General features: G+C 29.6%; 64 protein-coding genes and 2 pseudogenes (1 of these 66 cut by a window edge). 26 read left to right on the top strand and 40 right to left on the bottom strand.

All coding sequences use genetic code 11. The features are described from left to right. Nucleotides 1–51: 51 nt before the first annotated feature. From BTO16_RS12520 to BTO16_RS12495, 6 genes are all read left to right on the top strand, one after another. Nucleotides 52–318 carry a hypothetical protein gene (locus BTO16_RS12520; RefSeq protein WP_105022014.1) on the top strand — a complete coding sequence of 89 codons (267 nt, stop codon included), beginning with the start codon at nt 52–54 and terminating at the stop codon, nt 316–318. A 60-nt stretch (nt 319–378) separates the two neighbouring features. Further along, entirely contained in the window at nt 379–1,104 is a 726-nt protein-coding gene (locus tag BTO16_RS12515; RefSeq protein ID WP_105022013.1) for a GLPGLI family protein, read from the top strand. Nucleotides 1,105–1,330: 226 nt separating this feature from the next. Next, nucleotides 1,331–1,555 (top strand): carboxypeptidase-like regulatory domain-containing protein, encoded by a 225-nt coding sequence (locus tag BTO16_RS12510; RefSeq protein WP_105022012.1) that lies wholly within the window; start codon nt 1,331–1,333, stop codon nt 1,553–1,555. A gap of 650 nt (nt 1,556–2,205) precedes the next feature. Further along, nucleotides 2,206–2,475 (top strand): hypothetical protein, encoded by a 270-nt coding sequence (locus BTO16_RS12505; RefSeq protein ID WP_105022011.1) that lies wholly within the window; start codon nt 2,206–2,208, stop codon nt 2,473–2,475. A gap of 58 nt (nt 2,476–2,533) precedes the next feature. Next, nucleotides 2,534–3,259, top strand: a complete 726-nt coding sequence (locus tag BTO16_RS12500) for a GLPGLI family protein (protein WP_105022010.1) — start codon at nt 2,534–2,536, stop codon at nt 3,257–3,259. Nucleotides 3,260–3,295: 36 nt separating this feature from the next. Next, nucleotides 3,296–5,944, top strand: coding sequence for a carboxypeptidase-like regulatory domain-containing protein (locus BTO16_RS12495; protein WP_105022009.1), 2,649 nt, complete (start codon nt 3,296–3,298; stop codon nt 5,942–5,944). 59 nt (nt 5,945–6,003) lie between these two features. Here the strand turns inward: BTO16_RS12495 and BTO16_RS12490 are convergent, their stop codons facing one another. Together BTO16_RS12490 and purN are read right to left on the bottom strand one after the other, a co-directional pair. Next, complete coding sequence (locus tag BTO16_RS12490; RefSeq protein ID WP_105022905.1) at nt 6,004–6,639, bottom strand: ribonuclease H1 domain-containing protein; 636 nt, start codon at nt 6,637–6,639, stop codon at nt 6,004–6,006. Then, a complete protein-coding gene (gene purN, locus BTO16_RS12485; RefSeq protein WP_105022008.1) occupies nt 6,632–7,204 on the bottom strand; it encodes a phosphoribosylglycinamide formyltransferase in 573 nt (190 codons plus the stop codon). Before purN ends, BTO16_RS12490 begins: the two co-directional genes overlap by 8 nt. A gap of 172 nt (nt 7,205–7,376) precedes the next feature. On the opposite strand from purN, the gene BTO16_RS12480 reads away from it, so the two are divergent. The 3 genes from BTO16_RS12480 to rnc are packed head-to-tail and all read left to right on the top strand — an operon-like array spanning nt 7,377 to nt 9,615. Next, nucleotides 7,377–7,613: an acyl carrier protein gene (locus BTO16_RS12480; RefSeq protein WP_091896995.1), complete on the top strand. Its 237-nt coding sequence runs from the start codon at nt 7,377–7,379 to the stop codon at nt 7,611–7,613. A 7-nt stretch (nt 7,614–7,620) separates the two neighbouring features. Then, a complete protein-coding gene (gene fabF / locus BTO16_RS12475) occupies nt 7,621–8,874 on the top strand; it encodes a beta-ketoacyl-ACP synthase II (protein ID WP_105022007.1) in 1,254 nt (417 codons plus the stop codon). A 3-nt stretch (nt 8,875–8,877) separates the two neighbouring features. Beyond that, complete coding sequence (rnc, locus tag BTO16_RS12470) at nt 8,878–9,615, top strand: ribonuclease III (RefSeq protein WP_105022006.1); 738 nt, start codon at nt 8,878–8,880, stop codon at nt 9,613–9,615. Between the two features lie 372 nt (nt 9,616–9,987). Here the strand turns inward: rnc and BTO16_RS12465 are convergent, their stop codons facing one another. The 9 genes from BTO16_RS12465 to BTO16_RS12425 all read right to left on the bottom strand — a co-directional run bounded on the left by BTO16_RS12465 (nt 9,988) and on the right by BTO16_RS12425 (nt 16,758). After that, nucleotides 9,988–10,257 carry a hypothetical protein gene (locus BTO16_RS12465; RefSeq protein ID WP_105022005.1) on the bottom strand — a complete coding sequence of 90 codons (270 nt, stop codon included), beginning with the start codon at nt 10,255–10,257 and terminating at the stop codon, nt 9,988–9,990. 44 nt (nt 10,258–10,301) lie between these two features. After that, complete coding sequence (locus tag BTO16_RS12460) at nt 10,302–13,070, bottom strand: alpha/beta hydrolase (RefSeq protein ID WP_146105406.1); 2,769 nt, start codon at nt 13,068–13,070, stop codon at nt 10,302–10,304. A gap of 76 nt (nt 13,071–13,146) precedes the next feature. Beyond that, nucleotides 13,147–13,737: a hypothetical protein gene (locus BTO16_RS12455; protein ID WP_105022003.1), complete on the bottom strand. Its 591-nt coding sequence runs from the start codon at nt 13,735–13,737 to the stop codon at nt 13,147–13,149. Between the two features lie 69 nt (nt 13,738–13,806). Further along, on the bottom strand, nt 13,807–14,082 hold the full coding sequence (locus BTO16_RS12450; RefSeq protein ID WP_146105405.1) for a hypothetical protein: 276 nt from the start codon (nt 14,080–14,082) through the stop codon (nt 13,807–13,809). A 75-nt stretch (nt 14,083–14,157) separates the two neighbouring features. Further along, nucleotides 14,158–14,745: a DUF6252 family protein gene (locus BTO16_RS12445; protein ID WP_105022001.1), complete on the bottom strand. Its 588-nt coding sequence runs from the start codon at nt 14,743–14,745 to the stop codon at nt 14,158–14,160. A gap of 69 nt (nt 14,746–14,814) precedes the next feature. Continuing rightward, entirely contained in the window at nt 14,815–15,090 is a 276-nt protein-coding gene (locus BTO16_RS12440) for a hypothetical protein (RefSeq protein ID WP_105022000.1), read from the bottom strand. A 309-nt stretch (nt 15,091–15,399) separates the two neighbouring features. Then, nucleotides 15,400–15,735 carry a hypothetical protein gene (locus BTO16_RS12435; RefSeq protein ID WP_105021999.1) on the bottom strand — a complete coding sequence of 112 codons (336 nt, stop codon included), beginning with the start codon at nt 15,733–15,735 and terminating at the stop codon, nt 15,400–15,402. Nucleotides 15,736–15,804: 69 nt separating this feature from the next. Continuing rightward, nucleotides 15,805–16,080, bottom strand: coding sequence for a hypothetical protein (locus tag BTO16_RS12430; protein ID WP_146105404.1), 276 nt, complete (start codon nt 16,078–16,080; stop codon nt 15,805–15,807). Nucleotides 16,081–16,164: 84 nt separating this feature from the next. Continuing rightward, nucleotides 16,165–16,758: a hypothetical protein gene (locus BTO16_RS12425; protein ID WP_105021997.1), complete on the bottom strand. Its 594-nt coding sequence runs from the start codon at nt 16,756–16,758 to the stop codon at nt 16,165–16,167. 367 nt (nt 16,759–17,125) lie between these two features. On the opposite strand from BTO16_RS12425, the gene BTO16_RS12420 reads away from it, so the two are divergent. After that, the gene (locus BTO16_RS12420; RefSeq protein WP_105021996.1) at nt 17,126–17,635 is read left to right on the top strand and encodes a hypothetical protein; all 510 of its coding nucleotides are present in this window, start codon (nt 17,126–17,128) and stop codon (nt 17,633–17,635) included. Between the two features lie 129 nt (nt 17,636–17,764). Here BTO16_RS12420 and BTO16_RS12415 read toward each other — a convergent pair whose 3' ends face one another. From BTO16_RS12415 to BTO16_RS17655, 5 genes are all read right to left on the bottom strand, one after another. Then, a complete protein-coding gene (locus BTO16_RS12415) occupies nt 17,765–18,193 on the bottom strand; it encodes a lipocalin-like domain-containing protein (protein ID WP_105021995.1) in 429 nt (142 codons plus the stop codon). A gap of 324 nt (nt 18,194–18,517) precedes the next feature. Next, complete coding sequence (locus BTO16_RS17985) at nt 18,518–18,640, bottom strand: hypothetical protein (RefSeq protein ID WP_262503063.1); 123 nt, start codon at nt 18,638–18,640, stop codon at nt 18,518–18,520. Between the two features lie 238 nt (nt 18,641–18,878). Continuing rightward, nucleotides 18,879–19,415: a DUF3575 domain-containing protein gene (locus tag BTO16_RS12410; protein ID WP_105021994.1), complete on the bottom strand. Its 537-nt coding sequence runs from the start codon at nt 19,413–19,415 to the stop codon at nt 18,879–18,881. A 203-nt stretch (nt 19,416–19,618) separates the two neighbouring features. Next, nucleotides 19,619–20,755 (bottom strand): helix-turn-helix domain-containing protein, encoded by a 1,137-nt coding sequence (locus tag BTO16_RS12405; protein ID WP_105021993.1) that lies wholly within the window; start codon nt 20,753–20,755, stop codon nt 19,619–19,621. A gap of 28 nt (nt 20,756–20,783) precedes the next feature. Then, the gene (locus BTO16_RS17655; RefSeq protein ID WP_170064469.1) at nt 20,784–20,924 is read right to left on the bottom strand and encodes a hypothetical protein; all 141 of its coding nucleotides are present in this window, start codon (nt 20,922–20,924) and stop codon (nt 20,784–20,786) included. 180 nt (nt 20,925–21,104) lie between these two features. Between BTO16_RS17655 and BTO16_RS12400 the strand changes: the two genes are divergently transcribed. Further along, on the top strand, nt 21,105–21,575 hold the full coding sequence (locus tag BTO16_RS12400; protein ID WP_105021992.1) for an IPExxxVDY family protein: 471 nt from the start codon (nt 21,105–21,107) through the stop codon (nt 21,573–21,575). Nucleotides 21,576–21,580: 5 nt separating this feature from the next. Further along, nucleotides 21,581–23,008, top strand: a complete 1,428-nt coding sequence (pyk, locus tag BTO16_RS12395) for a pyruvate kinase (protein ID WP_105021991.1) — start codon at nt 21,581–21,583, stop codon at nt 23,006–23,008. A 73-nt stretch (nt 23,009–23,081) separates the two neighbouring features. On the opposite strand, the gene BTO16_RS12390 is transcribed toward pyk, so the two are convergent. Continuing rightward, on the bottom strand, nt 23,082–25,379 hold the full coding sequence (locus BTO16_RS12390; RefSeq protein WP_105021990.1) for a M28 family peptidase: 2,298 nt from the start codon (nt 25,377–25,379) through the stop codon (nt 23,082–23,084). Nucleotides 25,380–25,484: 105 nt separating this feature from the next. Here BTO16_RS12390 and BTO16_RS12385 point away from each other — a divergent pair, with 105 nt between their 5' ends. Beyond that, entirely contained in the window at nt 25,485–25,952 is a 468-nt protein-coding gene (locus BTO16_RS12385; RefSeq protein WP_105021989.1) for a CBS domain-containing protein, read from the top strand. 46 nt (nt 25,953–25,998) lie between these two features. On the opposite strand, the gene BTO16_RS12380 is transcribed toward BTO16_RS12385, so the two are convergent. Both BTO16_RS12380 and BTO16_RS12375 read right to left on the bottom strand, forming a co-directional pair. Then, complete coding sequence (locus tag BTO16_RS12380) at nt 25,999–26,349, bottom strand: hypothetical protein (protein WP_105021988.1); 351 nt, start codon at nt 26,347–26,349, stop codon at nt 25,999–26,001. A 16-nt stretch (nt 26,350–26,365) separates the two neighbouring features. After that, nucleotides 26,366–26,914: an HNH endonuclease gene (locus BTO16_RS12375; protein WP_105021987.1), complete on the bottom strand. Its 549-nt coding sequence runs from the start codon at nt 26,912–26,914 to the stop codon at nt 26,366–26,368. 174 nt (nt 26,915–27,088) lie between these two features. On the opposite strand from BTO16_RS12375, the gene BTO16_RS12370 reads away from it, so the two are divergent. Both BTO16_RS12370 and BTO16_RS12365 read left to right on the top strand, forming a co-directional pair. Further along, on the top strand, nt 27,089–27,427 hold the full coding sequence (locus BTO16_RS12370; protein WP_105021986.1) for a single-stranded DNA-binding protein: 339 nt from the start codon (nt 27,089–27,091) through the stop codon (nt 27,425–27,427). Nucleotides 27,428–28,060: 633 nt separating this feature from the next. Beyond that, a pseudogene (locus BTO16_RS12365) lies at nt 28,061–28,213 on the top strand (single-stranded DNA-binding protein); the annotation flags it as partial. Nucleotides 28,214–28,256: 43 nt separating this feature from the next. Here the strand turns inward: BTO16_RS12365 and BTO16_RS12360 are convergent. The 5 genes from BTO16_RS12360 to BTO16_RS12340 form a co-directional block, all read right to left on the bottom strand. After that, on the bottom strand, nt 28,257–28,547 hold the full coding sequence (locus tag BTO16_RS12360) for a hypothetical protein (RefSeq protein ID WP_105021984.1): 291 nt from the start codon (nt 28,545–28,547) through the stop codon (nt 28,257–28,259). A 439-nt stretch (nt 28,548–28,986) separates the two neighbouring features. After that, on the bottom strand, nt 28,987–29,343 hold the full coding sequence (locus tag BTO16_RS12355; protein ID WP_105021983.1) for a hypothetical protein: 357 nt from the start codon (nt 29,341–29,343) through the stop codon (nt 28,987–28,989). Nucleotides 29,344–29,507: 164 nt separating this feature from the next. Further along, entirely contained in the window at nt 29,508–29,714 is a 207-nt protein-coding gene (locus BTO16_RS12350; protein ID WP_105021982.1) for a hypothetical protein, read from the bottom strand. Between the two features lie 89 nt (nt 29,715–29,803). After that, nucleotides 29,804–30,100: a chaperone modulator CbpM gene (locus tag BTO16_RS12345; RefSeq protein WP_105021981.1), complete on the bottom strand. Its 297-nt coding sequence runs from the start codon at nt 30,098–30,100 to the stop codon at nt 29,804–29,806. Between the two features lie 2 nt (nt 30,101–30,102). After that, nucleotides 30,103–30,987: a DnaJ C-terminal domain-containing protein gene (locus BTO16_RS12340; protein ID WP_105021980.1), complete on the bottom strand. Its 885-nt coding sequence runs from the start codon at nt 30,985–30,987 to the stop codon at nt 30,103–30,105. 500 nt (nt 30,988–31,487) lie between these two features. On the opposite strand from BTO16_RS12340, the gene BTO16_RS12335 reads away from it, so the two are divergent. The 5 genes from BTO16_RS12335 to BTO16_RS12315 all read left to right on the top strand — a co-directional run bounded on the left by BTO16_RS12335 (nt 31,488) and on the right by BTO16_RS12315 (nt 37,831). Then, nucleotides 31,488–32,729: a PAS domain-containing sensor histidine kinase gene (locus tag BTO16_RS12335; protein WP_105021979.1), complete on the top strand. Its 1,242-nt coding sequence runs from the start codon at nt 31,488–31,490 to the stop codon at nt 32,727–32,729. Continuing rightward, entirely contained in the window at nt 32,726–33,793 is a 1,068-nt protein-coding gene (locus tag BTO16_RS12330) for a response regulator (protein ID WP_105021978.1), read from the top strand. The genes BTO16_RS12335 and BTO16_RS12330 overlap by 4 nt, the downstream gene beginning before the upstream one ends. A 98-nt stretch (nt 33,794–33,891) precedes the next feature. Beyond that, nucleotides 33,892–34,734, top strand: a complete 843-nt coding sequence (locus BTO16_RS12325; protein WP_105021977.1) for a universal stress protein — start codon at nt 33,892–33,894, stop codon at nt 34,732–34,734. Between the two features lie 398 nt (nt 34,735–35,132). After that, the gene (locus BTO16_RS12320; protein WP_105021976.1) at nt 35,133–35,594 is read left to right on the top strand and encodes a (2Fe-2S)-binding protein; all 462 of its coding nucleotides are present in this window, start codon (nt 35,133–35,135) and stop codon (nt 35,592–35,594) included. An 83-nt stretch (nt 35,595–35,677) separates the two neighbouring features. Then, entirely contained in the window at nt 35,678–37,831 is a 2,154-nt protein-coding gene (locus tag BTO16_RS12315; RefSeq protein ID WP_105021975.1) for a xanthine dehydrogenase family protein molybdopterin-binding subunit, read from the top strand. 68 nt (nt 37,832–37,899) lie between these two features. Here the strand turns inward: BTO16_RS12315 and BTO16_RS12310 are convergent, their stop codons facing one another. The 11 genes and pseudogenes from BTO16_RS12310 to BTO16_RS12260 all read right to left on the bottom strand — a co-directional run bounded on the left by BTO16_RS12310 (nt 37,900) and on the right by BTO16_RS12260 (nt 45,662). Then, entirely contained in the window at nt 37,900–38,607 is a 708-nt protein-coding gene (locus tag BTO16_RS12310; protein ID WP_105021974.1) for an OmpA family protein, read from the bottom strand. A 5-nt stretch (nt 38,608–38,612) separates the two neighbouring features. After that, nucleotides 38,613–39,071 (bottom strand): lipocalin family protein, encoded by a 459-nt coding sequence (locus BTO16_RS12305; protein ID WP_105021973.1) that lies wholly within the window; start codon nt 39,069–39,071, stop codon nt 38,613–38,615. A 165-nt stretch (nt 39,072–39,236) separates the two neighbouring features. After that, nucleotides 39,237–39,497: pseudogene (locus BTO16_RS12300) on the bottom strand (histone deacetylase); the annotation flags it as partial. 351 nt (nt 39,498–39,848) lie between these two features. Then, nucleotides 39,849–40,388 carry an FISUMP domain-containing protein gene (locus BTO16_RS12295; RefSeq protein WP_170064468.1) on the bottom strand — a complete coding sequence of 180 codons (540 nt, stop codon included), beginning with the start codon at nt 40,386–40,388 and terminating at the stop codon, nt 39,849–39,851. A gap of 166 nt (nt 40,389–40,554) precedes the next feature. Beyond that, nucleotides 40,555–40,848: a hypothetical protein gene (locus BTO16_RS12290; RefSeq protein WP_105021971.1), complete on the bottom strand. Its 294-nt coding sequence runs from the start codon at nt 40,846–40,848 to the stop codon at nt 40,555–40,557. Nucleotides 40,849–40,930: 82 nt separating this feature from the next. Further along, nucleotides 40,931–41,509, bottom strand: coding sequence for a hypothetical protein (locus tag BTO16_RS12285; RefSeq protein WP_105021970.1), 579 nt, complete (start codon nt 41,507–41,509; stop codon nt 40,931–40,933). Nucleotides 41,510–41,581: 72 nt separating this feature from the next. Next, the gene (locus BTO16_RS12280) at nt 41,582–42,190 is read right to left on the bottom strand and encodes a hypothetical protein (RefSeq protein ID WP_105021969.1); all 609 of its coding nucleotides are present in this window, start codon (nt 42,188–42,190) and stop codon (nt 41,582–41,584) included. Between the two features lie 34 nt (nt 42,191–42,224). Beyond that, nucleotides 42,225–42,983: a hypothetical protein gene (locus BTO16_RS12275; RefSeq protein WP_105021968.1), complete on the bottom strand. Its 759-nt coding sequence runs from the start codon at nt 42,981–42,983 to the stop codon at nt 42,225–42,227. 131 nt (nt 42,984–43,114) lie between these two features. Then, nucleotides 43,115–43,789, bottom strand: coding sequence for a hypothetical protein (locus tag BTO16_RS12270; RefSeq protein WP_146105403.1), 675 nt, complete (start codon nt 43,787–43,789; stop codon nt 43,115–43,117). An 86-nt stretch (nt 43,790–43,875) separates the two neighbouring features. Then, nucleotides 43,876–45,270, bottom strand: coding sequence for a hypothetical protein (locus tag BTO16_RS12265; RefSeq protein ID WP_170064467.1), 1,395 nt, complete (start codon nt 45,268–45,270; stop codon nt 43,876–43,878). 158 nt (nt 45,271–45,428) lie between these two features. After that, nucleotides 45,429–45,662, bottom strand: coding sequence for a hypothetical protein (locus BTO16_RS12260; protein ID WP_105021965.1), 234 nt, complete (start codon nt 45,660–45,662; stop codon nt 45,429–45,431). 488 nt (nt 45,663–46,150) lie between these two features. On the opposite strand from BTO16_RS12260, the gene BTO16_RS12255 reads away from it, so the two are divergent. Beyond that, nucleotides 46,151–46,477 (top strand): hypothetical protein, encoded by a 327-nt coding sequence (locus tag BTO16_RS12255; RefSeq protein ID WP_105021964.1) that lies wholly within the window; start codon nt 46,151–46,153, stop codon nt 46,475–46,477. Between the two features lie 219 nt (nt 46,478–46,696). On the opposite strand, the gene BTO16_RS12250 is transcribed toward BTO16_RS12255, so the two are convergent. The 3 genes from BTO16_RS12250 to metG are packed head-to-tail and all read right to left on the bottom strand — an operon-like array spanning nt 46,697 to nt 51,092. Then, nucleotides 46,697–47,599: a histone deacetylase family protein gene (locus BTO16_RS12250; RefSeq protein ID WP_105021963.1), complete on the bottom strand. Its 903-nt coding sequence runs from the start codon at nt 47,597–47,599 to the stop codon at nt 46,697–46,699. Between the two features lie 10 nt (nt 47,600–47,609). Then, the gene (locus BTO16_RS12245) at nt 47,610–49,025 is read right to left on the bottom strand and encodes a hypothetical protein (RefSeq protein WP_105021962.1); all 1,416 of its coding nucleotides are present in this window, start codon (nt 49,023–49,025) and stop codon (nt 47,610–47,612) included. A 12-nt stretch (nt 49,026–49,037) separates the two neighbouring features. Beyond that, nucleotides 49,038–51,092 (bottom strand): methionine--tRNA ligase, encoded by a 2,055-nt coding sequence (gene metG / locus BTO16_RS12240; RefSeq protein ID WP_105022904.1) that lies wholly within the window; start codon nt 51,090–51,092, stop codon nt 49,038–49,040. 138 nt (nt 51,093–51,230) lie between these two features. Here metG and BTO16_RS12235 point away from each other — a divergent pair, with 138 nt between their 5' ends. From BTO16_RS12235 to BTO16_RS12225, 3 genes are read left to right on the top strand one after another with little or no spacing between them, the layout of a single operon-like run. Next, complete coding sequence (locus BTO16_RS12235) at nt 51,231–51,644, top strand: hypothetical protein (RefSeq protein WP_146105401.1); 414 nt, start codon at nt 51,231–51,233, stop codon at nt 51,642–51,644. After that, complete coding sequence (locus tag BTO16_RS12230; RefSeq protein WP_245892109.1) at nt 51,610–52,239, top strand: hypothetical protein; 630 nt, start codon at nt 51,610–51,612, stop codon at nt 52,237–52,239. Before BTO16_RS12235 ends, BTO16_RS12230 begins: the two co-directional genes overlap by 35 nt. A gap of 2 nt (nt 52,240–52,241) precedes the next feature. Further along, nucleotides 52,242–53,243: a S66 peptidase family protein gene (locus BTO16_RS12225; protein WP_105021960.1), complete on the top strand. Its 1,002-nt coding sequence runs from the start codon at nt 52,242–52,244 to the stop codon at nt 53,241–53,243. Here BTO16_RS12225 and BTO16_RS12220 read toward each other — a convergent pair. Continuing rightward, the gene (locus tag BTO16_RS12220) at nt 53,230–53,916 is read right to left on the bottom strand and encodes a hypothetical protein (RefSeq protein ID WP_105021959.1); all 687 of its coding nucleotides are present in this window, start codon (nt 53,914–53,916) and stop codon (nt 53,230–53,232) included. The genes BTO16_RS12225 and BTO16_RS12220 overlap by 14 nt on opposite strands. Before the next feature lie 355 nt (nt 53,917–54,271). On the opposite strand from BTO16_RS12220, the gene BTO16_RS12215 reads away from it, so the two are divergent. Continuing rightward, entirely contained in the window at nt 54,272–54,631 is a 360-nt protein-coding gene (locus BTO16_RS12215) for a YraN family protein (protein WP_105022902.1), read from the top strand. 3 nt (nt 54,632–54,634) lie between these two features. On the opposite strand, the gene BTO16_RS12210 is transcribed toward BTO16_RS12215, so the two are convergent. Then, nucleotides 54,635–56,005, bottom strand: a complete 1,371-nt coding sequence (locus tag BTO16_RS12210; RefSeq protein ID WP_211298235.1) for a TlpA family protein disulfide reductase — start codon at nt 56,003–56,005, stop codon at nt 54,635–54,637. 102 nt (nt 56,006–56,107) lie between these two features. Between BTO16_RS12210 and BTO16_RS12205 the strand changes: the two genes are divergently transcribed. After that, on the top strand, nt 56,108–56,647 hold the 5' portion of the coding sequence (locus BTO16_RS12205) for an SDR family oxidoreductase (protein WP_105021958.1). Its footprint extends 258 nt past the window's final position; 540 of the gene's 798 nt are visible here — the first part of the coding sequence; the start codon lies at nt 56,108–56,110; its stop codon lies beyond the right edge, outside the window.

Raw genomic sequence — 56,647 nt, 5'->3', positions numbered from 1 at the left:
AACTCAAAGAAAATAACAAACTAACCTTAAATAGGTTACAAATTTTAAATTATGAAAAAAGTATTTTTAATTTTAGTATTTGTTCTAGCAACAGGAACAAGTTTTATGAATGCTTCATCTGCTAATGATGAGTTTTTGCCAATAACAAAACCAGTTATTGAAATTGAAGAAGATTTTGGATGTGCAAGTCGTTGTGTAGGCTGGGCTAGAGGACTCGTCGTTGATTTTGCAGAAAGAAATGAAGATGATCCAAATGACAATCAATTTTATATGGATATTTACATGAGGTATTATACTGGATGCTTAAGAGGTTGTTAATATAAATTAAATGACCTACAACTTATAAGAAAGTTGTAGGTTTTTCTAAAAAAATAAATAATGAAAAATTATATTATAAGCCTTATACTATTTTGTTCATACACAAATTTTGCTCAAAAAATTGAGGGTAGAATAACATATATAGCAAGCACTAAAAAAGCTTTAGATAATATTGATAACAAAGAAAAAAATAATTTCAAAATAAAAAATGATATTGATGAAATTTATAAAAAGGCTAAAGATGTAGAAGTAATTTTAAATTTTAACAACTTATTATCTGAATATTATGTAATCGACAAATTGGTAATAGATGATTATGAAAAAATAAATATAACACACATAATGGCTGGTAGTGAAAAAAAATACTATACTTCCAATTCATTTTCTGGTTATAATAATAATACATTTGATTGCTATTTATTAGATGAGTGTTTTTTAATAGAAAATATTTTGCCAAAATGGGAACTTATGCAAGAAACAAAAACTATACAAGGTTTTGAATGTTATAGAGCTGTTTTAAAAAATCAAAAAAGTGGTAATATTAATTTAGAGGCATGGTATGCTCCAAAAATACCATATCAATATGGAGTAATGAATTATTTTGGTTTACCTGGGATAATTTTAGAATTAAACAAAAATACATTTAAAATAACAGCAATTAAAATTGAATTAAATCCTGTTGAAAATATTATTATAGATAAACCAAAAGAAGTTAAACAATTAACTCAAAAAGAATTCAAAACTTTAACAAGAAAAGCAATGCCAGATTTTTATAAGAAGCAATGATCTAGCAAATTTATAACTGATTAAAACATTCTAAAAAGTATATTTATACAGTAATTAAATATTGATTAAAAACTCTATTACATTTATATGTTAGTAGTAGCAACTTAATCTTAAAAGTTTATTTAGTATAAATCCATTTTTAACTCCTTTTTGTTATCTACAATTATTTTTAAAACTACTTGTAAAAAAAATTAATGAAATATATTAATCATAAATAATTTAACATTTGAAAAAAAACCTCCTATTTATTTCAATTTTAATTTTTTCAACAGCTATTTTTTCCCAAAAAGTAACCTTAACAGGTTTTGTAAAAGACAGCTTACAAAACCCTTTGCCTTATGCAAATGTAATTGCAAAACCCAAAGACGTTTCTAAAAACCTGCAATTTGCAATTACAGATAACGAAGGCTATTATAAATTGTTGTTAGCGCAAGGAGATACTATTGTTTAAATGTTATTTAAATCTCGTTATTTCTATTTAAAAACCATAAAAAAAGAAGTTCTCAAGCATAAAAGTAAGCTCAAAAAAAGTTTTTTTACCTGATAAAATACTAATTTTAAGTAAAAAAATAAGTGATAATATACACTTTATTTTAACGTAAAATATTTATAATCAATATTTTAATTCATTTTTCACGTTGCATTTTGGACTACTAGTTTTTAGGTATAAAACCGCCTCCCCAGAAACCATTAGTCCAAAATGGAAAGCTATTTATTTTTTTTAACCAAAAACATTTCTGAAATTCGATAAAGAGAAAATTGCTAAAAATCTTGTTATTAGAATCCTAAAACAAGAAGAATTCTCGAAAAAAATGTATCGATTGTATTTTTATGGAAACAACAGTTGTTTCTAAAAAAGTATTTTAAAATAAAAAACCTCCGCTTGCGGAATTAAGAAATATAAAAATCTTGCAAATAAATGTACAACTTAAAACAGCTGCTTATGTAAATAAACAACAACAAACAGAGGAAGGCTACAAAAGTAAGCTTTTTTCTAGAAGTTTTTGGAGGGTTTTTCTTAAAATAAAACTTCCAAAAAACAAAATTTTTATAGTACTTGATACTAAATAAAAGTCAAGTATACCTTAAAACAGATGAATTATGAAAAAAGTAATATTAAGTCTAGTATTTGTACTAGCAACAGGAATGAGTTTTATGAATGCAACAGCTACTAATGATGAAATTTTACCAACAACAAAAGTAGCTATTGAAGTAGTGGAAGAGTTTGGTTGTTATAGCGAGTGTAATAGTGACGCTAGAGCTGGCGCACTTGCTTTTTCCGAAGACGTTGAAGATAGAAGTGTAAATGGTGAACTATATGGTCTTTGGAGAGATTTTTATGGAGCTTGTATTGCAGCTCGTCAATGTTAATAAATAAATAATTAATTAATGACTAGAGTTTTACTCTAGTCATTTTAAATATATAAAAATGATAAAATTAACGATAACCATATTAGTGCTTCTCTGTTTTGTGTACTCAAATCTAAACGCGCAAAAAACAGAAGGAATAATCTATTATAAATCTAAAATTAACAGTAAAAAATTAGATGAATATTTAACGAATAAAAGAAAAAGTATAAAAAATAAAAATGTCATAGAATCTTTAGACAAAGTATTTCTATATACAAAATCTATAAATTCTACTATATCATTTTCTAAAGGAGAAGCTTTATTTGTAGTAGAAAATAAATTAGATGTAGATATTAATGATTTAGGACAAAGAGTTTTAAAAACAGTTAGTGGTGGTGAAAGAGAATACTATTTCAACGATAAGAATAAAACCTATTTAATAAAAGATTGCGAAGCTTTAGGGGAGTGTTTCATTTTTGATAATACCTATTTAGAATGGCAATTAACACAAGAAACAAAAACCATAAATGGATATAAATCCTATAAAGCAACAAGAAGTAATGGTAAAGTAATTGCTTGGTATACTCCAAGTATTCCTTTAGGTTTTGGGCCAAAAGGTGAATATGGTTTACCGGGTTTAATTTTAGAGTTAGAAATAGGAAATGTAATTTTTAATGCCTCTAAAATAGTTTTAAATCCTAAAGAAGTAATTAAAATTGAAGAACCAAAAGGAGGTAAAAGAGTAAGTAAAGAAGAATATGAAGTAATTATGGACAAAGCAAAAAAGAGTGTTTTTGGTAATTAAAAGTATAAAATTACAAGAGTAAACATTAAAAACTTTATGAAAAAAAACCTCCTATTTATCTTTCTATTTGCTATATCAACAACAACCTTCTCCCAAAAAATAACACTTTCTGGGGCAGTAAAAGACAGTTTACAAAACCCTTTGCCCTATGCAAATGTAATTGCAAAACCCAAAGACGTTTCTAAAAATTTGCAATTTGCAATAACAGATAACGAAGGTTATTATAAGTTGTTGTTAGCGCATGGAGATACTATAACTATTAGTATTTCTTATTTAGGCTACAAACCCATAGAATACCAGTTTATAGCTTTAAAAGCTGCTACTAAAAACTTTACGTTACAGCAATCTTCAGAGCAATTAGATGAGGTAATTATAGAAATGCCAGTTACAGTTCGTGGAGATACTACCACTTATAAAACAGATAAATTTACAGATGGTTCAGAACGTAAATTAAAAAATGTACTTAAAAAATTACCTGGAGTAGAAGTAGATAAAAACGGAGGCGTAACTGTACAAGGTAAAAAAGTTACAACCATGTTAGTAGATGGCAAAAAGTTTTTTGGAGGTAATTCTAAATTAGCAGTAGATAATATTCCTGCAAATGCTATTGGTAATGTGCAAGTGATTGACAATTATAACGAGGTTGCATTTTTAAAAGGATTAACAGATTCTGATGAAATGGCAATGAATATTCAGCTAAAAGAAGATAAAAAACGTTTTGTTTTTGGTGATGTAGAAGCTGGTAAAGGCAATAAAGAGTTTTATAAAACTAGTGCTAATTTGTTTTATTATTCGCCCAAAACCAATGTAAATTTTATAGGAAATAGCAATAATATTGGCGAAAAAACATTTACGTTTAAAGATTATATGAGTTTTTCTGGAGGAATAAATGCCATTTTTAGCAGTAATTTTAGTTGGAAAGGTGGCGATTTTTCTCAATTTATGGAGAGCAATGATGTGGTAAGTAGCAAGCAAAAATTTGGTGCAATTAACATTACAAAAGTAGCCACGCAAAAATTAGATGTTTCTGGCTATGCAATTTTTAGCAACTCAAACACTAGTAGTTTTGTAGAAAATGTAAATGAATATACCACATTTACAGAGCAAAGAACCAATACTATAACTGCAGATAATTTATTAGGTATCGGTAATTTAAATTTAGAATACACACCAAACTCTTTAGAAAAATGGCATGTAAGAAGTCAAGTAAAAAGAACCAATAACACCAACAACAATAGTTTGGTTTCTCTAATTAATGCAAACACAAATACCATTGCTACAGATAGAGATTTAACAGCAACCTACATCAATCAAAATATAGAATGGCATAAAAGGCAAAATGACAAACACACCTTTTCTTCTGTGTTTAGTTATGTATTTGATAAAAATAATAATGCTGCTTTTTGGCAAACACAAAGTCCAATTTTACAAGGTTTAATCCCTGCGGATAACAGCCAAGATGTATTACGAATTCATCAGCTTAAAAATAATCAAGAACAAAATATAGATGTTGTTTTAAAACATTTTTGGGAAATTAACAACAGCAATCACATCTATACAACTGTTGGGAATAAATTTATAAGCGAAGATTTTTTAACTGATGACAGCCAAACTTTAGATGATGGTTCTCTAAATAATTTCGCTAATGGCGGATTTGGAAATGACCTAAATTTTAAATTGAACGATGTGTTTTTAGGAATGCACTATAAATTTAGAACCGGTATTTTTACTGTAAAACAAGGTGTAGAAGTACATAATTATAATTGGAACTTAGCCAACCAAACTAATTTAGAAAATAATAAATGGGTGGTTCTACCAGATTTTTTAGCCGATATTGAGTTTAATAAATCAAAAAAATTAAAACTGAATTACAATTTAAAAACTTCTTTTTCTGATGCTAGTAAATTTGCAGATCGTTTTTATTTACAATCGTATAATTCCGTTTTTAAAGGAAATGAAACTTTAGAAAACAATTTGTATCACGCTGCAAGAGCTTATTTTAGTAGATTTAGTTTGTACAGAGGTATTATGTTGCATGCAAATTTAAATTACAACAAACAAATAAAAAGCGTTAGAAGCACAGTAGATTTTAATGATATCAATCAGTTTTTAACGGTTAAAATGTTTAACAATCCATCCGAAGATCTTAGAGGAAATATCCATTTAGAAAAAACCATTAAAGAATTAAAATATAAGTTTGATGTTGGTTTTAACAACGCAACATACATACAAGAAATCAATACTACTCTACAAACCAATAAAAATAATGGGTATGATTATGAATTTGCGGTAGAAACCTTGTTCGATAATTTCCCAAAAATTGAACTAGGCATTAGAACCGATGTTGGTAAATTTACATCAAGTTTAAACACCTCAAAATTTGTAACTACAGAACCATTTGTAATTATAGATTACGATTTTTTAAAAGGATTTATTTTTAATTTCGATTACAGACAGAGCAATTATCAGAATAAAACATTAGGTCAAAAAAATGTGTACGAAATTGCTAATGCAACACTATCTTACAAAAAAGAAAACTCTGGTTGGTCTTATAAAATGACGTCTCAAAATATATTTAATGCACAATTTAAACAAAGCAATAGTTTTACTGATTACTTAATTTCTGATAGTAAAACTTTTATTTTACCAAGAATTGTAATGATTTCTGTAGGCTATAATTTGTAGATGTATTAATCTTGATAACTGATAACTGATAACTGATAACTGAATACTGCCAACTAAAATCATTTCCTTCCAAAATCCGCAGGAATTTCTCCCCAAGCTTTCGTTTCCCATTTTAAAATTGGGTTTTTGTAGGTGTTTTCTTTTAGCCAATTTTCGGCTCTTTTTATCAAATCTAACAAGTCTTTGTTAGAAACATCAAAATGCATATTGGTTTTACACCTTTTTTGTTTTACCCAACTCATGGCAATTTTAGAATCAGAATAAATAGGAATATCTTCTTTGTTTTTGCTTTTTAAAAGCGCAATTCCGTGCACTAAAGCTAAAAATTCGCCAATATTATTTGTCCCTTTTTGAAAAGGACCCATTAAGAAAATTTGTTTTTTACTATGTGTAAAAACACCTCTATATTCCATTTTTCCTGGGTTTCCAGCACAAGCAGCATCCACAGAAATGCTTTCTAAAATAGGTTTGCCAAATTTTTCTTTTTCTACGGATGATAAAACAGCTGTTTTTGTGTTTTTGCCTTTATAAAGTTCGTAGTTTTTAGTGGATGCAATTTCGGCTTCCTCTAAAATAGCAAACGATTTGTATTGTGCCCCTTCAAAACCATCAATTTGTCTTTTACAAACGTTCCAAGAAGTAAAAACACCCGTTTTTCTTCCTCGCCAAACTACATAAAATTTCTTTTTACTCATTAACATCTAAAATTACACGCTCAATAATTCTAGAAAAATATCTTTTTTCTAGCAAATGAATCTTTTCTGCGATGGTTTCTGGCGTATCATTTTCATTTAAAGCTGTTTTTGCCTGATAAATAATGGCTCCTTCGTCGTAATTTTCACTTACAAAGTGAATTGTAATGCCTGTTTCTTTTTCATTATTTTCTTTAACAGCTTTGTGAACGTTCATTCCGTACATCCCTTTTCCGCCATATTTTGGTAACAATGCAGGGTGAATGTTAATGATTTTTTTTGGAAAAGCTTCAATAATTTTAGTTGGAATTTTCCATAAAAAACCAGCTAAAATAATGTAGTCTGCTTGCTCTTTTAAGATATTTAAGATGGTATCTTCCTTTAAAAACTGCTCTTTATTAAATAGTAAACAGTTAACATTTAGTCTTTTACATCTTTCAAAAACTTTGGCGTGTTCATTGTTACAGAGTACCTGTGTAACTTTGGCAATTTTGGTGGAATTAAAAAATTTTATAATATTTTCTGCGTTCGTTCCAGAACCAGAAGCAAAAACTACAATACGCCTCATAACTATACATCTAGACTACAAAAAAAAGAATAATTATTAACATTGTGGTTATTTTAAGAGTAGATTAAAGTTTTTTATTTATCTTTAGTAATCATTTTACACGCAAAAAGTTAGTTAGAATTAATAAGATTTGTATTTTTGCGTCGATTTAAATTTTTAAAAAAACAGAATTATGTCAGACATTGCATCAAGAGTAAAAGCTATCATCGTAGACAAATTAGGCGTAGACGATAATGAAGTAACAACAGAAGCTAGCTTCACAAACGATTTAGGAGCAGATTCTTTGGATACTGTTGAGTTGATTATGGAATTCGAAAAAGAATTCGATATTCAAATTCCAGATGATCAAGCAGAAAATATTGGAACTGTTGGTCAAGCAGTTAGCTATATAGAAGCAGCAAAAAAGTAATTTTTATATGCAATTAAAACGAGCAGTAATTACTGGACTTGGCGCATTAACGCCAATAGGAAATAATATTGAAGAGTATTGGAATAGCTTAATTAACGGAGTTAGTGGAGCAGCGCCTGTAACGTATTATGATGCTGCCAAGTTCAAAACTCGTTTTGCATGTGAGCTAAAAAACTTTAACGTCGAAGATTTTATCGAAAGAAAAGAGGCTCGTAAAATGGACCGATTTACGCAATACGCAATGGTTGCTTCCGATGAAGCGATTGCAGATTCTAAATTAGACCTAGACAAAATTAACAAATTACGCGTTGGCGTAATTTGGGGAGCAGGAATTGGTGGCTTAGAAACTTTTCAAAACGAAGTATTAAACTTTGCAGCTGGAGACGGAACACCAAGATTTAACCCTTTCTTTATCCCAAAAATGATAGCAGATATTGCTCCTGGTAATATTTCCATTAAAAACGGATTTATGGGACCAAACTATACTACAGTTTCTGCTTGTGCATCATCTGCAAACGCAATGATAGATGCTTTAAACTATATTCGATTAGGTTATTGTGATGTAATTGTTACTGGTGGCTCTGAAGCTGCAATAACTATTGCAGGTATGGGTGGTTTTAATGCTATGCACGCTTTATCTACAAGAAACGAAAGCCCAGAAACAGCTTCTAGACCTTTTGACGCAGAACGTGATGGTTTTGTTTTAGGAGAAGGAGCAGGTGCGCTTATTTTAGAAGAATATGAACATGCAAAAGCAAGAGGAGCTAAAATCTATGCAGAAGTTATAGGTGGCGGTATGTCTTCGGATGCGTATCATATGACGGCTCCACATCCAGAAGGAATTGGAGTGATTGCAGTAATGAAAAACTGTTTAGAAAATTCTGGTATTAAAGCAGAAGATGTAGATCATATTAATACGCATGGTACTTCTACTCCTTTAGGTGATGTTGCAGAATTAAAAGCAATTTCTCAAGTTTTTGGAGCACATGCCAAGAATATTAATATAAATTCTACAAAATCTATGACAGGGCATTTATTGGGTGCTGCGGGTGCTATAGAATCTATTGCTGTTATCTTAGCAATGCAACATGGTATTGTGCCACCAACAATAAATCATACTACTGCAGACGAGAATATTAATCCAGAATTAAATCTTACGCTAAATAAACCTCAAAAAAGAGATATTAAAATAGCTTTGAGTAATACGTTCGGTTTTGGAGGTCATAATGCTTGCGTAGCCTTTAAAAAGTTAGACGAATAGTTTATGAATTTTATTCGTAAAATAGTTACATCTCGTTCTCAAGAAGATCAAGAATTATATAACGAATTAAAAAAAGTAATCAGTTTTTCTCCAAGAAACATCAATAGGTATAAAAAAGCATTTACTCACAGATCTATTCAAATTATAGATAGTAAAGGAAATCCTATAAATTACGAACGTTTAGAGTTTTTAGGAGATTCTATTTTAGGCTCTGTAATAGCTGCTTATTTATATAAGAAAGTTCCTACGGGTTCAGAAGGATATCTTACGCAAATGCGTTCTAAAATTGTAAGCAGAGAGCATTTAAACGAGTTAGGAAAAGATTTAAACTTAATCCGTTTTGTAAAAAGTAATATAGACCAAGCAAATGTGGGCGATAATATTCATGGTAATATTTTTGAAGCTTTAATTGGTGCTATTTATTTAGATAAAGGCTATAATTCTTGTCAGAAATTTATTTATCAAAATGTAATTGTGCCTTATGTTGATATTGCAAAACTAGAAGGTAAAATTACAAGCTACAAAGGTTTAATTATAGAGTGGTGCCAAAAACAAAAAAAGAAGTACAATTTTGATACCTACGAAGACTCAGGTAATGAGACAATAAAACACTTTAGCGTTAAAATTAGTATTGACGGCGAACAAGTTGCAAAAGGCAGAGCAACCTCTAAAAAGAAAGCAGAAGAGCAAGCAGCTAAAAGAGTGTATTATGCCTTTCAAAAGCAGATTTCTGTAGGGTAAATTTTTACCGATACATCTGTTGTTTATTTAAAAAAATTACGCTAATTAATTTCCAAACCCATATAGGTGTCCCCGATTGTAAAAGCAGAAACAGCATTTGTTGGGGCATGATAAGAGCCAAAAAACATTAAAAGTTACACTTTTTAAATCATAACTTACATTTTTATCTATACTAATAACCCATAGATTTGGGTTTTATGATAGATATTCTAAGCTATCATTTCTAGAATCATCTCTAAAGTTATTAAGTGTAATTTTACTGTAAAGTATGTACTCTAATCTTACAGGAGAATGTTACGAAAAGTAGTTTCTGTTTAATGCATTATTAATATCAAATTTAGTATTAAAGCTTAGTTACGAAAAAAATTTATCCTATCTAAAGTTGGCATAACTATTCATTTCTTTAATACTAGTATTTTTTAATTTACAAGCACTAAAGCCAAAAAAACTTTCTAAATAGAATTTTTTATCTTGTGAGTTATTGGTAGAATCCAAAGCAATATTTACAGCATATTCTTTAGATTTATAATCTTTTGTTACATAATCATCTTTGTATGTAAAGCTAACTTGAATAATTAGATGGTTAGAAATTGGATAATAACCATTTGTATTAAAATTTTTTGTCTCGGAACAGGTAAACATTGTTACAGAGATTACATGATCTCCCTTTTTTTAAGGTTTTAACACTAAACTCTTTTGTTTTTTGAGTATACTATTTCTCCATAAACATTATGAATAGAAATATTATAGTATGTTTTTTCAGGTTTGTAAGTTTTTTCTAATGCAAAATTACCGTTACATGGGTCTGAATCTATATAAACTTTATTTAAAGAATTATTGGACCTCATAGGATTAGAGCTAAATCTTAATGCATCATTGCAGGTACTTTGACCGTCACCGTCACCATCACTAGATGGACTTACATTAACATACGTATATTTTACAGATGATGAACACATATTTGTACTTGTTATTTTACATACAACCACAGCCAGACCAGGGCTGCCTGCTTTTGCAACTATTTTATTGCCATTATTAGAAATAATGCGCCATCCACCAATATTTGTACCCGTGTAACCATCAACATCAAAAAACCAATCATAAGTTGTATTCTCACCAATATCTGTGACACTATATGTTAAGTTTTGCCCAGGTACAGCACTTATATTTCCCGTCATTTTTGTATCATAAACTATGGGTAAAGGTTTATCTGTATTATCAACATCTAACTCTGCTTTTAACCAAGCTACATTTTCTGTTGTTAATGTAATATGTGGTTCATTTTGTTCTGGAGCAAAATAATTATCAAAAGGTGTTTCACCTGTACAATGTCTATCTTTATTACCAATAACTTCATCTAAAACATCACTACCTGTGTAAGCTAATGCACTTTTTGTTGGGATGAAACTGTGAGTTGGGTCTAAAACATAAGCAGTAGTTGTTAATGTTCTCCAATAATTCCAACCAAAAATTGTAAAAAAGGAAGAACCCTGTGCTTCATTGGCCAATTCTGATTGTGCATTAAAGTAACCTCCAGGTGCAATATCATAGCTACCTTTACTGCTGGGAGTAGAATATTTTTTAGATTGTGCTATTATATAAATTTTAAAAAACAAAAAATTTAAATAAAAACCACCAGCATTAAAAGTTAAATAATTTTGACTTCCATTTTTTTTATTTGTGTTGTGATAAAATTTATTTTGTATAATAGGAGAACTAGAACCAAATATTGGTATTCTTGTATTAATTTGAAGATATTGTGCTTCAGAAATTCCATTCAGTACTCCAGACATACTGCCATTAAGTAATGCTACTTTTCTCAAATTTTGTGGCATTCCTAAATTGTCTAAATCATTTTGAAAGCGATTTCTAAAGTTTGGAGCACCAACTGGCAAATTGCTATTATTTGTATAATGATTTACCAACATCTGTTTTGTTGCAGGTCTGCTTAATTGGTCGTCTATAAATTTTTGACCTCCTTTATTATCTAATTCATCTGCAAAATACTCAATGCCTTTTTGTAAACCAATAGGTATATTTGCTCCTTGATGAGGACTATCAAAACTTACCCATAACCTTGTATTATGATTCCATTTAGCATTATCTCCAGTTTCTGCTAATTTTTTCTCCATATATGCCAAAGCATATCTAGAAATTAAACCACCCATACTTGGGCCAATTACAACAGCTTCTTCATTACCTTGTTGTATGCTTTTTATATGACGCATTAAACTAATAAATGTAAAGGCATTTCTTTCTATATAATCACTACCGGCATCTCTATAAATTGTTCTGGTAAAGTTTAAGCTGTAAAGTGGTATGTTTACAGTATAACTACCAATAGAATCTCTAGTGTGGTTTACTACAATTATATCATAACCCAAAAGGTTTAATTCTTTAATCATATCTTTTTTTGGAGTAATAGAGTCTTTATCGTGGTCGTAACTCATCAATTCTAAAATACTTTCTTTACTTACATCGTGTCCATCATCTTCTCGTTCTATTTTTCTTGTATCACCTGGATCATAACCATCAATAATATATAAAGGTTTGTCTATGGTTTTAGAGGCATCACTATAATAAATTCTATATTCATTTTTTCCTTTTTCTAATTGGTCTCCAAGTTCATAGCCTTTAAATGCCAAATCATCATCTGCTTCAATAGGCAATAATTCAGATGTGTTTGTGCTATTTTTTGCTAAAGTAGTTGCAATCATATTTACATACACATTTGCGTATGTTGTTTTTGTAGTATTGTCTGCATACGTAATGTTAAAACGTAAGGTTTTTATACCAGAAGAGGAGTATATAGTAGAAAAAGTACTCGTATTAAAATTATAATTTGAGATAAGATTATAAATACTGCCATTTGTAACTAATTGTAAGGTTTTAATCTGTTTGCCCAATTTGTATAACCTAAATAAATGATCAGTTTTAAATTGAATAGTATTTCCTGTTACCCTTGTAACTAATGGACTAATAATAGTAGTTTGCCTTTTTATAAACGGGTTTTTACCAGCAATGTTAGCAAATAAACCTGTAGTTTCATTAAAAGTTACATTGGTATTTGCTAGTTTGGTACCAAAATTAAATTCGTGAAACTCGGTGTTAATAATGCCAATAGGCACCACATTTGCTTGGTACTTTCTACTTTCTAAAATTAGGTCAAGTTCATTTTCTTTAATTATGTTTTTAATATAAGATGCTCTGTATAATTCGTCCCAAGCTTGTGTAAAATGGGTGTAGGAAGAAGTATCTATTTGTACACCTTGGTTAAAATCATTAATTTTAGCGAAAGAAAAGACTCTGTTTATTAAAATATTAGAGGTTATTGTACTCTTGTTTAGGTTTTTAATTCGCTCGTCTATTTCTTCTGTATAAGTACCATTGGTAATTTGTGCTTGTAGTTGTAATGATAGTATCATTAACAGCATACATAATGTAATTTTTTTCATAATTTTGAATTGTTAAATGTTAATTATTTGTGTTAGTATTTAATTATTATGAGCAGTTGTTGGTAGCAACTGCTTTTTATTTATTTACTGTATTTAGATTGATGTCAAATCGTCCATTTGTAATTTCAATTATATCATTTTCATCATCTTTGTTTTTTAGTTTTACGCTAAAAGTTCCTGAATAAATACTATTTGTTATATCTAAACGAGTAAATTCTAAATTACCAGAATTATAAAATGACCTATACTGACGATTTGATTTATCAATTAGACAATATATATGAGCATTTGATAAGTTAGATCTACCACTCCCGTCGCTTTCATCTATTGTATGTTTAGTTTTATTATTTTTGAGTGTAGGTAGATATAAAAAGATATATGTACTTGGAGTATCTTTAGCATTATATGTTTTGATAAGCCATTTATCATCACCTTTATTTTTAATAAAATTTTCACCAATGTTTACTTCAAGATTATTTGTACCACCTCCAGGTGTAAAGTTAAAAGAATCTTTAGGTACAAATACCCTACCATTCACAATAGCACCAAATGTATTTGCGCCAGTTTGTGTAATTGGTGGTAATTGGTCTTGTGGGTCGTTGTTTTCGCAATTAAAAAAGGTTATTGCAAAAAGTAAAAGTGTTGTTTTTAAGAATGTTGTTTTCATAATAAAAATTGTTTAAGTGTTATTTTGTTTAATTGTGTAATTTTTTTTTTGTAATATTAGTTTTAATGATTAAGAGGTGTTTTTAGTGTAAAATGCTCTGTATAATTCGTCCCAAGCTTGGGTAAAATGGGTATAAGAAGAAGTATCTATTTGTACACCTTGGTTAAACTCGTTAATTTTAGCAAAAGAAAAGACTCTGTTTATTAAAATATTTGAGGTTATAGTTCTCTTGTTTAGGTTTTTAATACGTTCGTCTATTTCTTCTGTATAAGTACCATTGGTAATTTGCGCTTGTAGCTGTAATGATAGTATCATTAAAAGGATACAAAATGTAATTTTTTTCATAATTTTAATTTGTTAAATGTTAATAAATTTGAGTTTGTTGTTTTTAATATTTCACGGCTGTTGACGTAGCCGTTCTTATTTATTTACAGTATTTAGATTAATATCGAATCTACCTTCGGTAATTCTTATAATTTCGTTAGAGTCATTGCTGTTAAAAACAGTTAATTCAAATTTTCCTGATATTATCTTGTTATCATTATCTAATCTTGTTATAGTTATAGTACCTGAATTAGTGTCGGATAAATATCTTTTTTCATTATCTAATTTATCAGAAATCCCTACCCAACAATGAGGGTAATCAGGTTTAAATGTGGATGCAGGTTGAGAGGAACTTAAACCAAAATTATAAGTCCCAATAGAATTTAAATTATTTATATTTATATATATATTATCACCTCCAGTATCTCTAAAGTTTCCAGCATCTATTTCAAAGTTTTTATTTTGAAAATAATAGACACTTAATCCTTTTCGAGGTCCTCCAGGTCCTCCTAAATTTCCTCTTGCATCTTTTGGTATCAAAATTTCCCCATTTATAATACAACTAAAGGTATTTGCGCCAGTTTGTGTTATTGGTGTTAGTTGGTCTTCTGGGTCGTTGTTTTCGCAATTAAAAAATGTAAGAGCAAAAAGTAAAAGTGTTGTTTTTAAAAGTTTTGTTTTCATAATAAAAATTGTTTAAGTGTTATTTTGTTTAATTGTGTAATTGTTTTTTTGTAATATTAGTTTTAATGATTAAGAGGTGTTTTTAGTGTAAAATGCTCTGTTTAACTCATACCACACTTGTTTAAAATGCGTAAAAGAGGTAGTATCTTGCCTTACACCTTGGTTAAACTCTACAATACTTGAAACAGAGATAACTCTATCTAACAATATATTAGAAGTAATGGAGCTTTTATCTATATTTTGTAATTTAGTATCTACTGCTGTTGTGTACTTTTCTAAAGTAGTTTGAGCTTGAAATTGTATTGCAAAAAAGAGTAGTAGAATGCCAGTTATAATTTTTTTCATAATTTTGAAATGTTAAGTTAGACACTGAAATAATTTCAGCGCTTGTAAATTTTGTGTTTGTTATGTTTAACTTTTTGTTAAGCAGTTGTTGGTAGCAACTACTTTTTTAAATTTATATATCAAATCTACCATCAGTAATTTCTATTATTTCTGTTTCATTGTCCTTATTTTTTAATTTTGCATTAAAAGTACCTGCGTAAATCCCATCCTTAAAAGAAATTTTAGAAAAAGAAATTGAACCAGAATTTTGAAAACTTAAATATTTAATACCATTAACAATGGCATATATGTGCGCAAAATCAGGTTCATTTAAGCTATATTCAACACCTGTACTATTCTGAAAATTATACGTTTCCTCATTAGGTAAATCTTGTGGTATATATATATATTCTTATAATTATTTGCTTCTATAACAAATGTTCTACTATTACCACGAATTTCTAAACCTCTTGGTGTACCTCCACCAGGAGGAGAATACCCTGTTTTATCTTTCGGTATAAACACTTTACCATTTACAATAGCACCAAAGGTATTTGCACCAGTTTGTGTAATTGGTGGTAATTGGTCTTGTGGGTCGTTGTTTTCGCAATTAAAAAAGGTTATTACGAAAAGTAAAAGTGTTGTTTTTAAAAATGTTGTTTTCATAATAAAAATTGTTTAAGTGTTATTTTGTTTAATTGTGTAATTGTTTTTTTATAATATTAGTTTTAATGATTAAGAGGTGTTTTTAGTGTAAGAAGCTCTGTATAATTCGTCCCAAGCTTGTGTAAAATGGGTATAAGAAGAAGTATCTATTTGTACACCTTGGTTAAACTCATTAATTTTAGCAAAAGAAAATATTCTGTTTATTAAAATATTAGTGGTTATTGTACTCTTGCTTAGGTTTTTAATGCGCTCGTCTATTTCTTCTGTAAAAGTACCATTGGTAATTTGTGCTTGTAGTTGTAGTGATAGTATCATTAAAAGGATACAAAATGTAAATTTTTTCATAATTTTGAGTTGTTAAATGTTAATAATTTTGTGTTTGTTATGTTTAACTATTTTATTGAGCAGTTGTTGGTAGCAACTGCTTTTTTATTTATTTACTGTATTTAGATTGATGTCAAATCGTCCATTTGTAATTTCAATTAAATCATTTTCATTATTTTTATTTTTAAGTGTAACATTGAAAGTGCCTGAATAAACCCCTTTATTAATATCTATTCTAGAAAATTCTAATAAACCTGAATTTTCATATGATAGATAAGTGTTATTATTACCATTTATGTGGCAATAGATATGTGGATTTGGTAAATCTGAATTTTCAAAACCATCACTTTTACCAATTGTTTGATTAATATTTATATTTAATAAAGATGGTATATAAATAAATAAGTATATGCTTGGATTTATTTCAAAATTACCAACTAAAACAGTCCATTTATCATTACCAGAACTATTAATAAAATTATTACCTACAAAAGATTGGAGTCCTTTAAAATTGTTTGTACCAGGAATACCTGAAGGAGAATCTGCAGGCACAAATACCCTACCATCTACAATAGCCCCAAATGTATTTGCACCAGTTTGAGTAATTGGTGGTAATTGGTCTTGTGGGTCGTTGTTTTCACAATTTAAAAATGTAATAACAAAAAGTAATAGCGCTGTTTTTAAAAGTATTGGTTTCATAAGTTATGGGTTTTTGGGTTATTATGTAAAAGTATTTTAAATTATAATTTTAGGTGTCCAGAATTTCATGAAAACGAGAAATTCTGGACACATTTGCGAAATTCTGGACACATTTTATTTTTAAGGATTTGATTATTAGTAACTTATTAATTGTGTCTTTTTTTGCTTAATTTGTTGTTTTTTTAGTTAACTAGACTTTTTTGGGATGAACGGGAATGTTTATAATTTGATTTTTCATAATTTTTAAAACGCTCTTAAAAATTTTAAGAACGTTTTAATTTTTTTGATTTGAAATAGTTTATTCTTTTTTTTGATAAAATCTTTTTATATCTATAGTTGGCAACCATTACAAATAAAACTCTGAAAAATGAAAATAAAAGGACTATTCGTAAAAAACTTATTGGAATTTATTGATTGTGAAATATTCATTGAATATGGTGTTTTTCAGAGATTAATATTTAATTCTAGAACTTTTAAAAATTATCATAATCCGAAAAATAAATCGGAATTTGAAATAAAAAGAGTTTCTTCTTTACCTTTATATTTTATACCCGCAAAACATAATTTTGAATTTACATATTTGGGAGTTAATGATGAAAACCAAAGAGTATTTTTAAAATTAAATATTTTTAAGTTATTCCTAATAAAATGGAATTTAAAAAAGTATTTAATACAATCTGAATCAATTAAAACGGACATATTAAAATATATAATTGGCGGAATAATAGGTTTTTTAACAACACTTTTTGTTCAAAAAATAAGCCAATATATTAAAGACCCTGAAATTCCCCCAATAACTGAAAGTATAAAATCTTTTGAAGTTAAATATATAGTCGCTGACTTTAATTTGTTTAATAATGAATCCATAATAAATTGATTTTTTAAATTAATAATCGGAATTTAAAAAACGGTAGCCAACACTGTACAAAATTAATTGCTGGCAAATCGCTTATTTAGGAAAGTACTCACGTACTTTCAATTTGGTTATTCTCTATAAATTAATCGCTCAACCACAGCAACTAATCTTGTACAAATACGTTGTGAAATTTCCAAATGGATCATGCCATGCTTGATAAGAGTAGATAAGTCTATTGCCAATAATTTCAATTTTTAATTTTTGGTCTATAATTGTTAGATTGTCAATATCATATTTACCATTAAATTTATTCCATTTTCCAAAATCTTCATAAAATTTACATTTTCCTATTGAGTCCTTATAAAATACAATTTCAGTATACCTTTTATTTGATTTAAACTCAATCGTTGTTTTAGACATACAACTGTCTATTGGAATATTTGTTTTATCAGCTGTCTTTTTAACTAAAAACCAAACCCCAATCAAAGGTTCAGATTCAAATTCTCTATCAAAATTTTCACAGCTAATTATTGTTGAAATAAAAAGTAATAATGTTGTTTTTAATAATAATTGTTTCATAATCGAGAGATTTTAAACTTGTGTTGTAAATATATTTGATATTATAATTTTAGGCGTCCAGTATTTCTTAAAAACGAGAAATTCTGGACACATTTGCGAAATTCTGGACACATTTTATTTCTAACTAATTGATTATTAATAATTTATTAATTGTGTCTTTTTTTGCTTAATTAGTTGTTTTTTAAGTTAGCTAGACTTTTTTGGGATGAACGGGAAAGTTTATAATTTGATTTTTCATAATTTTTAATTTATAAAATAATTAATTTTTAAAACGCCCTTAAAGTTTTAAGGACGCTTTTTTAATCAAACTCTCTTTTTCAAATATTATTTAATTCTGTGTATAGCAGCTTCTGCAATTGTTTTTATGAGTTCATTAAAAAGAAGCAATAAAAAAGCAAAAGAAATAGTAGCACCAAATAAATAGGATTTTAAAAACGAAAACTCCATTTTTTTATAGTTTTAATTTCTAAAACAGGAATTTTTATTGTTTCATTTATCTTTTTTACAGTCATAGTATCTTTGTTGTAATTAATAAATTGTCCTTTTCATTTTGTTGAATTTAACGATTCAATTTTAACCTTTTTAGGATTGTTAGTTTCATAATCTTTTTAATCAAAAGGTTTATAAGAATAACAACTTCGAAGTAAAATTAAGATTACTAATAAGTAAATGGTATCTTTCATGATTAAAATTGTTTACCAATAGTGATTCCTACTCGAGGATATATTAAATCAATTTTATCAGCATTTATTAGAGTTCTTATTAAGCCAAAAGTAAACTCTGCAACCCATCCTTTTTTTGTTTTGTATTTTTTTCCAACTCCAAAACCAATTCCAAAACCAGTTCCACCTTCTTTAGCATTTGTGAAAAAATCTCCAGTTGTGTGTTTTTGTGAGTAAAGAGCTAAATTTCCATCAATAAAAAAACCTGAATTAGTTTGTTGTCCAAAATAAACTCTGTAATATGGTATTAAACTAAAGTTATAGCCATTGCTACTTTCATTGTTGTTTTCATTTGATGAAGTATCATTTATAGAAAATAACATAGATATTCCAACTGAGGTTTCGTCAGTTAATAATCTTTCATAAGTTATTTCTGGATAGCCAGCAATTAAATAAGCAAGATTTATCTTAAACTCATTTTGTTTTAAACTATCATTTTTTTGTTGAGAGTAAAACATTAAAGAATACATTAATGCTACTAGGAGAATACATTTTTTCATAATTTAATTATTTTTAAATTTCAACTAAATTAGAAAACAATAAAAAACAGGTATCCAGTATTTCTCCAAAAGGAGAAATTCTGGACACATTTGCAAAATTCTGGACACATTTTTGCTTTTTGAGAGAAAGTGAAAAACAATTCGTTTATAAAGGTATCGGTTGTTTAAGCATGCAAAAGAGCAAAATTCACAAAGACTTTAAGTTATTTTAACAATGATTTTTGATATTCTGTAGGTGTTAAACCTGTATGCTTTTTAAAAGTAGCATAAAAAGAAGATTTAGAGTTAAAACCAGATTCTAAACCAATAGAAGTAATTGTATAGTTTTTATAAGCTTCATCAACTAATAATTCTTTTGCAAATTCTATTCTAAATTCATTTATATAATCGCTAAAGTTTTTATCAGAAAATAGCTTAATAATACTCGTTAATTTTACGGCATTTACATCAACCGTGTTTGCCAAAGAATCTGCAGTAAGCCTTGGTTCTATAAAAAGTTTTTTCTCTACGATTAAAGCTTCTGTATTATCGAAAATCACTTTTTTATATGAATCTTTTGGTTCTTCAACTAAGGTTTCATTAATATCAATAGATGAAAAATTTAATTGTTTACGCAAATTTTTACGTTCTTTTAATAAACCCAATTGCATGATTGCTTGGTAGCCAATCCAATAAATTAAAACAGTAGTTAAAACTCTTAAAGGATAATACGAGTAAATAAATTCTTTAAAATTTAAAGCTACGGAAATTGCAAGAGCAATAATCCAAAATAAATAGGTAAATAATCCTAATTTAAAGAAGGTGTAAATCCATTTTAAATTATCAAAAGATAAAATTTTTGTAAATAACTTTTCTTTTTTTGATAGTATTTGAAAAGAATATGCAAAAACGGTTAGTGAAATTAATAAGCTAAAAATTTCCTCAAGAAATGTATATTTCTCAAACAGATGAGCAATATCAACAGTATTTGAATCACTAAAAAAGAATACAAAACTTATTCGGATAGAAATGATGAATAAAAAAATGGGTAAAATAATTTTTAAAATATTTTTACTTCTTTTTTCAATCTCTAAATAATGGATTAAAAACATGTAAAAAAAAGGAGCAATTAAAAAATGCCAGGGTATATGCAAATAATCTAAAAAGAAATATTTGATAAAAAAGTCTTTAATTAAAATCCAAGATTGAATGTTGTTTAAAGAAACTACAAGCACTAGCAAATTAATAAATTGCATACTTTTTTCTCTTCCGTTTTTAGAAAAAAGGATAACAATACTAAACAAAAAACCGTGTATAGCACTAATTAATAAAAAGAGATTAAAGATTTCTTTAATGTTCAAAATTGCAATTTTATGTAAATATAACTATTTACTGATTAATAAAATTTACACTTTGTACAGCAACTTTACCAGCAGTTTCTGCGCGCGAACTACTTTCGCCAAAAGAAACAGGAATTCCCTTTTTTTCTGAAGAATTTAGAAAAAAACGAGCATAAAACTCAGTCTTCAATTATAAAAAGTTAAGAGTCATTTATCTAGTTACTAAAACTTTTTTCAACAATAAATAATATGTTTTTTTAAGATTTCTATAAGCTAAACACGATAACGTTTTCGTTAATATCCCAAAAATATTCATAAAGTATTAGTAATTTAGCGTCTTAATTAGAAGAACTAAAATTAGTAATTACGTATGCAAATTCACTCTTTAGGTTTAGAAGATTTTTGTGAAGAGGAGTATTCCTTAATTGGTATTCATACCGCATTAGAAGATTTTAAGTTAGCCTATTTATTGAATAAAACGCTATCTACCAGTTTTTATAAATCTAGAGAAGATTTAAATTTTGAAGATACACAGAAAAATGCCTCTTTTTCAATTTTTAATTACTCAAGCAATAAGTATGATTTTGATTGGTTTTTAATAGCAAATAGCTCTAAAAGAGAAAATCAAAAAGAGTCGAACGAACTTCTATTAACATCAGAAACAAAAACATATTTAATTCCAGAAAAGAAAAAAGTAGATTTCTTTATTAAAATTTCTGGAGATTTAGAGTATACCTTTATGTCTGAAACCGTAGATAAAATAAAAAAAATAGAGCAAGTAATCACTTCCTATTTAATAGATAAGAACACATTAAAGTCGAAAGACTTTTTAATTTTTTAGAAAATATGCCAAATCATAATAAAACAAAGATAGTTGCAACCCTAGGGCCAGCAACTGACACAAAAGAAATTTTAACACAATTAGCTTCTAACGGAGTTAATGTTTTTAGAATTAATTTTTCTCATGCAGATTACGAAGATGTAAAGAGAAAAGTAAAAATAATTAGAGAAATAAATAAAGAAAATGGCTATAATGTAGCTATTCTTGCAGATTTACAAGGTCCTAAATTACGCGTTGGTGTAATGGAAGATGATGTAATTTTAGAAGATGGAGATACTTTTACTTTTACTACTGTAAAATGTATAGGAACTAAAGAAAAAGCATTTATGACCTATCAACGTTTTCCTAAAGACGTAAAAGTTGGGGAAGCGATTATGGTTGATGATGGTAAATTACGATTCGAAGTAATCTCTACCAACAAAGAAAATGAAGTTGTTGTAAAAGTAATTGTAGGCGGACCTTTAAGATCTAAAAAAGGTGTAAACTTACCAAATACGGCTATTTCTTTACCTGCGTTAACCAAAAAAGATATGGAAGATGCTGTTTTTGCAATTGGTTTAGATGTAGATTGGTTTGCATTATCTTTTGTTAGAACTCCAGAAGATTTAAGAATGTTACGCGATTTAATTGCACAACACTCAGATTATAGAATTCCAATTATCGCCAAAATAGAAAAGCCAGAAGCAGTTGCAAATATCGATGCATTAATTCCTTATTGTGACGGGTTAATGGTTGCTCGTGGAGATTTAGGTGTAGAAATACCAATGCAAGACGTTCCTTTAATTCAGAAAAAATTAGTAAGACGTGCAAAAAGAGCAAGAATTCCTGTAATTATTGCTACCCAAATGATGGAAACAATGATCGATAATCCTGTGCCAACAAGAGCAGAGGTAAACGATGTTGCCAATTCTATTATGGATGGCGCAGATGCAGTAATGCTTTCTGGAGAAACATCTGTTGGTAAATTTCCATTAAGAGTTATTCAAAAAATGTCTGAAATTATTAAAGCTGTAGAAAACTCTAAAATGATTAAAGTTCCTCAAGAACCGCCTCATATTAGAACCAATAGATTTGTTACAAAATCTATTTGTTACCACGCTGCTTTAATGGCAAACGATACAGATGCAGCAGCAATTTGTACCTTAACAAATAGTGGGTATACTGCTTTTCAAATTTCTTCATGGAGACCAAGAACACACGTTTTAGCGTTCTCTACGGATAAAAGAATTTTAGGTAAATTAAATTTACTTTGGGGTGTTAGAGCTTTTTATTACGACAAAAACCTTTCTACAGATGACACCGTTGTAGATATTAACAACATTGCTAAAGAAAAAGGTTTTGTAACTTCTGGAGACATTATTATTAACTTAGCTTCTATGCCTGCAGAGGCTAGAGGAATGGTAAATACGTTACGTGTTTCTGAAATTGACTAAAAATATATTTTAATGCATAAAAAAAGCGTTCTAAATTTTTAGAACGCTTTTTTTATGCATTAAAATCTCATTATTAGAGTTTTAAATTCTTACTTATTATAATAGCATCGTTGGTAACAAATGGCATTGGCATCATTTCTTCGGATCTTGGACTAATAGAAAAATTTGAATTCGTTAATAAATCGTAAGAGATTTCATTTAAAATTAGGTCTAGTTTTTCGTTTTTATTTACACTAAAAGAGAGTGTTACGTTTGTATCAGAATTTGACATAAAATAGATTAAAACAGTCCCTTTTTCTACCGTATAATTTTTACCATTATTTACAACAGCGTCATTTACCTTAAATTGTTGTAAAGTAACTTTGCTATTGGTTATAAATTCGTATTTATTTACTTTTCTAGTAGGCGTAATTACCAATTCTAACAGACGCTTATTGCCAATAATAGTATCAAAATCTATTACTATTCTTGATGAAGAAATTTTTTTATTAGCTGTTTTTGTATGATAGCTAAAACGAGTATTGTACTTGCTTTTTGTTTCGGCACTTTTAATGCTTCCTTTTGTGGCGTTTTTATCAAAAATTTGTTTTGTGTACGAATCTAACACTTGATTGTACGTTCCAAAATAGGCAGTTTTGTCATCAGAATTCTGAATGTAAACAATGCTATTCGGTTTTTTATTGTTGGAGGAAAACCCGCTAGTATAGGTTGCAAATCCAAAGAAACCGATTGTTAAGATTCCGCATGCTTTTAAAACCCAGAATGATTTTCTCTGATAAAACGAAAAGAGCATCAGTCCAAAAATTAGAGCGATCAAAATACCACTTATAAATAAATTTTTTAAGCCTAGACCAACGGGAAACATTTGAATTAAGGGCGCAAAAATATAAATAGTTGGTATTGATAAAATAGTAAATAGAACACGATTGTAACGTCCTTTTAAGTCTGTAAAAACAACAATTGCTAAAATAAATAAAGCACAGTAAACTGGGATGATAAAAAAGCCCGCTCCTTTAAAATACACACTAATTATGCTATTAATGAGCAACCAAATAAAAATAGGCGCTATTAAAAAGTTTGCTGTCTTTTCTTCATTAGAAAAGTATTTGTATGTTTTTAGTAAAATCCAAAGGTTTAAGAATACAAAAGCCGCAATATACGTATAGCCATTGTAGGTAAAACCCTGTAAAATATCATTGTATTGAGGATGAATTTTTAAAAGTAATTTCCATAAACCAAAAGAAACACCGCCACACAAAACAAGCGAAATTAAAAATGGGACAAATCCTTTTAGGGAGTTTTTAACGGATATTTTATTTAGCGAAAACCCGAAGAAAAGTAATACCAGAAATAACACTATTGCACCAATTAACATTGGTAAAACATAAGAAAAAGGATAAGTTAACAAACTTGAAAAAGGAAAGTTTACATAGACATCATCTTTATCTGAATTTAAATTTTCTAAATTAGAAAAAGCAAAATAACCTAACATAGACGTTACATAATCTGCTTGCTGTAAAAGCGATTCTCTGTCTAATCTTGCATACGTATCTTGCGCTGTATGATAATCGAAATGATCGCCAAAAAAAGCAAAATTGAATCCGTTTATGTTTGCGTCTTGTCTAAAAACAGTTAAATCTGTGTCATTTGGTAATTTTTTATAAACGCTGTACATTAAAGAGTTAGCTGCAGGAAAATTGGGTTTTGCAGCTAAAAATTCTGATAAAAGTTTGCTGTTTTTTCCATTCGTTTCCATTAACATATAACTTGGGCCGCCACTTCCTCTAGCTTCAAAGTTTAAAACTAAACCTACATTTTTTGTCCAAGGATGTTTATCTACAAAAGCCTGTGCGCCTAATAAACCTAATTCTTCGGCATCAGAAATTAGAATGATAATATCGTTTTTTGGTGTCTGTTTTTTTGATAGAAAGGCTCTTAGTCCTTCTAAAATTACAGCAACACCAGAGCCCGCATCACTTGCGCCAAACGAAGAATGAGAATTTGAATCGTAATGCGAAAGCAGCATTAGCGCTTTTCCGTTTGTAGAACCTTTAACCTTAGCAAGTATATTTTGTGCCGTTGTAGCAGCAAACCATTTTTTATTTACGGCAGTTTCAGTCTGAATTTCGGTTTCTAAGCCCATTTTATTCAATTCCTCAACAATATAGTTTTGAACATTTTTGTGATCTTTAGAACCAACGTAATGTTCTTTTAAACTGATTTTTTTTACGTGCTCTAGTGCATTGTAAGCAGAAAAACCTGTTTTTACTAAAGATTCATCTTTAGGCAAAGAGGGTTTAATATCAGAAAAACTCCAATAAATAACGCCTAAAATTATGAGGATAGAGAATATAAATGATGCTTTTTTCATTGGATGTAAAAATTTGTATAAATATAAGAAATAAAAAAACTTTATATAAATGTGGATTCAAACAGAATTTTCTGTAAATTTCAATCAACTTAAAATAAACGTATTATGGGAATTAAAAGCTTTCAAGGAAAAAGAGATGAGTCGCAAGGTAAAAATGACGAACAAATTTTAGTTTCTGATTATATGACAACCAAATTAATCACTTTTAAAGCGGAGGATTCTTTAGATCATGTAATAAATTTATTGATTAAGCACAAAATTTCTGGAGGTCCGGTTGTAAATGATGAAAATGAGTTAATTGGTATCATTTCTGAAACCGATTGTATAAAGCACATTTCTGAAAGTAAGTATTATAATATGCCAACAGACACTAATAATACTGTAGGAAAATATATGGTTACAGATGTAGACACGATCGATAAAGACATGAATATTTTTGATGCTGCTTTTAAGTTTATTAGTTCTCACAGAAGAAGGTTTCCTGTTGTTGCAAACGGAAAGTTAATAGGTCAATTAAGCCAAAAAGATGTTTTAAAAGCTGCCATTAAGGTAAAAGGAAATACCTGGAAATAAAATAGATAGTTAACAAGGGAGCATGCTCCCTTGTTACTATTTTTAATTATTCTTTTTTTATCAGCAAAAACATTTCATTTTCTAATGCTAAATACCCTTCGTTATACACGTAAAAATAGGTGTTTCCTGTTTTTGTTGTATAGATAGATGTAAAGAACTGAAAGTCGAAACCCTTATCATATAAATTAGTTCTAGTTACTTTTGTTTTACCAGAAGTATTTAAACCTGATAAGATTTTATAATTTTTTCTAAGCCGATTATTAATATTTCTGATAAGGTTTTTACTGTCTTTATTTACGCTGTTATTGTAAGAATTTCGGCAATAATCAGAGCAGAATTTTTTATCGACCCTACCCTTTACTGGTTCTTCACATTCTAAACAACTTCTTTTTTCCATAGCATTTTTTTATTTTTTATATCTCAATTTTCCCCCAATTCTCTCCAGATTTTATTCTATATAATTGCATGGTAGTTACCCCAAACTGACTTGCAATAATTCGTAATCTTGTTCTTCTATTAGGATCTAATAACTTTTTCTTAATTACCTTAACCTTTGCTTCAGATAATTTAGCACGCGTTTTTAAACCTAATTTTTTTCTTCTTTCTGGGTTTGTTAATTGATGAACTGTTAGTTCTTTTTGATTTACCCACTTTAAATTTTCGATGTAGTTGTCTGTTAAATCATGATTTTTATGGATTACAAATTTTGCATCTTCCTTTTTTTCTAGAAATAAAAAGGCAATTGCTCTGTGTACATAAAAACTTCTAATTTTGTTTTTACTGTTGAGATAAGAAAGTGTTTCAAATTTGTTGATAATGCCGTTTTTGTGTAATTTAAATTCTTCGGCTCCATTTTTCTTTTTTTGAACTCTTCCGTAATTAGATACTAGTATTTCTTCTTTTTCAAAATTGCAATCAACGATATCAAAAGCTTTCCAGCTTTCATTTCTAAATGACTTCATGTTTTGATGCTTTTTTATTTACGTAAATATACAAATTATACGTTTACAAACGACTACAAATAATTACAACCGAAAGTAATTGCTTCATAACCGAATAAAATTTCTGTTGTGTTTCATCTTTGCAGTGTCAAAACGAATTGACATAAAATTATAAATAATATAAAAACTTATCTTATGAGTACGTTAAGAAACAAAGTACAGTTAATTGGTAGATTAGGTCAAGAGCCAGAAATAGTAACCTTTAAAGATGGTAACAAAATGGCAAAATTTTCTATGGCTACAGATGATAGTTACAAAGACAAAACTGGTAATAAAGTTGAGCGTGCTTATTGGCACAACATTGTTATAACAGGCGGTTTGGTTAAAGTAGTTGAAGATTATGTAAAGAAAGGCCAAGAAGTTGCTATAGAAGGGAAGCTAACATCAAGAAGTTATGAAACTAAAGAAGGTGAAAAGCGTTACGTTACAGAGATTCTATGTAGCGAGCTTTTAATGCTTGGAAACAAGCAATAGAAATAGTGCTATGAAATTAAAAATTTGAAGAAAGACCAATATTATGTTGGTCTTTTTTTTTGTTATTTTATAAGGTTTAATACATTGTTTATAAATTTTTAAAAACACAATAAATATTTTAGTAAATAAAAAACCTTCGAAAATTTTTGTGCTTATGCTAGAACCATGTCATTAATTACACATGGTGTTGTAAGGTTTGTTAGGTTAAATAATTTTATTCTCCAATTTAACTCTAAACTTATTAGCTGCTCGTAAGTCAATTTAAAACCGTTATACAAATTGAATAATGAAGGTATGTATATGATACAACGTTTAAAGTTTTTCTAGTTTTATAGTAAGAATTTAGTATTATTCCTAAACTCATGTTTTTGTAAGTAGTTTTTTTGGTTGTTGGAAAGTTTACTGTTTATAGATAACGATACCATTCTTTCCAATAATTTACTGAATAATTGATTCCATACCCAAAAGTAAAACGTTTATGTATAATATTGACAGTTGCCTAATATAATATGAAAATAATGTTTTATCAACTAGTGTAGGAAAAGGTAATTTAAATTTAAGAACAAAAGAAAAACAATATGAGATACTTAAATCTATAAATACTATTCTTAAAGAAAGAGAATACTTAAAATCATGAATTCATTAAGAAATAAAGTACAGTTAATTGGAAATTTAGTAAATGACCCAGAAATTATTACATTAGAATCTGGAAAGAAATTAGCAAAGTTTTCACTCGCCACTAACGAAAGTTACAAAGATGCTTCAGGACAGAAAGTTGATAATGTATAATGGCATAATCTTGTAGCCTGGAATAAGACTGTTGATAGTATTATAATTTCAAATTAATTCTTAAATCAATTGAAGATGCTATTCCGTTAATATTGTTTCCTCCCCAAGAATAACCTAAACCAAAAGCAAATTCAAAATTTAATTTTTCAGATAAAGCTCTTCTCAGTCCATATTTAGGAATCAATCCAAAAGCTTTATTTATAGTAAGATTATTTCTATTAGTTGAAGATAATAAATCTGAAACATAGAAGATTTCTTTGCTAAAATAATTAGCAGAATTATTATTAGTATTCTTACCTTTTTCGTTACGTTTTTCAAAGTTGTAATTCATCGCTTGAAGATCTTTGCTGTAGTGCTTTTTTATTAGCTTTAACCTTATTTAAATGCCTTAAAACTTCAGTTTCAGCTGTCTTTTCGTTAACAATAGGTCTTAAGGAATAGAAGCCTTTAGAATAAAATTTATTCTCTAAAATAGCTGCTATTTCATATTCATCTTTTTCTTTAATATTTTGATAATAGTTTTGAAATGTAGATTTGTTTGGAAAATATAATCTTCCGTTTAAAACACTAATTTATTCGAGTTTTATAGTTTCTGAAACTGCTTGAGTTTCTTCTAATATTATACTATCTTCATTACAAGAGCTTAATAAAAGTAATAAAAAGAATATTGGTAATAAGATTTTCGTTTTCATGGTAATAAGTTTTTTACTTATTTTAAATTATTATATGATTCATTATTTTAAGTCATTCATAGCATTATGACTTGTTTTTTAATCATTAAACTTTCCGTTTGTGACACTAATTGTATCAGTATCATCGTTTTCATTATACAAAGTAAACTCAAAAGTCCCCATTACATTAATCTCCGAAATATTTGTAAAAGTTACAATCCCTGAACTATTTTTAGAAAGGTATTTTTTATTATCTATCATAGCAATAGCATGGTTAATAGAGTGAGTATCTGAAGATCCTGAAAAACCAAGACTTTCTTTTAAGGTGATTTTACCTATTTTCCGATCCGAAATAGAAAAGTAAACAAAATCAGAAGAGTTACTTGCTTTCAAGCTAATAAAGGTATCATAAACATAAATTGATAAGCCACTATTAAAAGGAGATGTGTCAATCAAGTTTGTACTTCCTTTTGGAGTAAATAATTGTCAATTAATATAACATCAAAAATTGTCACTTCCTGTTTCTGATATATCATTTGTTTCGCATGAGCTACTTGTTAATAGTAATATTAAACTGCTAAAAAATAATATTGTTTTTATTGTTTTCACAATATTTTGTTTTAATCAATTATAATCATTTTTGAAATTGTTTTTCCCTTAACATTAGCTCTTAAAATCATAACTGAACCTTTTGGGTTATTTTTAAGGTCTATAATGTTGTTTTCTACGATAATATTTTTTTTAATACCAATTGCATAAATCAGATATTTGCTGAATTTATTTTCAGTGAGAAGTTTTTGTCTGACTTTTCTAAAGTATTTTATCATTGATTTAGTTTGGTCAGAATTGTTGCTAACAGCTTATAAAACGAATCATCAGCTTGCATTGATTTTAATCAAGGTAGTTTATAATTTAATTAAAAATGTTCGTAAAAATGTAGTTTATTTTGCAAATGAGTTATTTCTTTTTTCAAAGAATCAACCTGGTTTAATAAGTTATAAATTACATCTACACCTTCTAAATTTATATTTAACTCATAGTGTAAACGAATCATTTTTTCTACTTCTGTAATGTGCGTTATTTTAATATAATCCTCATTATTTGTTTCAACAATCTCTATTAATTCGTATTCTTTTAGTGCAGCTATAAAACTTGCAGGAATAGTATAATGCTCACAAAATTGCGCTATAGATATTAAGTTTTGAGTTTTCATAATTAGCGTTGTTTTTGTAGTTCTTTAATTAATTCTATTTCCTTTTCGTTTAAATTAGTTGGTATTTTAAGTTGATAAGTTATATATAAATCACCAAACTGACCTTCTTTTTTATAGACAGGAAATCCTTTTCCTTTTAGTTTAACTTGGGTTCCGTTTACTGTTTCTGGTTTAATAGTTAATTTTACATTTCCATCAAAAGTAGCAACCACTAATTGTCCGCCTAACAAAGCGGTGTATAAATCTAAATCTATAGCTACGTGGAGGTTTTCTTTATCTCGTTTAAATCTTGAATTGTTAACAATTGAAAATTGAATATATAAATCGCCATTTGGCCCATTGTTTACACCTTTTCCTCCATGACCTTTTATTTTAATAATTTGACCGTTTTCAACTCCTGCAGGAATGGTAATTCTTATGCTTTTTCCATTAACAGTAATAACCTGTTTTTGGGTTGTGTAAACATCTTGTATATTTAGTTTTAATTCAGAATTGTAATCTTGACCTCTAAATTTTGAGTTTGTACTTCTTCCAGAGGATGACCCGCCAAACATACCTCCAAACATCTCAGAAAAATCTTCTTGAGAATAACCACCTTGAGCGCCTTTAGCTCTTTCTTGATATTCCTGTTGTCGTTGTTTTTCTTGCTGATAGGCTTCTCCATTTTGCCAATGTTCGCCATAGGTATCGTATTTTTTTCGGTTTTCAGGGTTGCTTAAAACCTCATTTGCTTCATTAATTTCTTTAAAGTTTTTTTCTGCATTTTTATCATTTGGGTTTACATCTGGATGATATTTTCGTGCTAATTTTCTGTACGCTTTTTTAATGTCAGCTTCAGACGCACTTTTGGTAATTTCTAATGTTTTATAATAATCTACAACTGCCATTTACTTTGTTGTTTTAAAGAATAATATTTTTTAATTATTTTTTTTGAAGCTAAACTAATTCTCGTAATTAAACTTAATTCAGATTTATTTATATCAGTATTTAGTTCTTTGTTATTAATTTAAGTACTAGACGGTTATTTTTTTATATGATTTAAAACTGAAACTCTTTTTTAAAACCCACACACATAAAATAATTAAAAACTGGTTTAGTTGATTCGTTGCATCCAAATAAAAATTAGCAGTAACAAAAGTTATTTTTTATTTAAACCTTGAACTTTGCCTTTACTACAGAAACATATGCAGCCGCAATAGTATAGATCAGTTTACTTGAGTTTGGTTATTGGTTTTTGTGAGGGTTTCATAGTAAACGAGTTATAATTTTTGATAAAAATAGCATACTTTAAGATGATAAATTATGATAAAAGTCAGTATTATCGTTAATCTTTGTCTAAATTTTAGTAATTTTAGTGGCTTATTTAATCGTTTAAATTGCTACAGAAATGCTAAATAAAGAGCAAGATATTTTTAATGTACTTTTTGAAGCTGTTTCGGAAGGCGTCGTTGTTGTTGATGATAAACAGAAAATAGTTTCTGTAAATTCATCTGTAGAAAAAATGTTTGGGTATCAAAAAGGAGAACTTATAAACCAGCAGCTTAATGTTTTAATACCTAGAAATTATCATGCTGGTCATGGAGCTCATTTTAATGGGTTTATGAAGCAAAAGGAAAAAAGACAAATGGGCAATGGTCGAGACTTGTATGGAGCCCGAAAAAATGGAGATATTTTTCCTTTAGAAGCAGGTTTAAATCCGTTTGAGATTTATGGTCAAACCTTTGTAATGGCACTTGTTATTGATATTTCTGTTAGAAAGCAACAAGAAAAAGAAATAATTAAACTAAATGAAGAATTAGAGAAAAAGGTTAAAGAAAGAACAAAAGAATTAAGTAAAACGGTTAAAGAGTTAAAGGTTGTAAATCTTGAGTTAGACCAAGAAAACCAAAAAAGGATTGAGGCAGAGAATAAAATTAAAGATGCTTTAAAAAAAGAAAAAGAATTGAACGAATTAAAGACAAAGTTTTTATCGTTAGTTTCTCATGAATTTAAAACACCTTTAAGTGGAATTTTAACTTCCACCATTTTATTAGGCAAATATAAATTAACAGAACAGCAAGAAAAAAGAGACAAGCATATAGACACGATTACCAATAAGGTTCATTATTTAAATAATATTTTAAATGATTTTTTATCCGTAGAAAAACTAGAAACTGGTAAAATAAACTATAAATTCCATACTTTTAAATTAAGTAAAGTGGTAGATGAAGTAATTTATAATGCAAATATGCTTCTAAAAGAGGGCCAAAGAATTAAATATCCTGATGATATTGGTGAAATTTCTTTAACACAAGACGAAAAAACAATTGAACTGTCATTGTCTAATTTAGTAAATAATGCTATAAAATATTCGCCAGAAAACACAGAAATTGACATCAATATAATACAAGATAAAAAACAAACTACTTTTAAAATTAAAGATTACGGAATTGGAATTCCTGAAGCAGACCAAAAAAATATATTTAACAGGTATTTTAGAGCAGAAAATGCTTTATTAACCCAAGGAACAGGTATTGGTTTAAATATTACTAAAAGTCACTTAAAAAATTTAGGAGGTACAATTACTTTTAAAAGTATAGAAAATATTGGGTCAACTTTTACAATGAAGATCATGAACAAAGCAAAATGAAAAAGATACTATTAATTGAAGATGATACGGTTTTAAGAGAAAATACTACAGAACTTTTAGAATTATCTAACTACCTAGTTATAAATGCGCCAAACGGTAAAGTAGGAGTAGAAGTAGCAAAAGAAATACTGCCAGACATTATTGTTTGTGATATTATGATGCCAGAACTAGATGGATATGGCGTTTTAGAAGCCTTAACAAAAAACGAAAGTACACAACACATCCCCTTTATTTTTTTATCAGCAAAAACAGAAAGAAAAGATGTTAGAAAAGGAATGGACTTGGGAGCCGACGATTATATTACAAAGCCTTTTAGTGAAGATGAACTTATTAGTGCTATAGAAAGTAGGTTGGCAAAAGCATCCATTTTAAAAGATATTAGAGAAAAAAATCAAAAAAAAGGGAAATTAAAAGAAACAGAAGAAGACACAGAAGAAATAAGAAGCCTTAATGATTTAAAAAATTATTTTGATGATTACGGAGAAACTTTTCAATACTCTAAAGAAGCGATTATATATAAAGAAGGCAACAACTCTAATTATATTTATTTAATAATTAGTGGTCTTATAAAGTGTCATAAATTAGACGAACAAGGTAAAGAGCTAACCACTGCTTTATATAAAGAAGATGACTTATTTGGATATACTTCTTTTACCCAAAATTTAGCGTATCAAGAATCTGCAACTGCAATAAAAAAAACAGTATTAGTAGGTTTATCTAAAAAAGCATTAACAAGTGTTTTAGACAAAAATCATAAAGTAACTTTAGAGTTAATAGAGTTGTTAACAGAAGATTTAGCAGGGGTAAAAAACCAATTATTACAAATGGCTTACAGTTCTGTGAGTAAAAAAACAGCAAATACAATTTTAAAATTTGCAGAAAAATTAAATCATAAACCAGAAAATCAAATAAAAATTTCTAGAAACGATTTAGCAAGTGTTGCAGGCATTGCAACCGAAACATTAATAAGAACAATGTCTAGTTTTAAAAAACTAGGTTTAATAGAAATTGAAGGCAGAACTATAAGAATTTTAGATTTAGAGAGGCTAAAAGAAATTTGCTAATTTTAGAGTAAACAATATATTACGAATGTAATATGACCAATATCATTTTTTAAAAAGCGTTTGTGCAATAAATTTGTCTTATACTAAGACGAATTTTAATGAAAAATATACTTTTACCAACAGATTTTTCTGACAATTCTTGGAACGCTATCGTTTATGCTTTAAATTTTTATAAAGATGCTAATTGTAATTTTTATCTATTGCATGTTAGTAAGTTAAGCACGGTTGTAACTAACGATTATCCTTATGTTCCTGCGCAAGGTATTATTGAAGATGTTTATATAAAACCTACTAAAAAACAATTAAGGGCTGTTCTTAAAAAAATCTCAGAAAATTTTCCCAAGAATAAAAAGCATAATTTTTATACGTTAACAGATTACAACTTTTTTATAGAATCTCTAAGAGAGCATTTAGAGGAAAAAAAAGTAGATGTTATTGTTATGGGAACAAAAGGTGCTTCTGGGTTAAGCAAGCTTATTATTGGCAGTAATACTGGTGATGTTATTACAAAAGTAAAATGTACAACGCTTGTTGTGCCAGAGAATGCAAAATTTATAAAGATAGAAGAGATTGCGTTTCCTACAGATTTTTCATTGTCTAACGATTTGCAAATATTACAGCCAATTGCAGAAATTTTAGAAGAAAATAATGCTTCATTAAGAGTGTTAAATATTAGTAAAAAATCTTTAGGATTAAATATAGATCAACAAAAAAACAAAGAATTGCTAGAAGATTATTTCTATAATCATAAGCATAGTTTTCATTTTTTAACAAATAAAAAAGTAGAAGATGCAATACAATGTTTTGTTGAAAGTAGAGATATAGATATGATTGCAATGGTAGCTAAAAACCTTAATTATTTTCAACAAATACTATTTCACACCAAAGTAGAGGAAATAAGTTACCATACAGACGTTCCTTTTTTAGTGCTGCATGAATAAAACAGTGTTATACAAATAGGTAGATTTAGTAGCGATATTACTAAAAGCTATTTAAAAGAAGATAGAGGTTTTAAGTTTAATTTATTTAGATATTCTAAAGAAAATCAAGAAACTAAGAAACTAGAAAAGCAAAAAAGAATAATAGACTTAGAATAGAAACTTAAGAAAGTGAAAAAAAGGTTAAAGTATTATAATTGAATCAATATTAAGAAGTTTTGAAATCTAAAGAGATAACAGAGACTAACGTTAAGTTAGTCTTTTTTTGTGATTTAGAGCGATTAATTTATTCTTTTTAATTAAATGATTTCTAAACCCTTTCAATTAAACCCGATTTTTTCATGTAAAAAACTCAAATCTTTTTTTGTAACTTACAACATCAATTTAAAAATCGATTTTATATGCCAAACTACACTTTACACATTAACGGAAAAGAGCGTTCTGTAACTGCAGATGCAGATACCCCTTTGTTGTGGGTTTTAAGAGATGAACTTAATTTAGTAGGTACAAAATTTGGTTGCGGAATTGCACAATGTGGCGCTTGTACTGTGTATATTGATGGCGTTGCAACTAGAAGCTGTCAAATGGAGGTTTCTTTTCTAGACGATGTAAAAATCACAACGATAGAAGGCTTATCCGAAGATGGTAAACATCCTGTTCAAGAGGCTTGGAAAGAGATTGATGTACCACAATGTGGTTATTGCCAAGCAGGACAAATTATGACAGCAACTGCATTTTTAAACGAAAATAAAAACCCTTCGGAAGACGAAATTAGAGCAGCAATGCATGGTAATATTTGCAGATGTGCTTCTTATAATAGAATTGAAAAAGCGGTGAAAGTTGCTGCAAAAAAAATGTCATAATAAAAAAATTCCTCTACGTTTTACAAGGAGGAAACCAAAAAATGTCTTTCCCATGATAATGGGAATCTAAAAACTACTCAAAAATGAAACCTCAAAAAACAGATAATTTTAGCAGAAGAAATTTCTTAAAAACTTCGCTTTTAGCAAGTGGTGGATTGTTAATTGGATTCAATTTACTTGCAGCCTGTAAACCAGGTGCACTAATGCCTGTTGATATTGAAAACTTAAATTTTAATGATTTTAACGCGTTTATTAAAATTTCTGATGATGGTTTTGTAACCACATTTTCTCCAAATCCAGAAATTGGTCAAGGTGTAAAAACATCCATGCCAATGATTATTGCAGAAGAATTAGAGGCAGATTGGAGCAAAGTAAATGTAGTGCAAGGCGCGTTAGATTCTAAAAATTTTACAAGGCAAGTAGCTGGCGGAAGTCAGTCTATACGTTCTAGTTGGGACGCATTTAGACAAACTGGTGCAACGGCTAAACAAATGTTGATTAATGCTGCTGCTATAAAATGGAATGTAGATGCTTCAACTTGTGTTGCATCAAAAGGAATTATTACAAACGCAAATGGTGATAAATTAGGTTACGGAGAAGTTGTAAAAGAAGCGGCTTTATTAGAAGTGCCTGAAAATGTAAAACTAAAAGAAATTAAAGACTTTACGATTATTGGTCAAGAAATTGTAAACGTAGATATTGATAAAATTATTACAGGAAAACCACTTTTTGGGTTGGATTATAAAGTTGCAGGAATGTTGCATGCATCTGTTTTGAGACCGCCAGCTTTTGGTCAAAAATTAGAAAGTTTTGACGATACAAAAGCCAAAGCTGTAAATGGAGTTTCCGAAGTGATTAAATTTGGAGATAAAATTGCGGTTTTAGCAACATCAACCTGGGCAGCGATGAAAGGTAAAAAAGCACTTTCTGCTACTTGGATAAAAGATTCTGATTTTGAATCTACAGAGAAACACAATGAAGTTTTAACTAAAATTTTAGACGGTACTAAGTTTGAAACAAGGCGAGAAGATGGTAATATAAGTCAAGCATTTGCTGCTGCAGATAAAGTAATTGAGAGAACGTATCATTCGCCATTTTTACCGCACAATTGTTTAGAACCTATGAATTTTTATGCGGATGTTACGGCAGAAAAAGTTCATTTAGTTGGGCCAATTCAAACTCCACAATGGACGGTTAGTAGAGTTGCAAAATTATTAGAGAGAAAAGAAGAGGACATTTTTTGCGAAATGACAAGAATGGGCGGTGGTTTTGGTAGAAGATTGTATGGGGATTTTGCCTTAGAAGCTGCAGAAATTTCTAGTTTAGCCAAAAAACCCATCAAAGTAATTTTCTCAAGAGAAGATGATATGACGGCAGGGACCTACAGACCATCTATAAAATACAGAATAAAAGCATCCATCAAAGATGGAAAAGTAACCGGATATTACTTAAAAGAAGCTGCAATTAACGGAAATATGTATGGTGCAATTCCTAACTTTTTTCCTGCGGGATGTATCCCAAATTTTAAAGTAGATACCGCAAATCATACTAGTAATATTACAACCGGAGCTTGGCGAGCACCTTACACTAATTTTTTAGCATTTGCAGAACAAACTTTCTTTGACGAATTAGCATCAGAATTAAATATTGACACGATTCAATTGCGTTTAGATTTATTACAAAATGTAAAAAATACTACGGATGAAAAAATAGAATATTCTGGACAAAGAATGGAAGACACTATTAAACTCGTTAGAGAAAAAGCAAATTGGGGTAAAACTGAAGAAGGCGTTTTTCAAGGTTTTTCTGCATATTACAGTCATAATACACACGTTGCAGAAATTGCAGATATTGTTTTACAAGATGGTTTTCCTGTAATTAAAAAAGTTACAGTTGCTGTAGATTGCGGCGTTGTGGTAAATCCGTCAGGAGCTAGAAACCAAGTTGAAGGTGGCGTTATAGACGGAATAGGGCATGCCATGTTTGCAGATTTTTCTTTTAACGAAGGAAAACCAGATGCTCAAAATTTTGATACGTATCGATTAATTAGAATGTTAGAAACACCAAAAGTTGAGGTGCATTTTATTGAAAATAACTTATCGCCAACAGGTTTAGGAGAACCAGGTTTACCACCTGCAGGAGGCGCAGTTGCAAATGCAATTAATGCAGCTTTAGGAAAAAGAATATACAGCCAGCCTTTTGCAAAAGAACTTGAAAAGAGTGGTATTTTAGGATAAAAAAATTGTTTTTTAAAACAAAAAAAATGCCGCACAATGCGGCATTTTTTGTTTAATTACAGTTGAATTTATTTTCCTCCAGATTCCATTTTTGCATCATTTACCATTTTATCATTTGGTACAATTGCAACATTTACTCTTCTGTTTTTTGCTCTTCCTTCTGCGGTAGCATTATCATATTTTGGTTGTGTTTCTCCATACCATAAAGTTTGGAATCTATTTTTAACCAAACCTTTAGACATTAAATAATCGGTAACAGATAAAGCTCTTTTTTCTGATAAAGTCATGTTATATTCATCTTTACCAGCACTATCTGTATGACCAACAACTAAAATATTTGTATCAGCAAATTCTGAAAACACAGCCGCAAGTTTGTTTAAAGTTTCTTGAGATTTTGTGTTAATATTAGATTTGTTTGTGTCAAAATAAACACCACTATTTTCATCAAAAGTAACTACAATTCCATCGTCTACTCTTTCTACTTTAGCTCCAGGAATTTCAGTTTCAATCTTTTTAGCTTGCTTGTCCATTTTGTTACCAATAAGCACACCTGCACCACCACCAACAACACCGCCAATTACAGCACCTAATTCTCCATTTCCTCCTTTGCCTATATTGTTACCTAAAATTGCGCCAATAAGTGCACCTCCAGCAGTACCAATTACGGCACCCTTTTGTTTATTATTTGCATTTTTTATTGCTTCACAGTTTGATAAACTTAACACTATTGTAAGTGCTAAAGTTGTCATTGTTATTTTATTGATTAAATTTTTCATGTTAATTATTGTTTTGTAAAGTTCATGTTAATAATAAATTGTGTTCCGTCTACATTTAAGTACTGTTTCCATTGCATTGTAGTTTCAGATAATTCTGTTAATTGCAATCTAAAGCCTTCTTTGTTTTCGTTGTTTTTTGGTTTTAGCAAAAAGTCGTAATAACCAGAAGTTGCATCAATTTCTTGAACTACAAATATAAAATCTCTTTCTCCAGACACACAATCTGTGCTGTTTATAGCATACGTTCCCGAGTTGTTATTAGGTACAAACTTCCATGAACTACCTTCAAAACACTCTTTTGGAGCGTCTTTAAACATGGTCACTTTATAATCACCAGTTTTACTATAAACAATTTTATTTAAGGTCCAATTTCCTTTAATAATTTTTTCTTTTGTTCTTACATTTTTTGTTGCACCACAAGAGAACAATATCAACGAGAGTGCTACTACTAATAAATTTTTCATAATTTCTATTTTTGTTAGACTGCAAAGAAACAAACAAATAACTCACAAATTTTGTTAAATTAAATAAATTTATTATTTTTTTTATGAAATAATTGGCTGTGTATTTCTAGATTTTCTCTCAGTATTATGGTAATTTTTTTTCTGTGCAAGACTTTTGTAAAGCGATTAAAAATAAATTTCTTGCGCTACTCTAAACGTATTTGCATGTGCATCTACAATAATATTTACATCTTTAGAATACCCACCACCCATAGAGCACATCACAGGAATTTTGTAATCAAAACAAGTTTGTAATACAAATCGATTACGTTCTTTACAACCTTCTATAGTTAAGGCAAGTTTGCCTAGTTTATCGGTTTCAATAACATCAACTCCACATAAATAATAAATAAAAGCTGGCTTTTCTTGGTTGATGAGTTTTGGTAAGTCTTAGCATTTTGTTCTATCAATTTTGACGCGCAAAAGAATTTTTTATATATCCTAATCTTTAATTATCTAACATTGATAATTGTATTCTGGAGATGTATCATCGATATATTGTAAAATTTGGGCGTTGCTAAACCACTCAGCAGCTTGTCCTTCGGTTGGCGCGTTGTAAGTTAAATTACCATAATTAGACTCTTCATTTATATTATCGTCGCCATTACCAGTATCAGTAACAATAAATTAATCCATGAGGCAACGACAGGATATTCCTATATGCTTAGCATAAGATTCTATTTCTACACTACCAAATCTATAATTAAGGTTATACGTCTTGAGACCAAGATAACTAAATTACGTAGAACTCCACCAGGTTCCGTTGATGCCAATGCCGTTAGAACTACCATTGGTAACACGAGCACCGCCTGGAAGACCTGAAAATCCGCTACTATTGGTAGCATCCATGTTAGGTGAATCCCAACCTGTGGTAGTTTTCATTTTACCCCCAGCTATGCTTTCACCACCTAAATAATCAATCAATACGGTCCATTCGTCTTCTGTAGGTATATGCCAACCAGGAGGACAAAGACTACCTGTCTCAACAGCATACCCATTATATAATTTACCATAGATGGCATTATTTGCTGGATTATCGTTATGGTAGCTCCAAGCAGGCTGTTGGGTATCATAATCTACGTTCCAACCTTGATCACCTATTACATGGGGAATATTGTCACTATAGCGCAAGTTTTCTGCAAACCAGATTTGGCTGCCAATTGTTACAGTTTCGTATGTTTGTCCATCTCGGGTGTCTGTAATGGTTGATAATACACTTCCACAGGCACCTTGGCAATCAGAAAGGCTACTATATATTCCATTACTACCAACGTTCATGCAATCACCGTCAATGCAATTAAATGATTCATAGCTGTTTGTGTTAACAGAGTCATTGAGTTCATCATCTTCTTTACACCCTCCTAGAAAGATTAAGATGAGAAAAGTTAAAATTTTTAAATTATTTTTCATGTCTTTTAATTTTTAAAATTAGTTGGGGTGACTATTATTTAGTGGTTACTGAAACAGTTGATAGAATTTCATTTTCGTTCTTTTTGTAGTGACTGTATGTTTTCCCTTTGTAGTACCAAGTAGATGATATCTCTTCTCTTTTATAGTTGGTAAATGAATAGTTTGCTGTATTTGTTCGGGTATTTATCACGAAAGTATTTGTTCTAGGTGTACTCGAAGTCTTGTCAGATTCGCTAAAATCAGAAATAGTAATTTGGTATTGATTGGGAGCAATTTCTTTCCAAGAAGATTTTTGTTTAAAACTGTTAATCGTAATTGACTTATCCATTACCTTTAAAATAAAACATGAAATAATTTATAATTTCAGGTTTTGAAATTATCGAGAAACGGAAGAGTATTAGTTATATTTTCTAAAAGATCCCCGTTAGTGTCCCTGTAATTGTTACTCTTTGTCGAGGAAGAAACGTAAGGTTATTTTCAAAAACCACATTGTTGAAAAATATGTTGGTTTCATTTCCGGTTGTAGAAATCGTGATTGTTCCATTTATTGCTGTCATTCTAATTCCAACACTATTATCAAATTGAAAATCTCTATGAACGGTCAATTCATTGTTACTTAGATTGTATTCTTGATTTTGCAATATTCCATTTTCATTTTTTATCCTGAAAAAACTAAGTTGTGCTAATTTCCCATTAAAAGGGCCAGCTATAATGGTACTTCCTTGACTAACTTTACTAAAAAAACCAGGATGAATATGTAGTTCTTCATCTGCAGCACTTTCACCCTCTGTACTTGTGATTTCTAAAGTATTGTTTGAAATTTTTTTCGATATACCATCAGGTAAGCATGGTATGCCTAGACCAGTCCCTGTGGGCTTAACTATTTGTATAAAATGGGTTATTCCGGCTTTGTCAACTTCAACGCTTTGTGTCTGTTCATATCCATCGTCAAATTGAACATTGACGCTATATGTGTTACCTTTCGGCACGAAAAATGATGCACTATTACAACTAGAATATTGAATGTCTCGTCCAGATTGTAATGTAAAACTTGAATTCCCTCATGTAAAGTTATCTTGCGCGTTTTCAAAATCTTCATAAACTTCAGCTTGGATTAAAAGATTTGCAAGACCCTCATTTTCTGACATATATATAGGGCCTCCCACTCCTTCTAAACTACTGCCATTCACAGTAATTGCTGCTCTACAGTTATCCAATATATTAACCACAATACGGGATTTGGTTAAATCTTCTTCGTTTGCGCTCTCCCTAACGTACCCTTTGAAAAAACTTTGGTTATTACTGTCTAGAATTTCTAACTGTCCGTTGTCAATCTCGCCCAATAATCCATTGAAATTAGAATAATTTCCGCTTGTATTTGAAATTGAAAAAGTAATTATAAACTGATCTTCATTTATAATTATCTTTTCTGCTTGTCCAGATATGAATCCATCAACAAATTGAATCTTTAGCTCATTATCTGTAATTGTAAACAGCGCTTTTTCTTGGTTAAAATCTTCGTCATAATACTCAAATAAACCGTTAATATTATCAATCGAAGTATCGGTTGTTGAACCTTGATCATTATCTAAAATATCATTATCCTCTTTGGAACACCCTGAGAGAAAAATCAAAATGAGAAACGTTAAAATTTTTAATATATTTTTCATGTCTTTTAATTTTTAAAATTAGTTGGGGTGACTATTATTTAGTGGTTACTGATGCAGTGGATAGAATTTCATTTTCGTTCTTTTTGTAGTGACTGTATGTTTTCCCTTTGTAGTACCAAGTAGATGATATCTCTTCTCCTTTATAGTTGGTAAATGAATAGGTTGCTGTATTTGTTCGGGTATTTATCAAGAAAGTATTTGTTCTAGGTGTACTCCAAGTCTTGTCAGATTCGCTAAAATCAGAAATAGTAATTTGGTATTGATTGGGAGCAGTTTTTTTCCAAGAAGATTTTTGTTTAAAACTTGAAGATTGGCTTGTTTTGAAATTGCCCCTATTAAAAAAGGCAAAAACTGGGTAGCTGGTTTGGTCATAATACTCATTGTAATCTTTGGCGACCCAATAGCCTACTACATCTTCTTGTTTTACTCCAATACTGTCCTTATATATGGCTGTTACGAGCTTTAATTCTCCACATAACTTGTTTGAAGTCTCGTTATATTTATCTACAACTTCTCTAATTTCATCCTCAATAAGCAGCGCTTCCTGTTGTCCTCTACTTAGAGTTTGACTACCAACACTATAAGAATCCTGTTTTGCATCACACACGAGTTTAAAATACTTGCTGCAAAGAGAAGCTGGTGTTGCTACGTCCCAAGATTCTGCACCATCCGCTAATTTTCTATATTTAGAAACTTTTGCTTGTTCTTCAGGGCATTGTGCGTAACCAGTAGAATTGATACCTATGAATACTAAAATAAGTAAAGGAAATAAACATTGTGTTTTGGTTTTCATGATAGATTTATTAGAATATTAAAAAAAATCAAAGTTGTTATCTAGGTCAATAGCGTCTTTGTAAGAAAAAAGTAATGACTTTTAAGTAGAGCACAGGCTTCATAAATAACTCGTTGAATAATTTGCTTTTTTTATTGTAGGTCAAAAATTAGGCAACCGCCAGATGTTATTTGGAAATTTCCACTCCAAGTGGTCGAGTTGCATTTAGCAGTAAAACTATGATTACCAACAGGTAAGCTAAACACTTCTCCTTGGGTACAGTCGCTGATCCCATCTGGATAGTAATATTGCAAGTATTGGGTTATACTTCCAACGGTAATACTAATTGAGCTACAACCATTATCTTTTCTGGTATAAAATGCTATTTCACCATTATCGGTTGTGGATCCGCCACCTCCATCACAAGGAAATTCATTAGAAAGGCTATACGTAGATGGATTATGAGTCTGTTGAGCTGCTGCATCCCATGGAGCTAAAATTAAACTATTTCCATTTTTTTGAATCCTAAATTCTACTTCATCGCCGGCATTGAACAAAGTAAAAAAAGCAATGTTAGTATTTTCCCATCTTAAGCTTGAATAGGTTCCCGGAACAGGATTGCCATTGCTGCAAAATTTTGGAGTTTCAGATGTTAAATCTATATAAACCTCTTCTCCACTTTTTTTCCAATAGTTGTCTGCCCAACTGGTTGAAGTGTTATTATCATTACTATCAATTATGCCAGAGTCATCTTCCTCACTTTCACAAGAGAAAAGAAAAATTGACATAATAAATAGCAGTAAATAAGGTAGTTTTTTAAGTTTCATAATTTATAGTTTAATGTTAGTATTAGTAGCACTCTTTATTAAAGAATAAGGGTTACGGCGATAGAAAGAAGAGTATCGATGGCACTCTATTGAGGTCTAAAAACTTCTCCATTTATGGTTAATCCTGGATAGTCACTAGACGTTCCAAAATCCCAAGCACTAGACCAATTTGAAAACAGTCCTGTTGCACTAGTAGGATTTTGTAAATTTGAAGTTGATACCCCAACATCATTACCACTATTAACTATCGTGTCGCTAGTTTCTGTATTGTAATAACTTTTTATTTTTACTGCAGGAATACCTCGCCATTTTCCAACAAAAACAGACTCACTATATAGATTATTCAAATTCATTCCTATTGAATAACAATTAGTAATACTATTATCTGGTAGATAAGTACTATCAGTCCCTTCCATATAACCCGCAATAGTTCCAGTTTCACTTTCGCTAAGATTAGTCGCTAATCCGTTTACATCGCCTGAAGTATAAGAGTTTAGTATTGAAGATTGGTCGCTAACCTCACCGGCAATCCCACCGGCAACTTTACCTGTCACGTTTCCAGAAGAAAAACTATTCGATATTGTTGTTGTGGTACTATAATTATTGGTATGTCCAGAAGTACTTAACAGTAATGCAACAATACCTCCTGCAAGATGAAATTGTCTTTGTCCGTCTGAAGTTGAGGTTACGTCTCCCGTTGTATAACAATTAATTACATCTCCAGTACATAGTCCAACCAGTCCACCTGCCCTACCAGATGAAATAACATCACATGTCGTATAGCAGTTTTCAATTACGGATTTACCATTCATATCAGTAGAAATACTTCCAACAAGACCTCCAGCACCTCTCACAATTCCACCGTCTACATAGCAATTTGAAATTCTAATACTATACTCAGTACCTGCAGATAAAGCCCCACCATATGTCACATCAACATTTAATAAGCCAATATTTTTAAATGTAGTATATCGTCCAGTTATAGAAAATAATCCTTCGCCAAATAAGTTTGCTATGGTAAAGGAATTTCCATTAAATTCAGATGTAAAGAGAACATAAGCCCCACGCACTGTCGAACCCATTGCTTTCCACCCTTCACCACTAGTATAGTTAGTGTTAACTACTCCGCTCATATAGCTATTAGGATCCTTAAAGTCTAAATTTCTTTTTAATTCAAAGCCTTGGTAATTACCAGTTGTTGTAGTGTTATTGGGGTCATTAATGGTTGGAAATGCTTCCAAAAACAGCTCTCGATTGTTTGGGTCGTCTGTAATGCCATCTGCATTAAGGTCATACCTGATAGCGTTAAGCTGTTCTATGAAGTAAATTTCAATGAGTTTGTCGCCATCAGAGTCAATTTCGATGACCTCGGGTAAATCATTATTAGTCACTTCTTGAGATGTTTCATCCTCACTTTCACAAGAGAAAAGAAAAATTGACATAATAAATAGCAGTAAATAAGGTAGTTTTTTAAGTTTCATAATTTATAGTTTAATGTTAGTATTAGTAGCACTCTTTATTAAATCTCATCCATGTATCTCTTTCTTCGTCAATTTCATCATACGTTTCCCCCCCAATGTTTTGTGGTACCGGTAAAACAATAATCTAGATCTATATTGTAATTGATATGTATCTTGTTTTACCAACGGGTTGCGTATTTAGAGCCTTCAACTGTTCTTTCATCGAATATTTTAAAGTCCTCTTTAAAGGTGTGTTTTATGATTTGATTAAAATAGGCTACTTTGTCTCCTTCTATACAAATGTTAGTGTATGAATCTGAAATATAAATAGCATACGTGTATTCAGTTAATTTATCTTGTGCATTTGATGCAAAAGCCATGGCTATAAGAACTATGGTAATAAGATTTTTCATAAGTATTTGTTTTTAGAACTTATTTCTACAAGCTTCTTCTTCTTCTTCTTCTTCTTCTTCTCGTTTTAGTCACGTAGGCTATATGTTTGAATACTTTTAAATTCTTTTTTTTAACGCCAAATAACACATTTGAATATAAAATGAATCAAAACATATATTACAACGGCCATCATTTGCATAACCAAATCCTTCTATTTCTCTGGTAAATTACTTGGTACTTTAAGAATGTACTGTTAACGAAAACAAAAAGAGAAAAAATAAATAGCACACAAGTACAATTTTAAGCAACAAATTTAATAGCTGTAAGGCAATAATAAAATACCTATAGATAGGTATTTTATTTAAATCTAAATCTTGTGGTTTTTTCTTAAAACTCAAATAGGTAAACAATAAGCATTATAACTTTAACATCAAAAAAAGCTGAACTAACTGAGCATTAAGTCATTGATTTTAACGAACCAATTGCAAGTAAAAATATTTTTGATGTAATGAATAATGATTTTGGTTGGAAAAAAATGCCTTTTTTGTTTTTCAATGAAAATAGTACGTTTATGATCGATATAGCATTGCTAAAAAATTTCTCTACGTATTTTGTTGGGTTAACCTCGAATACATTTGAAAGTATCTCGGCAAAAACCCGCATAAAAAAGTTTGTTTTTAGATGTATCAGTGTAGTTGTAATAAAGATTTATCAAGGAAGAAGTTGGCTTTTAAAACGTTATACTAAAGAATCTTGTGAAGTGCTTTTATTTTTAAAAAAAACACTCTCTTTCGTTAAGAAAACCGCAAAGTTAAACTTCTTACAATTATTTTAAAAAAAACAAGATACTCTTTATTAATTGTTTATAACCTGTGTGTTTAATTTTTTAAAATCAATGAAGTTATCAAGCACAAATAAGTAAAAAGAAGAATCCAAAAACGGTTAAACAGCTAAATATTGTTTTGTGACTAAAATCTATCTTAAAATAAACTTAAAATTGGGTATTCGAGTGAAATTTTAGAGATGTGAATTTAACTTGCTGATTTAATGTTAACTAAAAATAAATTTCTTGCGCTACTCTAAATGTATTTGCATGTGCATCTACAATAATATTTACATCTTTAGAATATCCACCACCCATAGAGCACATCACAGGTATTTTATAATCAAAACAAGTTTGTAAAACGAAACGATCACGTTCTTTACAACCTTCTATAGTTAAAGCAAGTTTTCCTAATTTATCAGTTTCAATAACATCAACTCCACATAAATAATAAATAAAATCTGGCTTTTCTTGGTTGATGAGTTTTGGTAAGGTTTTTTTCAAGATTGATAAATATTCAGCGTCCTTGGTATCATTCTCTAGTGCAATATCTAGATCTGATTGTTCTTTTACAAACGGATAATTGCTTTTTCCGTGCATCGAGAAGGTAAAAACAGAAGCGTCATTTCTAAAAATTTCTGCAGTTCCGTTTCCTTGATGTACATCTAAATCTACAATCAGAATTTTATGAACTAAACCTTTATTTTGTAAATATTTTGCACCAATAGCTTGGTCGTTTAACATACAAAAAGCTTCGCCACGATTAGAAAATGCGTGATGCGTACCGCCAGCAATATTCATTGCAATTCCATTTTTTAGCGCAAATTCAGACGCTTTCATTGTGCCATCTGCAATAATCATTTCTCTTTCTACTAAAACTTCGGATAAAGGAAAACCAATTTTTCTAGCTGCTTTTTGTGATAAAGTAATGTTTAGTAAATCAAAAAAATAATCAGAATCATGAACCGTAAAAAAGTGTTTGTTGTTGGGTATTTCTGGTTCAAAGAAATTTTCTTCTACACAAGTGCCTTCGTAGAGTAGTTGTTGCGGTAAAAGGTCATATTTTTCCATAGGAAAACGATGACCTTCTGTCAACTCGTGTTTATAAATAGGATGGTATGCTATTTTAAGCATTCAGTTATTATTAATCTGTAAATTTTCTAAATATAAAATCTTTTGAAAATGACGTATATTCTGTTTTTATGTAAAAGTCTTTATATTTAAAAACGGTACTTCCTTTGTTATTCGACTTAAAATCTTTCATTTTATCAAAAGCATTTTCTTTAATTTCTCCTTTTACGTGGTTAAAGTTTTCATCAAACAAAGACTCTATTCTGGTTGTTTTATTATTAGAAAAAGAGTTGAATGCAATTTGAGTTGGATTAAAAAATACAGTGGCAGAACCTATCGTACCTAAAGGAATTCCGCCAAAGGGCATCATCATTCCTGCATTTGATTTTTGAACAATATAACCGCCAATAATTACATGGTATTGATTATTTACTTTTCTTACAGAAATACCCGAATTCCCTTTCGAAATTCTTCTTAAAAAGCGATTTGTTTTTCCTAATTCTCTATATGCGTCATACATGCCGCCTTCTTGAATAATTGCTGTATTTTTAAAAGTGATTTCTTCGTCTTTATTCGCCAAATATTCTTTAAGTAAATTACCGGTTTCAAAATCTAAAATTTCAACAGAAAATTCGTTTTTTGTTACGGCAATTGTAAAAATATTTTTGCCATTTAAATAAGAATTTGTTCTTTTTGCTTTCTCGCCTAATGCAGGTTTATTAAATTGAAATGAATTAGCAGTATACGTTTCTAAATCAATTTCTAAAACTTGCGTAAACATTTTATGATGGTCTAGTGTAAAAAAGATTAAATTTTCTCGCACAAACATCTTCGTTGCTTCGGATGTTAATTCTATCGAGTTTGGAGTGTTTTCTTCAAACTTTTTAAGATCATTTCCTGTAATTAAAAGTGATAAAAGAGTTGTATTTTTTCCTTTAGAATCTATAAATCTTAAAGCAGAAATATCAATATCATTTTTTATAGGAGTTCCGTTTTCATCAAAAGAATAGATATACAAATGATTTTCTGATTTTGATCCAGAAATCAAATAAAATTGGTTTTTAGAATTTATAGTTTGTATAAACTCTTCATTTTCACCAATTGAAAACTCTTGTAATGAGGTTGTACCATCTTTAAAAGAAAAGTTAATAAAGGCGAAATTATTTTGATTTTTATCGGTTAAAAACACACGATAAGTATCGTTTTTAGAAGCACTAGAGCCAATTAAAACTTTGTATTTTCTACTTTTTTCTTCGGATGTTATTTTTGCTGTAACTTTAAAATCGGCATCAATTTTATAGCCATAAACGTTTTTAGCATCGGCTACAAAAAAAGCAATTTCGTCTGTTTCTGTGTTTACAACCGGAATTACATCTTTAATATCAGAAGAAGAAGTTTTTAAATCGTTGGTAAACGAAAGCACTCTTTCTTGTGAAAATGTGGCAATACTAAAACTTAAAATAATTAATCTTAAAAAACTCTTTATCATATTTTATCTTTTCTAACTTACTTGTTGCCCGTTTTTAACTAGTTTTTCTGGTTCTACAAAGGCTAATTTTCCGTCAGGTGTGTCTGTCATTAAAATCATTCCGTTGCTTTCTACCCCTTTAATTTTTCTTGGCGCTAAATTGATTAACACAGAAACTTGCTGACCAATAATTTCTTCTGGCGAAAAACTTTCTGCAATTCCGGATACAATTGTTCTTATATCAATACCAACATCCACTTTTAACTTTAATAGTTTTTTGGTTTTAGCCACTTTTTCAGCTTCCAAGATAGTTCCAATTCGGATGTCTAGTTTTGTAAAATCTTCAAAATCAATGATTTCTTTTTGAGGTTCTAAAACTCTTTTTTCTTCTTCGTTTGCTTTTTTAGTCGCAATTAATTTTTCTAGTTGCGCTTCAATAGTTTCGTCTTCAATTTTAGAAAATAATAATTCTGCTTGGTTTATTTGATGATTTGCTTGCAATAAAACGGCTTTTTCTGATACGTCTTTCCAAGTTATAGAATTATCAATACTTAAAATACCTTTCAATTTATCCGAAGTAAAAGGTAAAAAAGGTTCAGAAACGATTGCTAATGCTGCAGATATTTGCAAGGCCACAAACAGGATTGTTTTTACACGTTCTTCATCCACTTTAATTACTTTCCAAGGCTCTTCATCGGCTAAATACTTGTTTCCAAGTCTTGCTAAATTCATTAATTCTTGGCTAGCTTCTCTAAAACGATATCTTTCAATCGATTTTCCAATACTATTAGGAAACTCTTTAACGGCAGCCAAAGCATCTTCATCGGCTTCCGAAAAATCGTTTGGAGTTGGTAAAACTCCGCCATAATATTTATTGGTTAAAACCACCACTCTGTTAATAAAATTACCAAAAATGGCAACCAATTCGTTATTATTTTTTGCTTGAAAATCTTTCCAAGTAAAATCGTTGTCTTTACTTTCTGGTGCGTTTGCTGTTAACGTATAACGTAAAACATCTTGCTGATTTGGGAAATCTTCTAAATATTCGTGCAACCAAACTGCCCAATTTTTAGAAGTTGATAACTTATTGCCTTCTAAATTTAAGAATTCATTTGCAGGCACATTATCTGGTAAAATATAATCTCCGTGGGCTTTTAACATCGCAGGAAAAATAATACAGTGAAAAACAATATTGTCTTTCCCTATAAAATGAACTAATTTTGTATCGTCTTTTTTCCAATAATCTTCCCAGTTTTTCCCTTCTCTTGCTGCCCATTCTTTGGTTGATGAAATATAGCCAATTGGCGCATCAAACCAAACATACAACACTTTGCCTTCTGCGTCTTTTAACGGTACAGGAATTCCCCAATCTAAATCTCTAGTTACAGCTCTTGGACGTAAACCATCGTCTACCCAACTTTTTACTTGTCCGTATACATTAGGTTTCCAGTCATTTTTATGACCTTCTAAAATCCACTCGCGTAAAAAATTTTCGTGCTTATCTAAAGGTAAAAACCAGTGTTTTGTTTCTTTTATAGTTGGCACATTGCCTGTAATTGCAGATTTTGGATTGATTAAATCTGTAGCATTATGACTTGTTCCGCAGCTTTCACATTGATCGCCATAGCTTTCTTCAAAGCCACATTTTGGGCAAGTTCCTACTACAAAACGATCTGCTAAAAACTGATTTGCTTTTGCATCATACAATTGTGCTGAAATTTCTTCAATAAACTCACCATCGTTATACATTTTTGTAAAAAATTCTGATGCAGTTTCGTGATGAATTTTAGCCGAAGTTCTTGAATAATTATCAAAAGAAATACCAAAATCTTCAAAAGATTTTTTGATAATTCCATGATATTTATCGATAATAACTTGGGGCGAAACGCCTTCTTTTTTAGCTTTCATTGGTATGGCAGCACCATGTTCATCAGAACCAGAAATGTATGCAACATCGTTACCCGTTAAGCGTAAATAACGTGCATAAATATCTGCAGGAACGTACACACCTGCTAAATGGCCAATATGAATTGGACCATTTGTATATGGCAAAGCGGCTGTAATTGTATATCTTTTAGGAGCACTCATGTGATCTTTTGTTTTTATTTTTGGACTGATTTTTGAAGTGCAAAAGTACGGAAAAGCAATTTTTAAATCCGATAGAAAATAGATACATTTACGAGAAATAGATTTTTTGACTATTAGAACCAAGAACCAAGAATTATTTTGAAGAGAAGTATCTTTATTTTAGTGTTTTTTTTCCTTTCATGTAACAGTAATTTTTATGGTGATAAAGATGTAGGCGGAGATTTCTATTATATGGTAGAACCTGCGTTTAATAGTATTTATATTGCTAAAATTAAAGATAGTCCATATCAATATTTAGGACCTTATGTGATTGAAAATATTGAATCTTTAGGTTTTAATGACAGGTTTATTTTAATTAGTAATAAAAAGAATGACTCGTTAAAGTATTTTTTAATAGATAAAGAAAAAGAATTAAATAGAAATTATGAGGATAGACTTCAGAAAACCTATTCACTTGAATTAGATTCCTTAAAATTTGAAAAATTAATAGTCATTCACAAAATCAAAATAAAAACTAATGAAGAATATAGGAAAGAAAATGGATGGGAATAAACTTTTAGTTTTATTCTTTCTCGTAGCTTTTTCAACTACAACCGCACAAGAAAAGCTAGATTCTATAAAAGTAAAAGAGAACCCAATTGTATTTGGCGATTTTCTTGTTGGATATTCAAACACAGGAAAAACTGCGGTTACGGTTGCGGGGAATCTTAATTATCAATCAAAAAACAATTTGTACACGTTTAGAACTTCACAAACAACAAGTATCGATAAAATAGATTGGTTTTTTTTTATTCCCATTTCTGTAGTAAGCAATACAACAACAGAATATGCGGCGCTTTATGGAAAAAGGTATATCGAAGACGGAATGGCGTATCATTTTTCTGGCGGAATTTCTTACAATATAAATGAAGATGTTAACGAGGATATTAAAACAAGAGATACCTTTGCAGGATTCCCATTAGAAATTGGAATGAGTTTTTTTAAACCAAATAAAGAGCGATTTAGAATCTTGTACGGATTAATTCCCGTTGGGGAAAAAACAAGTTTTGGTAGATCTTTTGGGTTTAAATTATACGCAAACATTGCTAAAAGATCATATGTTGGTTTAGGTTTAACATTTGGTTTAGGATGGCATAAAATATATTAAAAATGAAAAATAATGTATTACCCTTTTTATTATTGATGACTTTTTCATCGGCATTTGCACAAAAGAAATTTAAAACGCCACCGTATTTAAAAGTGGGCGATACGATAGCCATTGTGGCGCCAGCGGGCATTTTAAAGAATAAACAGGAAACCATTCAAAAAGCAAAAGAATTAGCAGAAAGTTGGGGACTAAAAGTAGTTTTAGGTAAAAATTTATTTAATCAGAATAATCATTTTTCTGGAACAGATAACGAACGAACTCAGGATTTTCAAGAAGCTTTAGATAATAAAAATATCAAAGCAATTTGGGCGGCAAGAGGCGGTTATGGATCTGTGAGAATTTTAGATAAATTAAATTTTACCAAGTTTAAAAACAATCCAAAATGGATTATTGGTTATTCTGATATTACTGCCTTTCACAATCATATTCATACTTTAAAAGTAGAATCAATTCACGGAATGATGGCTACAAATTTAAGTGAAAAACCAGAAGATATTTTAGAAACCGTTGCCTCCTTTAAAAAAGCACTTTTTGGCGAAGAAATTAGCTACACAATTCCTTCATCAGCATATAACAATGCTGGTAATTCGTTAATATTAGGTCAAGTTATATCAGGACAAGTTATTGGCGGAAACATTTCTATTTTAGCTTCTATGTTAGGTTCTAAAAGTCAAATAAATACGGAAGGTAAAATTCTTTTTATTGAAGAAATTGGAGAATATAAATATGCTATCGACCGGATGTTACAAAGTTTAAAACGTGCAGGATATTTTACAAAAGTAAAAGCGGTTGTTGTGGGCGATATGTCAAGGATTAAAGCAAATTCAACAGAATGGGGAAGTTCTATAGAACAACTAATTTTAGATGTTTTGCCAAAAGAGATTCCTGTTTTATTTCATTTTCCTGCAGGTCACGAATCAGATAATAGAGCTATGATTTTTGGAAGAAAGGTTGAGTTAATTATCGGAAAAGAAAATTCTTCATTTGTTTTTAAAGAAAATTAGTTATTAAATTTCCTTCTGTATGATAAGGTTCAAAACGCGCAAATAACTCTTCTGAATACCAGTTAAGTTCTCTCGTTTTCTTTACCATTTCTGCATGCTTTGGGTTGCTGTAGGCATAGTTAAACATGGCATCTGCAGACGACCAAATAGAAAAAGTAGCTTGCATTAATAGCGGGAATTCTCCAATACCCTTAGAATATAATAATTCTTTATAAGCATCCATAGATTTAGAAACTTCGGGTACATTTTTCCAGAATTGATACGCTAATTTAGGTTTAATTGTAGCTCTTGTAATTACAGCCAAAGGTTTGTTTTTATCTAGTTCTGTGCTGCTTTTAAACGGATTTTGCTTACTCCAATTACCATGACTTTTAATAGTTTTCATAAATACAATACTAAAATTGGTTGCACTTTTTTTATATTGTTCAACAACTTTTGTTTGTGTAAATATTTTGGCATGTTCTTCACTCTCAAAAACAGTGATAAACCCAAAAGTAGAAAAGTCTGGTTTTATAGAGAAACCATTGCCACTTCCTGTTCCTAGTGGTTTAAAAAAAGTTAAACCAGGTGTTTTATTTAAATAGATTGGCGGTCTTCCCATTCTTGCAAAAGCATTCCATTTATTTTTGAAACCTGCATATTCAAAAAAACAAATTAAAGTAGTCTGCGTCATACAACAAAGATAAAGGTTCCGCTTTAAAAGCTCAAAAAATATGGTGTACTTATTTTTATTTAAATTCTTTAAAAATAAACTTTTAAGCGATGTCTTATTTATCTAATTAATCTTATCAGAATTAAAGCCGAGGATATTATCTTAACTGTTCTGTTAGCTTCATGTAATGTTTCCGTGCCTGCTAGTTGCTAGGTTGTTTTTAAAAACGAAGCAGTTTAATGTATTTTATCGTCAATAATAATTCTACTTATTAATGTTCAATTATTTAGATAATTTATTTGTAAATTTATTTTTTAGAAGTAGCAATAACAAGCCAAAAAAGTATTTTGGTAAAATGATTACAAAAGGTTTAATTATGGCAGAACACAATGAACTTGGTAAAAAAGGAGAGAAGTTAGCAGTCGATTTCTTAATTGAAAACGGGTATAAAATCTTGGAAAAAAATTATCGATACTTAAAAGCAGAAGTGGATATCATCGCCCAGATAAAAGATATTTTGGCAGCTGTAGAAGTAAAAACAAGAAGTTCTGATTATTTTGGAAATCCGCAAGATTTTATTACACCTAAAAAGATAAAACTATTGGTTTCTGCAATTGATTATTATGTGGTACAAAGAGATTTAGATGTAGAGGTGCGTTTTGATGTTATTGCAGTTCTTTGTAAAAAAAATGACACAAAAATTGAACATTTAGAAAATGCTTTTCTTCATTTTTAGGACTTATTTTTTTTCTAAATATTCTTTAACTTCATCAATATCATACGGTTTTGCAACAATTTTTTTATTTTTATCTAACACAAAATAACTTGGCGTAGAGAAAATTTGATAGGCTTTAGCTGTTTCATTCTCCCATTTATTTAAACCTAATACATTGTGCCAGCCATTTAAATTGGTTTTAGAATAGTTCTCCCAAACAAAAGCATCATCCTCTAAAGCAAAAGCTATTACTTTTATATTTTTCTTATTTTTCAAGTAAGTATGTAGCAGCGGCATTTCTCGCATACAATGAGAGCAAGTTGTGCTCCAAAAAACCAAGACATATTTTTCTGCGTCATTTAAAGTAGAAAGTTTAAGCGTTTTTCCGTTTTCTTTCCAAGAAAAATCTGGCGCAGTTCTGCCAACTTCAGAGGCAAATAATGCTTTTTTTTCTGCTTTAAATTTAGCACTTTGTAATGCTTCTGGTAGTTTGTTGTATTTGTTTTCAAACAGATAATCTATAATTTCTAAATTTTTATAAGCTTCGAATTGTACTATTAAAAACTCTATAATATCTCTTTTGTAAGTTTGATTTTTAATTTTAGAGAGCACCGTTTCTATAGATTCTTTATAAAGTCTTTGTTGTGTTCTATTGTCATCAGAATAATTAATGTAAAAAACATAGGATACAATTCTATCCGTCAAAAAAGAAGAATTCAACAACGTTTTGTTAGAAAAGTCTAATTTGTTAAAAAATGTATTTTTAATATTAAAAAGATAAGCATCTACAGAGGTTAAAATATCTGTAGAATTGCTTTGAACACTCGCTTTTATAATAGGAGCAATGTATTTTTCTTTAGATACTTCTACGTATTTATTTTGAATGGTATTTACTTTTTTATAGGCCTTTTGATAGGCTGTTTTTAAGTCTGCTTTTGGGTTTTGAACTGCTGCAATTTGTATAGAGTCTAATTTACTTTGAGCTTTAGAGATGGCTGCTGAATATTCTTTGTAAAGCTTGTTTTCTGATGATTTTGAAAAAGAAACAGTTTGATCTGGATAGTCTGGATTAAAAATAAAAGAGATGTTTTCTTTATTGAAAAAAAAGTCTAAAAATCCTTCACCTTCAGTTCTGTAACTTATTCTATAAGCACCCGGCTTTGCTTCTGGTTTTAGCGTAAATTCAAAGCGGCTAATGGCTTTTTTTTTACCACTAATAGTCATAGAATCAATTTTTATAGTAGTATTACTTACAAAAACTTGTTTTGTGCCTTCAACTTTATACAAAATAACCCAATCACTAACTATTTTTGGGCTCATAGTACCTTTTATAGAATATTGTGCATTTGCTACCGAGGTAATAAATAGGATAAAATAGAAAATAGTTTTCATCATTTTTTTATATTTTGCTTTTTGATTTTTATGTTCAAAAAACATGTCAAATGTACTATATCTGCATCAATTTAAGTATATTGTAACGTTAAATAATAAATAATTATGAGTGGTTTTTCTGATAAAATAATATGGATAACTGGAGCTTCTTCCGGAATAGGAAAAGCGTTAGCAATAGCGCTATCTAATCAAAATGCGAAACTTATTTTATCTTCAAGAAAAAACCAAGAGTTAGCACTGGTTAAAAAGCTATGTAAAAACCCAAATGATGTAAAAATAGTTACGTTAGATTTAGAGGATTATACAAATTTACAGCCAAAAGTTGATCAAGCTATTGCTGCTTTTGGCAAAATAGATATTTTGGTAAATAATGGCGGAGTTAGTCAAAGATCGTTTGTGAAAGACACTCTAATTTCTGTTGATAAGCGAATTATGGATATTAATTATCTAGGAACAATTGCATTATCAAAAGCTCTTTTACCACATTTTATTAAAAATGAAAAAGGACATTTTGTAGTAACTACAAGTATTGTTGGCAAAATAGGGACACCTTTACGCTCTAGTTATGCAGCAAGTAAACACGCTTTACATGGTTTTTTTGATAGTTTACGCACAGAGCATTATCTAGATAATATTATGGTAACA

The organism is Polaribacter glomeratus (genome assembly GCF_002954665.1).
Classification (GTDB): Bacteria; Bacteroidota; Bacteroidia; order Flavobacteriales; family Flavobacteriaceae; genus Polaribacter; species Polaribacter glomeratus.
The sequence above is the reverse complement of the archived record's forward strand: the minus strand, read 5'-3'. Positions and strand labels throughout refer to the sequence as shown.

Bases quoted from the DNA above. Each gene is read 5' to 3' on its own strand.
- BTO16_RS12335 (WP_105021979.1), top strand. From the start codon at position 31,488: ATGCTAAATAAAGAGCAAGATATTTTTAATGTACTTTTTGAAGCTGTT.
- BTO16_RS12440 (WP_105022000.1), bottom strand. From the start codon at position 15,090: ATGAAAAAAATTATAACTGGCATTCTACTACTCTTTTTTGCAATACAA.
- BTO16_RS12305 (WP_105021973.1), bottom strand. From the start codon at position 39,071: ATGAAAAATTTATTAGTAGTAGCACTCTCGTTGATATTGTTCTCTTGT.
- BTO16_RS12260 (WP_105021965.1), bottom strand. From the start codon at position 45,662: ATGAAAAATCTTATTACCATAGTTCTTATAGCCATGGCTTTTGCATCA.
- BTO16_RS12375 (WP_105021987.1), bottom strand. From the start codon at position 26,914: ATGAAGTCATTTAGAAATGAAAGCTGGAAAGCTTTTGATATCGTTGAT.
- rnc (WP_105022006.1), top strand. From the start codon at position 8,878: ATGAATTTTATTCGTAAAATAGTTACATCTCGTTCTCAAGAAGATCAA.
- BTO16_RS12315 (WP_105021975.1), top strand. From the start codon at position 35,678: ATGAAACCTCAAAAAACAGATAATTTTAGCAGAAGAAATTTCTTAAAA.
- BTO16_RS12215 (WP_105022902.1), top strand. From the start codon at position 54,272: ATGGCAGAACACAATGAACTTGGTAAAAAAGGAGAGAAGTTAGCAGTC.
- BTO16_RS12270 (WP_146105403.1), bottom strand. From the start codon at position 43,789: ATGAAACTTAAAAAACTACCTTATTTACTGCTATTTATTATGTCAATT.
- BTO16_RS12410 (WP_105021994.1), bottom strand. From the start codon at position 19,415: ATGAAAAAATGTATTCTCCTAGTAGCATTAATGTATTCTTTAATGTTT.
- BTO16_RS12370 (WP_105021986.1), top strand. From the start codon at position 27,089: ATGAGTACGTTAAGAAACAAAGTACAGTTAATTGGTAGATTAGGTCAA.
- BTO16_RS12445 (WP_105022001.1), bottom strand. From the start codon at position 14,745: ATGAAAACAAAACTTTTAAAAACAACACTTTTACTTTTTGCTCTTACA.
- BTO16_RS12455 (WP_105022003.1), bottom strand. From the start codon at position 13,737: ATGAAAACAACATTCTTAAAAACAACACTTTTACTTTTTGCAATAACC.
- BTO16_RS12340 (WP_105021980.1), bottom strand. From the start codon at position 30,987: ATGGCAGTTGTAGATTATTATAAAACATTAGAAATTACCAAAAGTGCG.
- BTO16_RS12390 (WP_105021990.1), bottom strand. From the start codon at position 25,379: ATGAAAAAAGCATCATTTATATTCTCTATCCTCATAATTTTAGGCGTT.
- BTO16_RS12360 (WP_105021984.1), bottom strand. From the start codon at position 28,547: ATGAATTACAACTTTGAAAAACGTAACGAAAAAGGTAAGAATACTAAT.
- purN (WP_105022008.1), bottom strand. From the start codon at position 7,204: ATGAGGCGTATTGTAGTTTTTGCTTCTGGTTCTGGAACGAACGCAGAA.
- BTO16_RS12425 (WP_105021997.1), bottom strand. From the start codon at position 16,758: ATGAAACCAATACTTTTAAAAACAGCGCTATTACTTTTTGTTATTACA.
- BTO16_RS12380 (WP_105021988.1), bottom strand. From the start codon at position 26,349: ATGGAAAAAAGAAGTTGTTTAGAATGTGAAGAACCAGTAAAGGGTAGG.
- BTO16_RS12220 (WP_105021959.1), bottom strand. From the start codon at position 53,916: ATGACGCAGACTACTTTAATTTGTTTTTTTGAATATGCAGGTTTCAAA.
- BTO16_RS12265 (WP_170064467.1), bottom strand. From the start codon at position 45,270: ATGAAACTTAAAAAACTACCTTATTTACTGCTATTTATTATGTCAATT.
- fabF (WP_105022007.1), top strand. From the start codon at position 7,621: ATGCAATTAAAACGAGCAGTAATTACTGGACTTGGCGCATTAACGCCA.
- BTO16_RS12290 (WP_105021971.1), bottom strand. From the start codon at position 40,848: ATGGATAAGTCAATTACGATTAACAGTTTTAAACAAAAATCTTCTTGG.
- BTO16_RS12500 (WP_105022010.1), top strand. From the start codon at position 2,534: ATGATAAAATTAACGATAACCATATTAGTGCTTCTCTGTTTTGTGTAC.
- BTO16_RS12505 (WP_105022011.1), top strand. From the start codon at position 2,206: ATGAAAAAAGTAATATTAAGTCTAGTATTTGTACTAGCAACAGGAATG.
- BTO16_RS12245 (WP_105021962.1), bottom strand. From the start codon at position 49,025: ATGATAAAGAGTTTTTTAAGATTAATTATTTTAAGTTTTAGTATTGCC.
- pyk (WP_105021991.1), top strand. From the start codon at position 21,581: ATGCCAAATCATAATAAAACAAAGATAGTTGCAACCCTAGGGCCAGCA.
- BTO16_RS12210 (WP_211298235.1), bottom strand. From the start codon at position 56,005: ATGATGAAAACTATTTTCTATTTTATCCTATTTATTACCTCGGTAGCA.
- BTO16_RS12385 (WP_105021989.1), top strand. From the start codon at position 25,485: ATGGGAATTAAAAGCTTTCAAGGAAAAAGAGATGAGTCGCAAGGTAAA.
- BTO16_RS12330 (WP_105021978.1), top strand. From the start codon at position 32,726: ATGAAAAAGATACTATTAATTGAAGATGATACGGTTTTAAGAGAAAAT.
- BTO16_RS12250 (WP_105021963.1), bottom strand. From the start codon at position 47,599: ATGCTTAAAATAGCATACCATCCTATTTATAAACACGAGTTGACAGAA.
- BTO16_RS12345 (WP_105021981.1), bottom strand. From the start codon at position 30,100: ATGAAAACTCAAAACTTAATATCTATAGCGCAATTTTGTGAGCATTAT.
- BTO16_RS12255 (WP_105021964.1), top strand. From the start codon at position 46,151: ATGAATAATGATTTTGGTTGGAAAAAAATGCCTTTTTTGTTTTTCAAT.
- BTO16_RS17985 (WP_262503063.1), bottom strand. From the start codon at position 18,640: ATGGAGTTTTCGTTTTTAAAATCCTATTTATTTGGTGCTACTATTTCT.
- metG (WP_105022904.1), bottom strand. From the start codon at position 51,092: ATGAGTGCTCCTAAAAGATATACAATTACAGCCGCTTTGCCATATACA.
- BTO16_RS12420 (WP_105021996.1), top strand. From the start codon at position 17,126: ATGAAAATAAAAGGACTATTCGTAAAAAACTTATTGGAATTTATTGAT.
- BTO16_RS12225 (WP_105021960.1), top strand. From the start codon at position 52,242: ATGAAAAATAATGTATTACCCTTTTTATTATTGATGACTTTTTCATCG.
- BTO16_RS12325 (WP_105021977.1), top strand. From the start codon at position 33,892: ATGAAAAATATACTTTTACCAACAGATTTTTCTGACAATTCTTGGAAC.
- BTO16_RS12230 (WP_245892109.1), top strand. From the start codon at position 51,610: ATGAAGAATATAGGAAAGAAAATGGATGGGAATAAACTTTTAGTTTTA.
- BTO16_RS12515 (WP_105022013.1), top strand. From the start codon at position 379: ATGAAAAATTATATTATAAGCCTTATACTATTTTGTTCATACACAAAT.
- BTO16_RS12310 (WP_105021974.1), bottom strand. From the start codon at position 38,607: ATGAAAAATTTAATCAATAAAATAACAATGACAACTTTAGCACTTACA.
- BTO16_RS12320 (WP_105021976.1), top strand. From the start codon at position 35,133: ATGCCAAACTACACTTTACACATTAACGGAAAAGAGCGTTCTGTAACT.
- BTO16_RS12280 (WP_105021969.1), bottom strand. From the start codon at position 42,190: ATGAAAAATATATTAAAAATTTTAACGTTTCTCATTTTGATTTTTCTC.
- BTO16_RS12415 (WP_105021995.1), bottom strand. From the start codon at position 18,193: ATGAAACAATTATTATTAAAAACAACATTATTACTTTTTATTTCAACA.
- BTO16_RS12295 (WP_170064468.1), bottom strand. From the start codon at position 40,388: ATGAACGTTGGTAGTAATGGAATATATAGTAGCCTTTCTGATTGCCAA.
- BTO16_RS12520 (WP_105022014.1), top strand. From the start codon at position 52: ATGAAAAAAGTATTTTTAATTTTAGTATTTGTTCTAGCAACAGGAACA.
- BTO16_RS12275 (WP_105021968.1), bottom strand. From the start codon at position 42,983: ATGAAAACCAAAACACAATGTTTATTTCCTTTACTTATTTTAGTATTC.
- BTO16_RS12495 (WP_105022009.1), top strand. From the start codon at position 3,296: ATGAAAAAAAACCTCCTATTTATCTTTCTATTTGCTATATCAACAACA.
- BTO16_RS12350 (WP_105021982.1), bottom strand. From the start codon at position 29,714: ATGATAAAATACTTTAGAAAAGTCAGACAAAAACTTCTCACTGAAAAT.
- BTO16_RS12400 (WP_105021992.1), top strand. From the start codon at position 21,105: ATGCAAATTCACTCTTTAGGTTTAGAAGATTTTTGTGAAGAGGAGTAT.
- BTO16_RS12465 (WP_105022005.1), bottom strand. From the start codon at position 10,257: ATGTTTACCTGTTCCGAGACAAAAAATTTTAATACAAATGGTTATTAT.
- BTO16_RS12480 (WP_091896995.1), top strand. From the start codon at position 7,377: ATGTCAGACATTGCATCAAGAGTAAAAGCTATCATCGTAGACAAATTA.
- BTO16_RS12450 (WP_146105405.1), bottom strand. From the start codon at position 14,082: ATGAAAAAAATTACATTTTGTATCCTTTTAATGATACTATCATTACAG.
- BTO16_RS12430 (WP_146105404.1), bottom strand. From the start codon at position 16,080: ATGAAAAAATTTACATTTTGTATCCTTTTAATGATACTATCACTACAA.
- BTO16_RS12460 (WP_146105406.1), bottom strand. From the start codon at position 13,070: ATGAAAAAAATTACATTATGTATGCTGTTAATGATACTATCATTACAA.
- BTO16_RS12490 (WP_105022905.1), bottom strand. From the start codon at position 6,639: ATGAGTAAAAAGAAATTTTATGTAGTTTGGCGAGGAAGAAAAACGGGT.
- BTO16_RS12435 (WP_105021999.1), bottom strand. From the start codon at position 15,735: ATGAAAACAACATTTTTAAAAACAACACTTTTACTTTTCGTAATAACC.